The sequence below is a fragment of the Rhizobium sp. Root1334 genome, from assembly GCF_001426665.1.
Taxonomy (GTDB): domain Bacteria; phylum Pseudomonadota; class Alphaproteobacteria; order Rhizobiales; family Rhizobiaceae; genus Pararhizobium.
The window spans coordinates 57,672-103,580 of sequence record NZ_LMEY01000005.1 but is presented as its reverse complement, the minus strand read 5'-3'; the positions used below and the strand labels follow the sequence as shown (position 1 = coordinate 103,580).

Here is a 45,909-nt window from a genome sequence, read left to right as displayed (position 1 = left end):
CCGCGAAAAGGAATTCTCCCCATCCTTCAGGCCGATGATCGCGCCGTTATACACCCAGTCGGGAAGCGGCGGCTGGCGGCCGAAACGGTCTGACAACACCTCGACCAGTTCGACGTCCTCGCGCGACATCCCCTTCAACAAGCTGGTGCTGAGCCAGCCCAACGTCCGGCGTGTGAAGGCCGGCGTCTCGATCGAGGAGTTGGCCGAGAGCATCGCGCGGCGCGGCCTGCTTCAAGGCCTCAGCGTCCGGCCTGTGCTTGACGCCGATGGCGTGGAGACCGGAATGTTCGAGGTTCCGGCCGGCGGTCGCCGTTTCCGGGCGCTCGAGCTTCTCGTCAAGCAGAAGCGCCTGGCCAAGACCGCCCCGGTGCCGTGCATCCCCAAGGACGCCAATGCCACCACCTCGGCGGAAGAAGACTCGCTGCCCGAGAATGCAGAGCGCGTCGATCTGCATTCGCTCGACCAGTTCCGCGCCTTCCAGGCGATGCGCGAGAAGGGCCAGCCCGAGGAGGATATCGCGGCGGCGTTCTTCGTGCCGGTCGCTGTGGTGAAGCAGCGGCTGCGGCTCGCCGCGGTATCGCAGAACCTGCTCGAACTCTATGCCGAAGACGGCATGACCCTGGAGCAGCTGATGGCCTTCACCGTCAGCCAGGACCACACCCGGCAGGAACAGGTCTGGGAAGGACTCGCACGTTCCTACAGCAAGGAGCCCTACCAGATCCGCCGGATGCTGACCGAGACGACGGTTCGCGCCTCCGACAAGCGGTCGGGCTGGAGGCCTATGCCGACGCGGGCGGCGTCATCATGCGCGACCTGTTCAGAGCGACGACGGCGGCTGGCTGGAAGACGTGGCCTTGCTCGACCGCCTGGTCGCCGACGAGCTGAAGGTGGAGGCCGAGACCATCGCCGCCGAGGGCTGGAAGTGGATCTCGGTCGCGGTCGCGACGCCCTACGACTGTGCCTAAGCGTCTCGCGACCGACCTGGTATCGCTCCACCTTCGGCTGATGACCGAGTTCGGAGAGTTGCTTGACGATAAAATCGTGGATCTCAGGGCCAGGCTCATCTGAGCTGACGATAAAATGCTCGTTCTTAAGCGTTGACCACACGACATTTTGTTCCGCAGCGAGGGGATGCGCAGCGGGTACGACCACAAATACCCGCTCATGCCACAATAGTTCGAAGTCGAAGCCTGGCGATGTTGGGATGCCAGTGATGAATGCCACATCGAGTCGGCGCTCTTTAATGCGCCCCATCTGCTCCCGAGGTGCGCATTCGACCACCTCGATCGCGACGTCGGGATGCTCGGCCGAATATGCCGCCAGAAGACCGTGAACGAAACCTAAAGCAATCGATGCGAAGGTGCCTACGCGCAGATGTCCCTCCTCCGCACCGCGGCCCGCGCGTCTGGCGCCCTTCACCGCATAATCCAGTTCGAGCAACGCCTTCCTCGCGCGGTCGATGAATGACTGCCCGCTACGGTGGTGCGCACGCCTCCACTATGCCGCTCGAAAAGTGAGACCCCAAGTTCGTCTTCAAGGTTGCGAACGCGACGGCTCACAGCGGATTTCGGAACGCAAAGCATCGCCGCCGCTCGTCGAAAACTCAGTTGCTCCGAAACGCAAATCACTTGTAAGATGGAGGTCAGGTTTAGCACTAACGATGCCCATGCTGAAATCGCACGATAAAATCGCCAATCGGCGTTGCCCGGGTTTCGCCATTCTCCAACTTTCTAGTTCGCACAATACAGATGCACGATTGACATTTGCTGCCAGTTTACTTGGAAATTATCAAGTCGCGTAACGCTTCCAAGAGTGTCGTTTCGCCACGAATTGTGACGCCCCGGCTCTCAAACGCAGTATGCCCACTGTTGAACCCGCGATACAGTTCGCAGAAGGCCTCGACCGCGTTCGGTGAGAACCCTGCCTCGGCGAAGATGGCGCTCCATTGATTATCAGGCACGGGAACGGCTTCGACTGGGCGACCGACAAGTTCGCTCAGAGCGGCGGCGGCATCGTTCGGCGAATAATCCTTCGGCCCATGAAGCTCGATCAGCGACGGCGCGTCAGTACCCGCCAGTAGCTGTTCGCCCGCAACTCTCCCGATGTCCGCGACGGAAACCATCGGCAGACGCTTCGAAACCGGCGAGAACATCGATGTGAGAATGCCCTCCGAGGTAACGCGCTGAAGCGACCAACTCCAATTTTCCATGAAATTCGCGGCGCGCACGATTGTCGCCGGGACTTTGAACCGCGCTAGCCGATGCTCCAGATCGTGGGTCGTCCTGATATTGCCGGTGCCATCGGCGTGCTGAGCACCCACCGACGACAATGCGACCACATGCGAAACGTCAGCGGTCTCAGTCGCGGCGATCAGCGACGCGTGGACCCGCGCGGAGTGCGCGAAGATGTCCGGTTCGCCGTATGCGGGTGGGTTTATGAGATAGACGCCATGCGCACCGCGGCACGCATTGGCGAGCGCATCTGTGTCAAGTAGATTGACGACAGCGACCTCAGCGCCAGCGTCGATCCAGCGCGCGACTTGATCTGGTTTGCGCACGATCGCCTTAACTGAGGCGCCTTTACTGAGTAAATGGCGCACTGTTGCAGAGCCGGTTTGTCCATTAGCGCCCGTGATTGCATACATAAGTGGTCTCTTTCAGGCCTTGAGCTTGACGCTGACGGCGGTTCGTCCGCCTTCTGCCATCAAACTCGTCATCCAATTTGCAGGGTCGCCGATCATCTCACGATACTGAGCGGTCTCGCGGCCGCCGAGCCCAAGATTGGTGCTGATCAAAATTCCGCCGATACGGAGCAACGAACTAAGTAAATCCAAATCCTGAAGCGAGGGCGCAAAACCATCGAAGAACGCAATGTCGTACCCGGAAGCAAGCTTCGGCAGGACATCCTCGAAGGCTCCGTGATGCACGGTCACCCGATCGCCGAAGCCGGCAGCCGCAATACTCTCGCGGGCCAGCCGGACATGCTGCTCGTCGAAATCGATCGTGTCGATGCGTGCCGCCGCGCTTCCTCTCGCGAACCAGCACGCGGTGTATCCGAGTGCTGTCCCGCATTCGACGATCCGGTGCGCGGCGGCGGCCGCTGCCAGGACGCCCAACGAGGCACCGTCTCCAAAAGGAAAGGCTTTGCAATGATGCTGGCTTCGATGTCTTGCCGTCGCATCGAGAATACTTTGATAGGGGTCCAATGGCTCGTCCACTAGTCAGATTTCACAATTCCGGCGGCATCGCGCCGATCTGGAAAAGGGCGCTCAGCCAATCCTCCAGGTGCCAAGTCTGTAAGACCCGGCCGTTGCAGATTTGATGTATGTCGATCGCCATGATTTTGAGGGGTTTGCCCGTCGCGGGGACGCCGGCGAAGGCGCCACGTTGCGTCGCGGTGATGATCGAGCGGACGACAACCTTGTCGCCAGCGGCGATGAAGTCTTCATTCTTGACGTGGAAATCCGGGAACGACGCGAGTAACCCGTCGAGCGCACCTTTCATCCCTTCGCGGCCTGGCCCCTGGCCAGGCGCCAGCGGTACATCCACCCAATCATCCGCGAGAATGCCGTCGAGCATCGGTTTCGAAGGAGTGTTGAAGGCTTCATAAAAGCCCTTCACCAAGGTGATGTTCTCGGATGGAGTTCCCGGGCTTTGACAGGATTTGGCCGCGTGAGCCGGCGCAACGACAAAAGCGGAAAGGGCCAAGACAATGGAAATCTTCCGCATGATCAGCCTCGCTCCGACTTGACATTGGACTTGAACCATTGCGCCACTTCGGCCGCGGTTGGTTCGATCACCAGCGGATCGTCGTAGAACCGAGTGTGAAATACCCCCTCGACGATGACGAGTTTCTTGTCTTTGGCCGGCACCTTATCGAACACGTGCTGGACCGCTGCGACAAAGCCGTCTGATCGTTCGCCGTGAATCATCAGCGTCGGCAACTGCAGCTTGACGGCATAGGCATCGACATCGAACGTCCACACCTCGGCGTCGCTCATGGTCGTGTAGCGATTTTCCCAGCGGCTGGGCTCGCCCCACTTGGACGTCGTCCAGGGGTGATACCAGTCGTAAATCTCGGGCCACGGAAGACCAGAGCTCTTGTCGTCCGAACTCACCACCGGCGTGTAGTCGACCTCGCCGCTTGCCTCGAATTTGGCCTTTGCCGCCTGGCCACGGGCGATGCGCGCGTCAAGAGTGGGCCCGCCGCCGCCAAAGAACCCTTTCAGATTCTCCCTGTAGAGATACTGGCCAGAGACCGTCGCCAAAGCTTTGATTCTGGCATCGTCCGACACCGCTGCGATCATCTCCGAGGATCCTTGGCAGATCCCGAGCGCGAAGACTCCATCTTTGCGAGTTTCCGGGCGGGCTACGAGGAAGGAGATCGCGGCCTTGATGTCCGCGATTTTCGCCGTGGGACTCTCATAACGGCGCGGTTCTCCACCGCTTTCGCCGCCGAAACGAGGATCGAAAATCAGCGCGGCAAACCCGTCTCGAGCAAGTCTCGTCGCATATTCCATTGGCGACTGCTCTTTGACGAACCCGAATGGTCCGATGATAACGACGCCGGGCATCGGAGATTGCGTGGCCGTCGGCGTGAACAGGAGACCGATCAGCGGTACTCCGGCGCTTTCAAAATTGACGCGTTCGATTTGGTAGGCGCCCGCGCTCGACGCCATGGAAGCAATGCTTGTCATGCTCGGAAATCCTTCTGCTCTTGCTTTTGCGGGAAAGAGCGCAAGCGGTCCCGAGACTGCGACAGGCAGAGCCGCCATCGCCTGCAAGAGCCGCCGCCGCATGGCGTCATGGGTGCGATCATTTTGCATGACGATCTCATTCTTTCCGTTCGAAATCACTAGACGGAGAATGAAGCAGGCGCGATGATGCGTCCAATGCATCATGTGGATATATACTATGGCTTCATCCGGATTACGTCGACTCGACCTCAACCTGCTCGTCGTCCTGCGCGCGGTTTTGCAAACGCGAAACGTCACTCTTGCCGCTCAAAAGCTCAACATGAGCCAGCCGGCGGTGAGTCGGGCAATTGGCCGGCTCCGTCATGTTTTCGCAGATCAATTATTCATCAAAGGCGCGGGAGGGGTGCTTGCAACGCCCAGGGCCGAGGCCTTGGCGGACTCGATCTCCAAATTGCTGGATGACATCGACGACCTGCTTAAGGCGCAGGAGTTTTCCGCCAAGACGAGCGATCGCATCTTTCGCATCGCCACGACCGACTATGGCGCCATCGCCCTCCTGCCGTCGCTTGCTGCCGTCTTTGCCGCAAAAGCGCCCAACGCCGGCATTGAGGTGCTGCCGTTCTCGCAAGAGGCATTCCGCCGCGCCTCCAACGGCGATGTGGATATCGTTCTCTACAGCGATGAGCCCGTGCCGGACGATTTGCAGCGGGCCAACCTCTTTGGGGAAACCTACCTTTCGTTCGTGCGAAAAGGCCACTCGCTTCAAGATCGCCTCAGAAACGGCCGATTGGATCTCGATGCTTTTCTCGACTACCCGCACATTCTCGTCAGTGTGTTTGGCGGTCGCACAAGCGAAATGGACGATCGGCTCGCGGCGCTCGGACGATCCCGCCGGATCGCAATGTGGCTGCCTTATTTTGCAACTGCAGCGGTGGTTGCGTCCAAAACCGACTTCGTCCTGACGTTCCCCGAAAGAGCGGCCCGCGAGTTGGCATCCGCCCACCGGTTGATCAGCTTCCGCCCGCCGCTCGACATAGAGGGCTTTGGCTATCAGATGCTCTGGCACGCGCGAACACAAGGCGATGCCGGATCCCTTTGGCTTCGTCAGCAGCTCATTTCAATCTCACGGGGTTAATTACGGGTAGCAAATCCCTTTTGTCGGCATCGACCGGTCGTTAATAACCGTCGGCGCCATGCAGCGCAACGGTTCTGCCAAGCGCGTGATCGCTGGGAGAAATTGCTCCGCGAACCGCAGAATAGCCGGCGCGGCGAGCGATCGCCCACGATTGGCAGCCATAGCTTTGTATCGCAGTGGCGCACGCGAGAAGATTAGAATTTGTGGCCTCTGCATTATAAAGCGCAGCGTCCGGTTCTCAAGGGATGGTGCGGGTGGCCGGCGTCGAACCGGAACTCCTTACGGAACTGGGTACCGGATCCAGCGCGTTTACCAATTCCACCAAACCCGCACATTGCCACCTTTGGTATCGTGCTACGCGCTGCTCATTCGAGCCTGTCGAATCCGCACGAAATTTGAGCTGGCGAGCATTGTCTCGCACCACGCCGACGTCGGCCTCGTCAAAGCCGCCCTCGGTTTCCGCCTCGATCTCTAGGGTGATTTTCACTTTGGCGCCCTGGGTGCGTTGTAGCTCCATGACCACAGCGTTGAGAACGGCGTCAAACGCCTTCACGGGGCGCGTGGGGTCGAGTTCGACAGAGCCATAGAAGCGTCGCGGCTTGCTGGCTTCTCCCCTTCCGGCATTGCTTACAGAACTCTGTTCGGGAGGAACCGCCTCACCTGGGAGTATCACCTTTCCGTCGGCAGAAGTCGTGGCGGGCGCATTGGTTTCTCGCGTGCGCGCCAGCGCGATATCGGAGCGGACCAAGACGGCGGATGCCGGAAAAAGCTCTGGCGGGGTCTTCGCCCAAGCCAGGCCGAAATAAGCATCGGCCTCTTCATCGAAGCGATCGGCATATCCGAAGGCTGGATCTAGCTTGCCGAGCGCGTCGCGGATCGCGCCTTCCAAGACCACGCGGTCGCGCGCCTTGGGAAGGTACACAAACGAGGCGAACCAATCGGCGATTTCGCTGATGCCGAGGTGCGGCCGCTCGTCGGACCAAAGCGGCTTGAGATGAAGCCACAACGCATCAGGACCCAGTCTTTCCTTAGCGATGCCGTCGTTCTTTGCCTTCTCATAGACGGCTGCCGGGATCGCGGCACGGTCTTTCGAGGAGATTGACAGATGGTCCAGGTCGAATGCCGCGCCGGCGATCGTGGCCTCGGTCTTGACCGGAAAGAGGATGTGGCTCCACGCGAAGCGCACGGCCTTGGCCGCGCCGTCGCGGCTCGTCTTGGCCTTCTCGTTGGTGTCGTCGATCTGCGCCCGCGTCAGCTGGTCCTGCAGCCGCCTGGGGACCGGGACCCATAAGCGCCGGGACCGTCGGAGAAGCCGTCGTGTGGGGCGGATCAAGGACGGTGGCGGCGGCGAACCCGCTCGGAGCCCGCTAGGCCAGCCGTCATAGGGTTGGCTGCGTGCCGCTTGGCGGCACGATTGTCCTGGAGCGCGTTGATGCGGCCTCATCAACGCGCTCCACCCCGGGCTTGTGGCGGAATTATCACGCATCTTAGGTGCGTGATAATTCTTGCTTTTTAGCGGAGGAGGTGGTATTAACGCGCATCTGAGATGCGAGATAATCCTATGGCTATCCATTTGGTCGGAGAGACAATCGACGCCAAACGCGCGCATCAGCGCGCCCAGGCCGGCGAACTCGTCCAGCTCGTTCGCGGCGTTTATGCCGATCATGACGCCGACGCCGAGGTGGCCATCCTGGGTCATGCCGTCCGCATCGCGCACTATCTATACCCCAACGCTTATCTGTCGTCTGCCAGCGCGGTTCTCCTGGCGCCGACCCCGGACGGGCGACTGTTCATCAGCGGGCGTCGTAATCAGCGCACGCGGCTGCGGACCCTGGAGATCGTCCAGAACGAAGCGCCGGCGCACCCCTCGACGGCGATTGCGGTGATTGGCGACGATCTGGGAGAGCTGCGGGTCGACATATCCTCGCCGCGTCAGCGATTTCTTGAGGCCTTTCGACTGCGAAGCGAGCATGCCAGCGCCGTCACTGCCGAGATGCGCGCCCAAATGGCGGCGCGTCTGGTGGAGGAGCATGGCACGCCCCAGACTGCGGCCGATGCCGTCTGGGCCTTGGCGCGTGAAAATGAATGGTACCGCGAGGGGGAAGGCGCCGAACGCTTCCTGCTAGCTCAGCCGGGCGCCGCCAAGACCCCGGTCAACAAGGCGGCGCTCGATCTCCTGGTCGCGTGGCATGGCAATCCACTGGGCCGGTTGACCCATGACGGTTTCGAGTGGCGCTGGAAGCCTCAAAGGCGCACGGGCCCGGTACTGGTTCGCGAGACGACGCCGGGTAAGTTGCCGGCCTTCATCGAGTCGCTGCTACCGGAGGGCTGGCTTGCCCAGGTCCTTCACGAGCGCGACGAACGCGAGGCGTTGCGGCGCGGGCGACGCTACATGTCCAATATCGTCATCGTGGAGGGCCGCGACGAGCTGGCGGCGTTGCCTGCCGATATTCTTACCACGACGCTCGCCGGTTTCGTCGATGCAGGCCGCTTTACCGGCCATTACGTTGGCCCAGCGCGCGGTGAGATCGAGGAGACATTCGAGCAGAACCTGGCGCGCATCTTCGCGCGCGCCGAAACGCCGCGCCTGTCGGGCGTCCAGATCAAGGCTCCGATGAGCCTGATGCCGGATGGCGCTCTCGTCCCAGCCATCGACCAGCCGTTCACCCATATTCTCAAGCCCGCCGGCACGGCGGGCTTCGAGATGCTGCCGATTGTCGAGTGGCTTTGCCTGGAATTTGGCCGCGCGGCCAGGTTCGAGGTGCCGGACGCGGCCCTGCTTGAGATGCCCGATGGCATGTCGCCGGCTCTGGTGGTCGAGCGCTTCGACATTCGGCGTGGTCTGCAGGATGAGCGGCGTCTGGCGCTGGAGGACTTTTGCTCCATTTTGGACCTGCCGGCCGCCGCGAAATATGATGGCACGATCGAGCGCATGGCGCGGGGTCTGCGCCCGCTTTCGACAGATTCGGTCGCCGACCTCGACATCTTGTTCCGCCGCGCGGTCTTCGCCTGGCTGATTGCCGACGGCGATATGCACCTGAAGAACCTCGCGATGCTCAAGACGGCTGACCCAGGCGCCAAGGCTTTTACGACTGCGCGTTTCGCGCCGCTCTATGACGCCGTCACCACGCGTGTCTTTCCGGGGCTTGGCGGTGACCGGATGGCGTTGAAGTTAAACGGCAAGGATGATCGGCTGACGCGGCAGGATTTCCTCGCGCTGGCGCGCACGATCGGTCTGACGGTCGGTGACGCCGAGGCGGCTATGAGCGAACTTGCCGGGCGACTGTCCGAGCGCGCCAAGACGCTTCACCTGCCCGCGTTCGCCGGTGAGGCCGAAGCTGCTAGGTTCGCGCATGATAAAGTGACCGCCATCACCATTGAGCGATGCGCTGGCCTCAGCGGGGCGAACGCGTGAGGCGCCCACAAGGCGTGGAGCCATCGCTGGGGTGGTCGTATCTTTCGCGCGATGCCTTGGAGCGCGCGAAAGCGCAGATGGATGAAGAATCCACAGGCGTCAGAGATGAGATCGGCTTTCTGACAATCCATCAGAGTTATGCAGACCGGTTCTTTCCCGGCACATCTGTGCTGCATACGAGAGCGCGTTACGCGATTATCGTCCCTTGGCTATTCGAAGATTTGGCAGGTCTGACGGGGCCGGCGGCAACGCGCGCACTTCGTGATCGCGAGTGCGAGCTTGCAGGGCGCCTGGCTGGTGCAGGCGTGATAGGCAGGCCCGTTTTTCCCAAGCCATCAAGCCAGCCACCATCAACGGTCTACTGGAATGCTTTGGCTGTATGGGGCGTGCTCAGGCCAAGGCTGAACGGGAAAACCATCACGCGCAGCCAAGCGCACCGTTTGCTTCGTCCCATCGGCACAACAACTGATGACGACGGCCAGGCCTGTTCGGCTTCGATCCGCTATTTATCGGCCTACCAGCGCGTCCGGATAACTGGCGTGAGGGCCCTATCACGCCTGACCTTGAACGTGATGAGGCGGACTTCCTCCAGGAAAAACTCTCTGCGTTGCGACGCCCGAATGACCATGAATTGTCTCTGCTGGCGCGACTGGTGCGAACTGGTGTCGCCGCCCCGGACAGGATGTGGTCGGCGGAAGTCAGGGCGATTGCGGGACCGGATCGTCCGGCGCTCATTCGGGCCGAGCAGGCGGCTAGTTTGGCAGGTATCGGTCGTGCCATTTACGACGCCCTATTGGAATCTATGTTCGAGCGGGAGGACAAGCGCCCGATATCGTCGCGCCATCGCGAGCATCTCGTTAATATCGTGGACACGCACGGCGCGACCGCCAGGAAGCTCGATGTCGACGCGCTCGAAGCCGACATCGGCAGCCTGCCTTCCAAGCTGAGAGCCGTCTTGTGTGCGACGAAGACGTGGTTGGAGGATGGGTCCCGGCATGCGGACGTGCTCTTCGACTCTTATGAGGCGGCGGAGGCGAGAAAAGGCACGCGCGCGCGGCTTGCACGAACGCCGAACGGGCGAACTCGTCGCTTGGAGTGGTCGGGTGATGAGCACGGGCTCGCGACCCCGCTGCACCATCGTTGGGAGCAGGTTGGAACTCTGCTGAACGATCTGGCGGCAGCACAGTGAGCGCGGCGATCGATAGCTGGCCCGCGCTGTCCTTTCTTGAAGGATTACGACCAGGTCCGGAGGAAACGGTCGAGCTTGCATTTCTTGCTGCCTACTCCGCAGATTTGGGTTCAATCGGGGCGGCGCTGTTGGCGCTGGCTGGCAAAGACAACGATGCGGGGCGAGGTAGCCCGTCGGACTTTGCCGATGCGGTCGAGAAGCTTAGGGGCAAGGCCAGGATCGTGATCCAACGCCGTCGGTTGGCGAAAATGCGACGAACGCCAAAGGTCGCTGCGGTGCTGGCGCGGCTCAACGTCAGTTTGCCCGGGTTGGCCGATGATGTTGCCCAGGCGATCGTCAATGCGGCTCATCAGACCTGCCCGTATTCGAAAGCTACCCGCAACAATATCGACGTGGTGATCAATTTGGTCTGATCGGTGCTCATCCGCTCGCCAAGAACAGATGTGGGCCCAATAGAAACCAAAGCGTAGGCCGCAACTCATCGGCAATATTGTGTAATTCCCTATCGCGTGTCTCGAGGATCGACTAATCGAGCTTATCGTCCTTACTCCCCTCTATTACTCCGATACAAACGCCAGTGCCTTGTTGAAACCGGCTTGGTGTTGTCGGCATGCCAGGGATGGTCTATCGAAGCGGCGCGGACGCAGCCTGACAGCCGATAGAGAGACACCAAATCGATGGCACGCAAGAACAGAGACGATTTTGCTTCGCAAGATGTCGAGCCGGAGCCAGTCATCTGCACGCTCTGCGAGCGGGTAATACCTGACGACCAGATCGAGGACCACCATCTTGTTCCCAGGAGCAAGGGTGGCAAGATCAAGGTGCCTTTGCACCGGATATGCCATAGCCACATACATGCAGCCTTCACGGACGCCCAGTTGGCGAAGAAGTTCTCCACGGTCTCAGCTATTCTCGAGGACCCCGCGATACAGAAGTTCGTCAATTGGGTAAAAACAAAGCCACCTGGCTATGATGACGAAGCAGAGAAGCGTGGCCGACGTCGCTGAGAATTGGCAAAGAGACTGCGCGCGTTAGGCTTGATTTAAGATCGCCAGCACGTTGTCCATCCGATTCAACCGAAATAATTTCGGCATTAAACTCTGGTTCCACTCGCTCGCCTTGAACCAATTCGAACCTACCGGTGGTCGGCGAAATTATCTAAATATTTGTAGTTATTTAGGCCAGGCGAACCGAATTGCACAGTGCGCTTTGTCATCAGCGAATGTTTAGTGATTTTGCAGCGCAAAACCTATGGCGACCGAGATGCAGGTCCCCAAGACGCGGCATGGCTGGCTCGCATATTCGTGCTGTGCTGGTGTCTTGAACAAGATGTTTTTGGCCCAATCGTCCAAGCGCGTTGTGTTTGCATCATTTAAAAAGTGTTGCGATCAAATAAGACCAGGCCAATGGATTTCGAGAGTTTCTTTAAAGGCGAGCTGGACGGCCTGCATCAGGAAGGCCGCTACCGCGTTTTTGCCGATCTGGAGCGCCAGAGCGGACAATTCCCCAAGGCGACCCGCTACAATTCGGCCGGCGAGAAACAGGACGTCACCGTCTGGTGTTCCAACGACTATCTTGGCATGGGCCAGCACCCCAAAGTCACCGAGGCGATGAAACTCGCCATCGACCAGTGTGGCGCGGGTGCTGGGGGCACCCGGAATATTTCGGGCACCAACCACTATCACGTTCTTCTCGAGCGCGAACTTGCCGATCACGCTCTGTTCGAAGATTCCCGGTGTGATCGTCTTTTCGGACGCCGGGAATCACGCATCGATGATCGAAGGCATCCGCTACTCCAAGTGCGAGCGGGTCATCTTCAAGCACAATTCACTCACCGACCTCGAAGCCAAGCTCCAGGCCGCCGATCCACGTGCGCCAAAAATCATCGCGTTCGAATCGGTGTATTCGATGGACGGCGATATTTCGCCGATCAAGGAAATCTGTGATCTGGCCGACAAGTATGGCGCGATGACCTATCTCGATGAAGTGCACGCTGTCGGCATGTACGGCGCCCGTGGCGGCGGCATCGCTGAACGCGAAGGCCTGATGCACCGCCTGACGGTGATCGAAGGTACGATTGGCAAGGCCTTTGGCGTGATGGGCGGTTATATTGCTGCGTCCACGGCGCTTTGCGATTTCATCCGCTCGTTTGCGTCCGGATTCATCTTCACGACGGCGCTGCCGCCAGCGCTTGCTGCCGGTGCGGTTGCCTCGATCCGGCATCTCAAGGAAAGCCAGGTGGAACGCTTCGCCCATCAGGAACGTGTCCGCCGGCTGCGCAATCTGCTCGACAAGAACGGCATTCCGCATCTCAACAATCCGAGTCATATCGTACCGGTGATCGTCGGCGATGCCTCCAAGTGCAAGTGGATCTCCGATCTCTTGCTCGACAATTGCGGCGTCTATGTCCAACCGATCAACTATCCGACGGTGCCGAAAAAGACCGAGCGCCTGCGCATCACGCCGACACCGCTGCATTCGGATGCGGATATCGATCATCTGGTTAGTGCTCTGCATCAGCTCTGGTCGCGTTGCGCCCTGGCACGCGCTGTCGCGTAAAAAGGGGAAAACTGAGTCCTTTGCGTAAAATTACTCGACGAATTCTTCAATCTTCTGTCGCAACGCCAAGGTACATTAGTTTCGAAGCAAGTGGCTCCCCTCCCACCGCTTCGAAAGCGGCCCGTTCCCGGCCGCGTTCCCGGCCCCCCTCGCTGCCAGGTTTGGCTGTTCTCCGGTCCCGCCACCGGAGGACAGCCTTTTTCTTCCCAACGACGTCGACACCGAGCTCCTAAGCAGCGACCTGCGAATTACCGAAACCCGAAAGTATCTGCGACGAGCTCTCGTAGCTCGTTGAACGAAGTGGTCACTCACCAGATTCGGTGAGCGGCTTCGACGCATAGTATTCCGCGGCCTGGTCGATTTCCTTATCAATCATCTGACGAGCCACGTTTCGCATCTGCAGGCTAATGTCATTTGTCCGAGAGCCGTTAGCGAACGCGTGAAGCTGTGCCTTGATGTACACTGCCGACTGGCCTTCAAGCCAAGGACTACCCGCCTTGTTCTCGATGCCGCCGTGACATGACCCGCAGGGAGCGATGCCGCGCATCGGTGCTCCGCTCTCCACAATGGTCGGCGCAACCTCGGCTGTGTCCGGATGGTATCCGGGAGGCCGTGGAAGGAAAGCGTAATAAGACGCGACGTCGAGAATGTCTTGCTCGGTCATCGACGCCAGGAACGGGCTCATGACGGCGTTCACGCGTGCGCCCGTTTTGAAGTCATGAAGCTGCTTGTAGATGACACTCGGGTACTGCCCCGCGAGATTGGGAGAGTCTGCACGACTGACGCCTGTGGGTCCGTGGCAGATGGCACATTGTTGTGCCAGCGTGGCACCTCGTCCGATGGACACAGGTGCCGGGTGCTTGAACATGTCGGAATTCAAAACCACGCTGGAGAGCTTGGTCTGCGATGCCACCGTCTCGCTTTGAGAAGACTTCTTCGGTACGCCTGCAGCGCTACATATTGCGTCCCATATACCAGCGATCCGGTTTCCACGCTCTGTATAGGGCAGGACAAGAAAAGCCAGACCGCCAGAAACGACCAGTACCGAGGCCGCAGCTCCGACGCTCCCGACGAACCAGATGTTTTTCAAGGAAAACAGCCGCTCTTCAATCATTTCCGTGTTCCAACGTAATATGCGGGAACCGATGTGTCGCTGCGCACGGTGAGCTGGGCAATGGGGAAACCGTAGTTTGTTACAGTCAGGCCGATCATCAGGGCAATCCACAGCGCATGGCCGTTGAGTGCGACGGGCACCTTCGTCTGAGGATGGACGGCGACGCTGAAACGATACGGACCGGCATCGCACAGAGGAGAGCGCTGGCTCTTATAAAGGATGGCGAAGAACACTCCAGCTGACACCACCAGAAGGAATCCGCCAAACGCTGACATGACCACCGGGATTGCATCAGGAGCGATCGCCGGATCGGTATAATCGAAGAACGCCATTCGCCGTGGCATTCCCAGAACGCCGACGTAATGCCATGGGAAAGTTGTGACAATCATCCCCACGAACCAGAGCCAAAGCTGAACCCTCATCAGGTGAAGGTTGCGGATTTCCCGTCCCGTCAGGTGAGGCCAGAGATCGTAAGCGATGACGAAATACATGATGACGATCGCCCCTCCGAAGATCAGATGAAAGTGCCCGGTGATCCACTGGGTGTTGTGAATCGACGCATCCAACTGGTAGCTCATGTTGATGAGGCCGCCCGCGCCGCCGAAGCCGAGCATGATGAACGAGAAGGCGACCGCGAGCATAACTGGGTTTTGCCATGGGAGCGCTGTCAGCCACCCGAACGGTCCTCGCCCGCCGCGCAGCCGCCCAGCGATTTCGACTGACGCACAGATCGTGAATACCGTCAGAAGCGTCGGGAGCGCAACAATCGCTGTGAACGCCGAGTGGATGAACTTGAACCCCGCTCCGACCTGCGGATCCGCGAACGTGTGATGGATCCCGATCGGCATTGCCACGACAAGGAATAATACGAAGGAAATGCGTGCCATGGAATCGCTGTAGAGCTTGCCGCCTATCGCCCTGGGAACGATCGTGTAGTAGGCGATGTAGGTCGGCATCAGCCAGAAATAGACAATTGCATGAAGTGTCCATGAGAAGAATACACGGGCGAGCCCGGCGTCGATCGTTGATTTGAACCCGAGCGCGACGGGAAGGATCTGGAGAACCAGTTCAAGTGCCGCGCCAACTGCCGTCCAGCCCCACAGCCAGGAACTCGCGACATTCGCATACATTGCGAGCGGAACAGGAACACCGCGGTTAGAGCGCTTCCAACTCGCTAGATTGATCGCCATCAGAGCGACCCATATCCAGGATCCGCCGACAACGAGAACAATTCCGATGTAGTAAAACGGGTTTCCGATCAGCGGCGGATAGAACGTATAGAGCACCGAGGCGAGCCCTAACGAGACAGGGATCATGGATGTAACGGTCCCGACCACGATCAGCCAGAACCCAATCCACGCCCAACGGGCTCCGATTAGCGCCTGTTTGAGCGAGCTTTCGCTGATCGCGTAGCCAAACCCCATGGCTATCAGCGTAGGAAACACATACGCCATGATGGTGCCGTGCGCGGTAAGCGACCGATAGTACCATTCCGGGTTCCCGATCCACGCAGCCATGGGACTGCGAATGAACATTTGCCATGCACCGAGCAGCAGCGCGAGTCCGAAAAGCGCAAATGCAAGCCAGAAGTGAGCAAGGATCAGCCTCTTGCTATTCAACACAGCTCAACCTCCGCTGGGTTGCCGCGATTGCCAGAAAATCTTCCTTGGGAATGATCTTAACCCGACCCCACATCCCCTCATGCCCGACACTGCAGAATTCCTGGCAGGGCATGAGATGTTCGCCGGGCTGCGTAAAACTGGCAGTCAGAACGGACACGTAGCCTGGAACCAGCATTGCGTTGACGTTCGTCTGCTGGATCAGAAGGCCATGAACGACATCGGCGCTCGTCGCGCGGATTTTGATCGGTGTGTTTGCCGGGACGAGAATGCATTGAGGCGTGAATGAATACTGCTGTCCGATTGCTCGAACTGTCACGGATCCGTCGGGTTCGATCGCGCTTCCGAGATTAGACTCAACAAACTCTCCGCCCAGATGCAATGTCGTGGGATCGACCGTCTCGACTCTTGCCTGGGGCATAGTTGCCTGATGGACGCCTGCGTAAGCCGCCATGCCCGTCATGAACGCAATTACCTAGACAGCGACGGAGGCCCAGTTACGCTCCACGCGTGCTGCGACCGAAATACTTTTCAAGTGGGCTGCTTGATCGCTCATTGCAGGCCACCGCGCGGCAAGAACACCAGCAGATAGAAGAGCAACCACATCAGGACAACGATAGCGGTCGCGATCCCTGCCACGGTCAATGCCCCGACGGGCCCTGATGAAACGATGCTCTCTACACGTTCCTCGATCACGCGTGGGGATTCCGATATCTTTAATTCGGTGTTTATCATGGCGTCCTCATTGAAGCGGTGCCTTGCGCAACTCGTTCGCCTCCGCGGCACTAACGGTGGTCCCCCGGTTCCCCCAGGAAGTTCGAATGTAGCTGACGACCGCCGCCACTTCGTTATCCGAGAGCGAGACTGCAAAGGGGGGCATGCCATAAGGCATTGGATTGGATTTGGTGCCGGGGGCGTAACCGCCGTTGAGAACCATGCGTATCGCGTTCACCGCGGAATCCATCTGGATTGACTGGTTGCCCGCGAGCGGGGGAAAGTGTGGCGGTTTTCCCTCTCCGCCGACGCCGTGACAGCTCGCACACTGACCGTCGTAAACCGTCTTCCCCAGACTGATCAGGAGGCTGCTCTCCGAGCTAGGCAGACGGGAAACGGGCGACTGCGGCGAGTCTTGTGCAATGCTCTTGAGGTAGACCGCCATCGCAACAGTATCTTCGTCGGTCAGATACTGAAGGCTGTTATATACCACGTCGGCCATCGGGCCGTAGACGGCTCCTCGGGCGGAGACGCCTTTCTGCAGAAGGTCTGTGATGTCCTTGATGCTCCAGTCCCCAAGCCCCGCTTCCTTGTTTGAGGTCAGCGACGGTGCATACCAGTTCTGCATGGGGATCAACCCACCTTTGAACGCTTCGGAGTCCGAGCTGCCTCCGAGCGCATTTATGGGTGTGTGACACATCCCACAATGGCCGAGACCCTCGACAAGGTAGGCACCGCGGTTCCACTCAACGGACTTGTCTTCGTCTGGTTGGAACTCGCCTTCACTGAAGAAAAGCGTCCTCCAGCCCAAAACCAACGAGCGGTTATTGTAGGGGAAGCTGAGTTCATGCTCCCGGTTCTTGTGCACGACGGGATCGATTGTGCGTAGGTACGCGTAGATCGCGTCGCTGTCCTCGCGGGTCACCTTCGTATATGACGCGAAGGGCATTGCCGGATATAAAAGGCCGCCGTCTGGGTATCTGCCGTTGTGCATGGTTTCGTAGAAATCGTCAGCCGTCCATTTTCCGATCCCAGTTGCGGGATCCGGCGTGATGTTCGACGTGTAGAGCGTCCCGAATGGCGTGGGCATTGGCCTTCCGCCAGAGAAGGTTGGGCTTTCGGGTGCGGTGTGGCAGGCTATGCAGTCTCCGGCGCGAGCGAGGTATTCACCTTTTTCGATGCCGGCGGCATCCGCCCCCGCCGCCAGCTTCTCTTGTGCCGAGCTTGCTGACGGGCAGGCAAGCAGCGACAAGCATAATGCCAAGTACGACCATTCCCTCTCCATGATCATTTGGGAGCATCCTCATCCGGCTGGCTTCCGCACGCGAACGGCAATGCGTAACTTTTCGCGGATGCCGGTGACGCATCGGCGGGAGCTGGAATCGATGAAAGCCACGCAGCGACTGCGCGGACGTCGTCTTCGTTGAGGTGCCCGGCCACGATCTGCATGCAGTCCGGCGCAATCGCTGTCCTCGTGCCGTACCTCCATCCGCCCAACTGAGCACTGAGGTAAGTCGCCCGCAGGCCCAACAGCCCCGGAATCGCGGGTTCCTGTCCGGTCAGCGACGGACCATGGCAGCTGACACATGCCGGGACGCCACTATCCAGATCACCCTGCGTGGCGATCGTCTTGCCTCGCTCCAGAACCTTGCCGCTGACCTCGGCGTTCGAAGCAGGCGGCAATGGCGGGCGCTGTTCCGCAAAATATGCGGAGATCTTGCGGAGGTAGTCGTCTGGCATGAACTGAAGGAGATAGTTCATCGGGGGATATTTTCGGCGGCCGCTCCGAAACGCGATCAGCTGATTGTAAAGGTATCCGGCAGGCTTGCCCGCCAGACGTGGAAAATATGCATCCGTCGTTCCCTTGCCCGCCAATCCGTGGCAGGGAGTGCACGGTTGAACCCGTGCCTCCATGGTGTCCGGGGCGGCGGTAGCATTTTCAGCGTAGGCGGCGGAATCGACGCTGAAAAGCACGATCACGGCTCCCAGGATCTTGTAGGCTCCTCGCCTCTGCTTCACCGAAATATTCCTTTTTAACTTCCGACTTTCGAAGAGCTTCACTTCAAAAGTCCGCGGCAGGCGGGGCCGTCTGCAGTGCCCAGCATCTCTTGAAAATTATCGACTTGGCGATAGCCAGCATTGCATGATTGGGACAGGGATTGGCGAAATGGCGCAGAATCTGGGAAGCTCCGCTGTTGTTCAACAAAGCGGATGCGTGGCCCCAATCGAGGGCCATGAACGTCGTGTTTCTCCACTGCGCTCTCGGGCACGCCGCCATAACCCGGGGGCCACGCCCTCGAACTGCGTGAAAACGCGGGTGAAGTGGCTTTGATCTGCGAAGCCGCATTCTGATCCGATGTCGGCGAGACTGGACCGGGTGGCATGCAGGAGGAGTTTCGCTTTTTCAATGCGGATTGTTTGCATGTAGGCGTGAGGCGAGACGCCCAACGACTGTCGGAATGCGCGGCAGAAGTGGCGGTGGGATAGATCGCATTCCAGAGCCAGTTCGCCGATTGCAATTCCGGTGGCGAGGCGAGCCTCAAGCATTTCAGTCGCTCTCTTTTTCTGCCAAGGCGCAAGCCCTCCCTTGAGCGGATTGCCTTCCATAAACAACCCGCCAAAAGCGAGGCCGATGTGAGCCACTATGGCCAGACCGATGTGATCCAAGAACAACTGGTCAACTGAACTGGGTTTGTTGAATGCACGACTCAAGACCCCGATCAGATTCGCGATGATGTCGTCGTGGACGCCAACACCCGGGCTGTACGCCAGGTCACTGATTCTCGGCGCATCGGCGGCATCGGCAACCTCGTCAAACGCACTTCGCGGAATATAAAGGCTCTGAAAGTGAAACGGCTTGTCGACAAGGTATTCCGGGCGTCGCGTGAGGTCCTGTACCGTCGTTTGCCCGGCCATCAAGTTCGATAGTGGGGTCGGTTTCCCGTCCTCCCACATTTGATGACAAGTATTATCTTTGAGGGTTAAAGTGACCAGGAACGCATCGTCGTCGGGAAGCGTCGCGGTCCTGAACGGATGGTCGGAGTTTCCTTTAAGGTCTATAAGCGCCAGCTCCGCCTTGCGCGCCGTCCTTGCCAGCAGGACGGGCGCTTTCTCGACATTGAATGCCGATGCAATCCGGCGACTGAATGCGGAAGCCGTCATCTGCCATCCCTCGTGTCCAACTGCATAAACGCCATCAGGAGCAGGTTAGCCGAGACCGTGGGCATGACAAATGCAATACGATCCCGCTGGGTTCGATTATGTCCTTTTCGTTCTAAAGCAGGCTTGGACAGGGAAAAAGCGCTTCAGGATTGGAACTCGTGCCATTTTACCCTCAGCGCCGGACGATGATGGCCCAAAATCAAAAAAATCAGCTTAATCGTGAAATACGGAAGTCTTGTCGGACTGCAACGTCAGTGATTGGAATCTACAACAGTCAACAGTGAGAGGCGAGCATCCACCATGATTAGCTCAGAACAATCAAAGATCAGCACACCCGTGGCGACCGCGTATCGAATCCACGAGTTCGGCCCACCGGATGTAATAACCCGAGAGGAGGTCCCGACACCTGTGCCTGGTCCAGGCGAAATCCTCGTGAAGGTCGCCGCAGCGGGCGTCGGCCCATGGGACGGATGGGTACGGTCTGGAAAAAGCGCCATTCCACAGCCCCTGCCCCTCACGTTGGGCTCCGACCTGTCCGGAACGGTCGTTGTGGTTGGAACGGATGTAACAAACCTGCGAGTTGGGCAGCCAATCTACGGCGTGACAAATACACAGTTCACTGGAGCCTACGCTAACTATGCGATAGCCGTTGCAAACATGGTCGCGCCAAAACCAGTCACTATCGACGACATCGAAGCGGCTTCGATCCCGGTAATTGCTGTGACCGCAAAACAGGCACTGTTTATCCATGCGGGCCTTGTTGCGGGACAGACCGTCTTGATCCATGGCGGTGCTGGCAACGTCGGCGCATATGCCGTCCAGCTGGCGGTCAGGGCAAAGCTTCGTGTCATTTCGACTGCTGCGACTGAGGATTTGCCTTATATAAAATCCCTTGGAGCGCATGTCGCTATCGACTACAGCCGAGAGCGATTTGAAGATCATGTGACAGATGTCGATGCTGTCATCGATCTCGTAGGCGGTGAGACCCAGAAGAGGTCGTTTTCAGTCATAAGGAAAGGAGGCGTACTCGTTTCAGCGGTGTCTCAGCCTGATCAGACCATCGCAACAGCGTCCGGTATCAAGGCAATGTTCTTCCTTGTAAACGTAACGTCGTCTGAGTTGATCGATATCGCCGCGGCGGTGGACGTCGGGGAACTCCGGACAAAGGTTGGCGAGGTTTTAGCACTTGAAGAGGCGGTGAAAGCGCACATGATGCTGGAAGGCCGGATCAAAGGGCGCAAGGGAAAAATCGTCTTGCGGGTGTAGTTTAGGGCGGTCGATCGCGTCCTTTCTCAAGTGTGTACAGAGGTTCAGGGGCGGTCCGAGAAGCGGCCGCCCCTGGCTACGTCATTTGTCGGGAACGGTGAGCTCCTTATCGTCCGTGTGACGCGCATCCAAGGATACAATGCAGAACAGATCGGCATGGTGTTGGCTTGGACAGGCATTCCCCAGCTTCTCCTGATCCCGCTGGTTCCGCGCCTGATGAAACGTTTCGACATTCGCCTTCTGATCGTCGTCGGCTTCGCCCTTTTCGCCGCATCGAATTTCATGAACGTCCACATGACCGGCGACTATGCGAGCGATCAGCTGTTCTGGCCCAACATCGTCCGTGCCATAGGCCAGGCACTTGTCTTCACACCGCTGTCGGCTATCGCTACCGCTGGCATTGAACAAGAGAATGCTGGGTCAGCGTCGGCACTTTTTAACATGATGCGTAACCTCGGCGGCGCTGTGGGGATCGCCGCACTGCAGACGTTCCTGACGAAGCGAGAGCAGTTCCACTCCAACATTCTCACCAATTCGGTTTCGGTGTTCGAAGAAGCGACCCGTGATCGCTTGGCAAAGCTGACAGCGTACTTCATGAATCACGGCATCACCGATCAATCGGTCGCTGCCCACAAGGCGGTTGTTGCGGTCGCATTTAAACTGCGCAGACAAGCCAACATAATGGCCTTCAGTGACACCTTCTTTCTGCTCGGCATTGCTCTCGTCGTGGCATTGCTCGCCACGTTGCTGCTCAATAAGCCCGGTCGCATTTCTGGTGGTGGCGCACACTAGTGCGCCACCTTTCAAGTCAAAATAGCAGCCTCAAGTGGTTCATGGTCAAAACGTCCAACGAATGCCCGAATGGTAAAAGATCGACCGGGAATTTCCTATTAGCTGGCGATAACCCAAGACAGCCGCAGAAAAAGGAGTTTCCTATGGGAAAATTCAACCCACGTCTTTCGTGTCTTCTCGCTCTTCTGGCATCGATAGCTCTTCCAGTTCACGCAGGGCAAACATCGCCAAGCGGCAAGGAAACACCCCAAGATTTGATCAACGCATTGCATTCCGCATTCGGAGACAATCATTCGAGGGCTGTCCACGCGAAGGGCATCGTGGTGTTGGGAACGTTCACGGCGACAAAAGAAGCCCGCACATTGAGTGCATCTCCAATTTTCTCCGGAGTCAAAATTCCGGTGACAGCCCGTTTCTCGGATTTCACGGGCATTCCGACAATACCCGATACTGCGCTGGAAGCTAACCCGCGGGGATTCGGCTCCGCCGCAGCCTATCGTGCAAAACGAGAGGCCGCAGGATGAAATGCCCACGATGATAACGACCAAACGAGGCGACAGGCGTTTTCATTTCGCGAATGGCTGCACCGTTGTAGTTGAAAGAATTCGAGCAGTTGTCCTGTTCGCTGACGGGCCCTGCAAACGGTATCACGAAGACATTGCCCTGTTATATTCTGCGGGCGACTGAGGATCGAAGGGAGCCTGCAAACGGGCCCGAATCCGGTCGTGGTTGTTGCCAGAGCTGCGAAACGACCTTTTCCCGGAATTCGGTCGGGCCCAAGTCTGGCTATCGAATGAATACCTACCGCCGCTAGCACGGTCCCAATAACAGTCGGACCAAGTCCAATCTTAATCGCTCCTAACACGGTCGTTCGTGGCAGACCACACTCACCGATAACTACGCAGATGTTCCACCAGTGCTCTCAGTTTCGGTGCCATATTACGCCGGCTTGGGTAGTAGAGATAGAAACCGGGAAAGTGTGGGCAGAAATTCTCTAGAACCGGCAACAGCTCACCGCGCGCAATCGCCGGACGGAAACTGTCTTCCATGCCAAAGCTGATGCCAGCACCCGCAACAGCGAGCTTGATCATCAGCGCCATATCGGTGGTTGTAATTGTATCCGCCACAGCTACGGAGAACTCCCGCCCATTCTCAGAGAACTCCCACCGATAGGGTGCGACACTCGCAGATCGACGCCACCCGATGCACCGTCGGTTTGCAAGCTCACTTGGATGCCTTGGCATGCCCTGCCGCTCAAGATATGCGGGCGATGCCACAGCCAGTTGACGTTGCTCGCCTGTTACCGGCACCGCTATCATGTCTTGGGCAATCACCTCTCCCAGCCTCACACCAGCATCATATCCTTCCGCAACGATATCGAATTCCTCGTCGGTCACGGTGACGTGTAGTTTTACGTCCGGGTTCTGATCCAAAAAGGACGTGAGAAGAGGACCAGAAAGAAAACTCTCGGCAATGGATGACACTGCCAGATTTAGTCGTCCCCGCGGGGTTCCGGTCAAATTCGCGGCGGCATCTAGGGCGCCCTGCATCTCGAGCAACGCCGGCGCAGCCTCCGCGTATAGCCTCTCGCCAGCTTCTGTCAGCGCAACACTACGGGTTGTGCGGTTCACGAGCGCAATACCGAGTGTTTCTTCTAGCCTACGGATCGTCTGACTAACGGCTGAACGCGTCACTCCCATGCGATCTGCGGCTGCGCGAAAACTCCGCTCTTCTGCGACGAGGGCAAAGACGGCGAGCGCATTCAGGTCCGACAACATTGGTTATTTTTTCTTCTCTCTGAGTTAAGCGAAGGGTGGCTTATCGCAACAATGTCCTAAGGCTACTCTCAGTTCAACACCAAACCACAAGAGGAAAAGCTATGGATAAAGTTGCTCTCATTACTGGCGCATCCAGCGGCATTGGAGTCGGGATCGCGCGCGAACTTGCGAGAGCGGGCGCGACGGTTGTGCTCGGCGCTCGCCGCACAGACCGCCTCGAGAGTGTTGCTCAAGAGATCAGGTCGTTCGGCGGCAAGGTCAGCACCTTCAAGGTCGACGTGACCAATCGTGCGGAATTCGCAGCTTTCGCAGAGGAAGCGCGGCGGGAGCATGGCCGCATTGATGTCCTCGTTAACAACGCAGGAGTAATGCCGCTATCGCTTATGTCTTCACTCAAAGTCGACGAGTGGGACTTGATGGTGGATGTGAACATTAAGGGCGTGCTGTACGGCATTGCGGCTGTACTACCGGAAATGCACAATCGCGGTTCGGGGCACATCGTGAACATAGCTTCGATCGGTGCTCTGTCAGCCTCCCCAACCGCAGCTGTTTACTGTGCGACCAAATTTGCCGTCCGAGCAATCTCCGATGGGCTTCGCCAGGAAAATGACAAACTGCGCGTGACCTGCATACACCCAGGAGTCGTGGAAAGCGAACTTGCTAACACCATCACCGACCCGGTGGCGGCGGAAGCGATGAAGACCTATCGATCGATCGCGCTCACCCCAGATGCCATAGGGCGCGCTGTACGTTTCGCGATTGAGCAACCCGAAGATGTCGATGTGAACGAACTGGTAGTCCGCCCCACACGGACAATGTTCTAACAAGTCGCTCCATCAGGACAAAACCTCAACATAGAAGGTCAAGTCATGAAGAATTTTCTTCCGCTTGTAGCCCTGATAGTCGTCGCCACTGCCACGGCTTTCGGTGCATTGGCCCAAAACACAAAAGCCGAGAACAACATGCCAGCTCAGTCTGCAAATCACTCCCAACAACAAAACCACCCCTACGTCGGAATGTGGGTGACGGATGACGGTCGCATCCGCCACGAACTCTTGCCAAATGGCCGCTACGACGAAGCTCGTGGCAACCGCGAAAGCGCTTACCAGGGGCTTTATGTCGTTACCGGTAACCAAATCGACTACTGGGACGACACCGGCTTCACTGCAGACGGCGTCTTCGTCGACGAGAACACGCTTCACCACGCTGGAATGATCTTGCGACGCAAGTGAAGTCCACTTGTTCAAGATAGGCCCGCCCTTGGCATGCGCTCCGCAGGGCGAGGCAGGACCACTCAATGTCCGCGACTAGCATCAACCTGAAAAAATGGAGTAATCAAATGGCTCGTTTGTCCCGTTATCCTTTTGCGGCAATTGGCACCATTGCAGTCCTTGTTCTGGCGCATCCAGCCCTTGCAGATACTGTCGAGGAACGTCGCGCCAAAGGCGCGGCCGTCGTCAGCAAGCTCAACAATGGCGTGCCGCAAAACAATCTCGAGAACATGCGGGAAGAGTTTCCATTCCTGGCGGAAGCGACCGAGGCCTACGCGCTCGGTGATGTTTGGTCGAGACCGGGCCTTGATGACCGTACAAGGCAACTCGCAGCGGTTGCTACCTTCGCCGCCATGGGTATGACTGACCTGATGACAGTACATGCTCGTTATGCCTTGAACATCGGCGTGACGGAGGATGAGTTGAAGGAAATCGTCTACATGATCACCGTGCCCGCCGGCTTTCCGAGAGCGATTGTCGCGTCGCAGGCATTATCAAAGCTCTTTGCCGAACGAGCGCAGGCCACCTGTAGCGTTGCGAGCTGCGACAACGGAGCCGCGCCGACACCTTAATCCTCAAGTGCTACGAATAGGTGTGTTCTTGCCCGTGGCTCAGTTGGTGTGGGTCTTATCCTACGACACGTGAAAACGCCAGGCACGGTATGGTTTTTGAGGCTTGGCGTTGCACGCGTGTGCCAGCGGTGCTCTTGGGGACGCCAGCTTGATTGCACTTAGGTCGGCTAGCGCCCAAACCAGCGGCACCTGTTAGCAAAAGCTCTTCGTCCAAAGCGGCCTAGCCTTCTGCGTCCCTACAGGATCTCGGAAATGTCATGTTGTCGATCGATAAACCTTCGAAGAACTATTGTTTACGGAGACATCAGATGCGATCTGCAACGATCACTGCAATGCTCGCCATTGGGACCTCGATACCGGCAATCGGCGAGATTGAGGCGCCAGGTCCTCAAGGTGCACTACGAGGGACGATGATCCTTCCCGCGCAAAGTGCGCCTATGATACTGATCATACCGGGGTCCGGCCCAACGGACCGGGACGGCAACAATCCGCAAGGTGTCAAGGCGGCACCATATCGACTTCTGGCCGAAGGTTTGGGTGAACAGGGAATTGGCAGCGTTCGGATAGATAAACGCGGCATGTTCGGTAGCCACGCCGCAGTAGAAGATCCCAACGCGGTAACCGTAGATGACTACGTTCAAGATGCGGGCGTATGGATCGACGTAATCCGTAGCCGGACTGGGGCCGGATGTGTCTGGCTCCTAGGGCATAGCGAGGGCGGATTGGTGGCACTGGCTGCCGCCGAGAGACTAAAAAATGTCTGCGGCGTCATCCTTGTCGCAACGGCCGGCCGTCCACTCGGAGAGGTTCTCAGGGAACAATTAAGCGCTAATGCCGACATCGCGCATCTGATGGATGCAGCAAGTCATGCGATCGACGAGTTATCGGCTGGACGGCGTGTCGACGCGTCGCAGATTCCGCCCGAGCTTTCTCCGCTTTTCGGTCAGGCAGTACAGAATTTTCTCATCAGCACTTTCGCACTCGATCCTGCGGATTTGGCGAGCAAGCCCCCCAAACCCATTCTCATCATGCAAGGTGAGCGCGACCTGCAGGTGTCAGTGGCCGATGCAAAACTTCTGAATGAGGCTGCCCCGCACGCCAAATCGGTTATACTTCCGGACACCAACCATGTTCTGAAGACAGTCGGCTCAAATGACCGAAACGAAAACATTGCGACATATTTTGCAGACAATCTTCCCTTGGCGCCGGGGGTGGTGGACGCGATCTCTCGTTTTGTAAAGACTCACTGAGATTAGAAGCGAGGTTTAAATGAGAGTACTCCTCGTTGAAGACGAGGTTCGGCTAGCGGATGCACTGGCTTCAGTCATGCGCCGCGAGCGGTTTATCGTCGACCAAGCAGACAATCTGGGAGCCGCAACGGAAGCCGTTGCAATTGGAGAGTTCGATCTAGTCCTTCTGGATCGGACTTTACCCGATGGAGAAGGGCTGAGCTTGGTGCCCCATGTGCGCGCTCGCAACCCCGGAGTTCACATTATCATCCTCAGTGCACGCAGTGCCGTCGAAGACCGTATCGTGGGACTTGACGAAGGTGCCGATGACTATTTGGTCAAGCCGTTTTCTATCGACGAACTCTTGGCACGCATAAGGGCAGTTCGGCGCCGCCCTGCCCAGTTACAGGGCGAGCAGATTAGAGCCGGAACCGTCATCTATGACCTATCCAATGAGGAAGTCGAGGTGAACGGTGCTCGCATCGATCTTCCTCGTCGCGAACTACGGGTTCTAGCAGCCCTCATGAAACGTCGCGGCAGAACGGTACTGCGGGAATCTCTCGAACAGGCTGTCTTCGCTTTCGATGACGAGATACAGTCTAACACACTGGATTCCCACATATCCCGGCTACGCCGACGGCTCAAAAACTCCGGCGCTGGCATAGAGATTCACGCGATTAGAGGGGTTGGATACCTGCTCCGGGAAGCCGCCTGATGAAACATAGCTCTCTCAAGCGAGCACTGATCATCTACCCGCTGACGTTTCACTTCATAACCTTATACATAGCTTTCGCGATCCTCGTGTCTGTCGCGATACGACTTGATAGTGGTGGTCCTTATGCTGACCAACAAATTACGTCGGTGATCGCGCAAGCACTTGCACGCGACGAGGCGGGGCGTCTTTCTATCGTTATGACGCCCGAGTTAGAGCAGTTGCGTGCTAGTTCGCCAACACTCTGGTTCGTTGCGGAAGACAGCAACCGACAAACCGTGTCGCTTGGCAATGTCCCACCACTTTATCAATCGTTTGTCGGCCAGCTGAGCGAGCTGTCCTACGCTCAAATGCGCGATCGTGAGGCTCCCTATGAACTGGCAGCGGTAATTCGCAGGGAACGAAGCGACATCGGCGAGCTTACCATTATGGGACATGGTGCACTATCGGAATTGAGCTTCATGGTGTTGATGGCCTCAAATACGTTCGCCATCCCAATCTTCTTAATGCTGCTCCTGACGTCGCTGATCGTGACCCCCTGGATAGTAAAACGCTCTTTGGGCGGCGTGGTTCGGGTGGCGCAGGAAGCTGAGCAAATTGATATCAATAGCCGCGGGCACAGACTTGATGCCCATAACGTGCCAAGCGAGATCTTGCCGCTAATCCGCGCTTTCAACAACGCGCTTGCAAGGCTCGATGACGGATATGAACGGCAGCGACGTTTTATTGCTTCGGCGTCCCACGAACTGCGCACACCACTAGCAATTCTACGAAGCAAGATCGAAAGCTCCAAGGCGCATGCGGTGCAGGAGCTGAACCAGGACGTTCACCGCCTTGCCACCCTGACAGAGCAGCTGCTTGACCTTGAGCGACTTGATATCGACACGAACTTTGAGACAGTCGACCTTGCATCTCTTGTCCGGCAAGTCGTTGCGGACCTAGCGCCGATCGTAATCGCTCAAGGTTGTAAAATTGAGGTTAAGGTCGTCAGACGTGGCGTCTGCCGGGGAGATCCCGCCGCGCTTGAACGTGTTATTTCCAACCTGATTCAGAATGCCGTTCATCACGGAGGGAGGTCAGTGTTAGTGAGGATTAACGGAGCCATTGTTGAAGTCGAAGATGATGGTCCAGGCATTCCTCCGGATGAACGCGAGCGTGTTTTCGAACCGTTCCATCGATTGCATCCGCGTCAGAGCGGAACGGGTCTCGGGCTGAACCTGGTGAAAGAGGTCATCACCCGACATGAAGGCCAAGTTAGTATTCTTGACGGTGCGCTCGGGGGAGCGCTTATCCGCATCGCGCTTGTCGAATCTTAAGCGCGATCAACCTATTCGTCAGGTCTCTTGGCAGTACATATCTGATCGGCGAGTTTCACACGCTAGCCTTGAAGCGCTGAGCCGAAGCTGTGAAGCCCATTATATAGGGAGTGGAGAGCGACGGACGGCCAGATCGAACCTGTCATGCGGAACAGAATGCCAGAGAAGAGCCCCATCATGATCGCGATAGGTAGAATTACTCCTACTCCATGGGCCACTCCGAAAATTACGGAACTTAAGCCGACACCTGCCCACATTCCAAACCGATTCAGTGCATTCGCGACAACACCTCTGAATAGCAATTCTTCGCCCAATGGAGTCAGCAGAGCCCCACCAATAAAAGACAGGAGAAAAGGTACTGCACCTCCCCGCGCTGCGGCATGGAGTATCGCTTGAGGATCGTCGGCTGAGCCCCTGCCCCACTCAGAAAGCCCTTGTAGAATAACAATACTGCAGGCGTATCCAAAGACTGCTAAAGCCGAAGCAATTACGAACCAGCGGAGGTCAACTTGTGTGAACCCGTAGGCTGAGAAGCCTCGTCGACGGATAAGATATGCTATGGCGAACGCACCGAGGCCGGCGACACCTCCGCCGTACGAGCCGATGACCCCTTGCCATACTGGTTCGCCAGGCGCCAGGCCGCCGACTGCAAGAGCCACCAGAATAAGCAGGATCTGAAAGGATATTATTCCGAGGCCCACTTCCCCCAGATTCGGCCGTTTCGCAGATGTCCAGTCATGCATGACAGATTCCTTTGAAGGCTTGGAAGGCCGTAAAGGGCCTTATTCCTGCAGCGATCGGAAGCGCCCTCGCTGGGACGCCATGACGCCATCTTTCAACGTGCCTTAGCGACCGATCCCGAAAGATAAACAGAAGCAGAATGACGAGATCACCGGTTGGATTCACACTGCAGTATCCGCCGGTGATCTCTGCTTAGGCTATTAGCGGGGATATCGAGGACCGCACTCACGCCGGCTCGGGTCACGCTGGCAGCGCTGATCTCGAGCGCGGTCGCTTATGATCTGGGCGTTGAGTGCTGTTTCGCTAGCAAGATTGGCGCGATAGGCGTTTTCCATCGATCCGCTATCGGATACGCAGCCTGCCGTTGCCATACCCAGCAACGTTACGAGTGCGGCGCTCCTCAGTGCGGATGCGCCTCGTTTCAGTGATTGAAAGACCATGTCATTACCTCAATTGTTCGACGTCTCACGCCATCGGACTTGAATGCCGGACGTCAGAACCGAAAAATACCGCTGAACATTGCGACAACATGGAGTGATCAGGATTTCATACGGATGCGCCATGCGTATCGCTGAGATCGTCTTCACTGCATGAAGGTCGCTGGCTTAGATGATTGATGGCCCTGTTCTGAAAAGGTCAGGCGAAGGCTGGCATCTAGATCTGCCAGCCTTCAAACGATTATCGTCACTCTGCCAACATGGTTTCGATGACCGCCACGGTCGCCTTGACGCGGGCTTCATTGGGGTAGTTCTTGTTAGCGAGTACTACAACCCCGATCTTCTCGCTCGGCACCACCGCGATGTACCCGCCAAATCCGTTCGTCGAGCCGGTTTTGCTGAGGATGACCTCTTCCTCGAAAATCGGACCAGGTTTGAGATCCTCGGTAGACTGAGGGTTCAAGATAAAATCAACTCCATTCCCAGCAAGGATTGTCTGCAGGTCAACGGGCCATGAATACCTTTCCCAAATCATCGCTTGCTCGAAGTACGCCGTTCGATATGCGGGTTGCTGAGTACGGGCGATGGCATTCTTAAGTTCGTCCGCGATGATGTCTACACCCAGTTCTGCGTCGAGCAACTTGAGCATGTCTCGGGCACTGGACTTGACCCCGTACGCCTCCGCATCGAGCAAGCCCGGATTGACCCTGATGGCAGCGTTCGTTTTGCGATCGTAGCCGAAAGCGTATTGCGACATCTTGATCCTTGGCACATCGATCCAGGTGTTCGTCAGGCCGAGTGCCGGGAAAAGAACGTCTTGAACCGCCCTCTTGTATCCCCCCTCGAACGCTTGACCGGTGATATACCCCAGAAGACCAATACTGATGTTTGAGTAGCTACGTGCCTCTGGTTGTGACTGACGCCAGTGCTCGAGCCAATCTACAAGCTCGTCTTCACTCGATACGCTATCCGGGATTTGCAGAGGCATGCCGCCGGTACGATGGGTTGCCAGATCCATAAGCGTCAAGTCGCCGGCAATTGAGCAAGGAGCCGCGCAAAGGTGTTGCGCCACTGTATCGTCTAGACTGAGATTACCGCGTTCTTCTGCGAGCGCAGCCAAGGTGACGTTGAAGATCTTGCTGATTGAACCAAGCTCGAACAGAGTGTCCGGGGTGACTTTGAGACCGTTAGCCTGGGAGGCGAGCCCAAAAGAGTAAAAGCTGTGCTCCCCATTGCGGGTCACACCCACCACAAGTCCAGGGATGGCATATTCTTTTATGATCGGGCCAAACGAAGACTCAGCGATCCTGCTGATGTCGTCAGCAAGAGCGCTGGTTCCCAGAGAGCAGAAAGCAAAGACAAATGAAATCAGGCACGAAGCTCGTCTCATGAAACAGTCCTTTTAGTTGTAAGACACTGAATTTCGGTAACGGATTTGCATCCGCAGCGCTCTAGGCGGCAACGGCTGCAGAATTAGGTTTCGGATCGAAGAACGGCCGTTCGCAGATGGATTTCCTTAGGCTTGCGTCCTCACGCACAGCGGTAACTATGTCAGCTGCGCAAGGCCCCCTGAATTGGTCCGCGAGGGGGCAGAACGAAAGGATCTAGGAAGAGTGGCCGTCCTTCATGGACGCTCACCGGAGGCCGGTCCAATGCGCGGCAAAGGACCACCTTTCGGCATATTCATCGATGATCTTCTGAGTTGGCGTGCCGACACCATGGCCGGCGTTTCGTTCCACCCTCAGCAGCTGCGGTCTCGGTCCGACTTGTGACGCTTGAAGCGTCGCCACGTATTTCAACGAATGGGCAGGAACCACTCGGTCATCGGTGTCTGCCGTCGTGACGAGTATGGCCGGATAATCCTCTCCGGTCTTGATGTTGTGAAGTGGAGAGTAAGACCGGAGGTATTTGAAGCTATCCTCCGTCGACGGCTCCCCGAATTCAGAGATCCACAGCTTCCCTGCAGTGAAGCGATCAAAGCGCAACATATCCATAACGCCGACGCCAGGGAGCGCGACGTCGAACAAGTCGGGACGCTGATTGACGACTGCACCGACGAGCATGCCTCCGTGCGACTCGCCGTGAATGGCAAGTCCGCCCTCACTGCTGATGCCCTCCCGCTTCAAGAATTCTGCAGCAGCGATGAAATCATCAAAAGCAGTCTTCTTCGACCGACCCTTGCCAGCTTCGTGCCAGATCTTTCCATATTCACCCCCACCCCGAATGTTAGCAACGGCATAGACACCACCATCCTGGACCCAAGCGACGGCCTGTGGCGAGTAAGCCGGCAGCAGCGGAATGCCAAAGCCTCCATAAGCGGTGAGCATAGTTGGCGCGGCAGCTTCGGATCCGGCGCGTCGAATGATCGAAACTGGTATGAGAGTACCATCCTTGGCGGTGTAGAAGCGCTTCTCTACTTCAATGTCGCCTGACGAACGATCAGCACCAACGAAACCATCCGGCCCAGCCCACAAAGTAGCTTCGTTGGCGTTGACATCATAGCGGTAAACGGTCTTGGGAGTGGCGTAGTTGGTAAACGTGAAAAAAGCTTCGTCATCACCTGGGCGGCCACTGAACGTTCCCGCACTGCCGGCTCCTGGCAAATTTACAGCGCCAGCCGCCTTTCCATCCAGCTCATAACGCTCGACTTCAATTCTTGCGTCGACCATGTAAGACAAGAGAAGTTTGTCGCCGACCAGAGATGCAAGGCGCAAATACGCGCCAGGCTTTTCCTCAATGAGATCATTAAAAACCAAGTTCGGCGCGGCAAGATCTACGGTGACGATCTTTCCTCGTTCGGCTTCATCAGTCGTCAGAATATAAAGTTTCGTACCAACATTGCCAACAAACGCCGACAAATGGTCGAAGCGCTCAAGCACGGGCCGTACCTGCCACTCAGGAACAGACAGGTCTACCAGCGAGAGAGCACTCCCTCCCATGAGGGCGGTCGAATAGATGACTAAATATCGTCCATCCGCCGTGACATCGACAGTATGCAGAAGCGGATGCTCGGCCGCAGGAGAGTGGACGAGGCGATCTTCAGACTGCTGTGTGCCAAGCCGATGGAAGTAGACAGCATGGTTGACCACTTGCGCGTCAGATCGACCACTCTCATTTGGCTCCGGGCTGCCAGAATAAAAGAAGCCGGAACCATCCGCCGCCCAGGCAATCAGGGTAAAACGGGCCCAGGCAATCTCATCAGCGAGAACCGCGCCGCTCTGCACGTCAAGAACACGAATGGTACGCCAATCCGAACCATTCTCCTGGATCGCATAGGCCACAAGCTTTCCGTCCTCGGAGGGAGCCCATACGGCTAGTGCTTTTGTACCGTCTTCGGACCACTGGTTAGGATCCAGGATCGTCCGCTCAGCACCGTTATCGCCGTCTCGCACGACCAGGACAGGTTGGATGTCGAGCCCCGTGTTCCGGGTGAAGAAGTAGTCCCCTCCTCGTTTGAGGGGGCTCGTCAACTGTTCATGATGAAACAACGCCGTCAAACGGTCGCGGAATGCGTCCCGACTAGCAAGGCTCGCCATATAACGGCTTGTTACGCTGTTCTGTGCGTCAACCCACTGGGCGACCGCTCGATCCGCTTTGAGATCACTTTCCAACCAACGATAGGGGTCAGCAATGGCAGTACCGAAGTGCTCCTCCATGACTTCGACCTCTTCGGTTTCAGGATAGATCATCGGCGTCTCCTCATTCGAACGTACATGCCCAGCCCCGAGCAGGAGATAAACAATCGCCGCAGCTAAGCACATTCCCGCACAACGCCGGTTGGGCCATTTATGAAGAGAACCTGGATTCCTGATCGTCCTGAACCCCGGATGCGCCACTCGCTCAGAGCTTGTTTGCATCAATCTGAAAGCTGAGGCCCGCACCATCGCGGGCCCATGTTGATATGCCATACGACATCCTGCAGATGGGGCTACTGGCCAAAATCTAGCCATTGAGTTCATGGTGACAATCTTCTCCGAACATATGAGATGCCCTGCCAATTAGACCCTCAGGTCTATTGAGCAGCTGACCCATTGAAGATGCTTTCCAGCGTGGGCGCGAGATATCCAAGCGATGTTCGCCGCAGATACAGCTTGAAGCGACAGAGCCGATTGTTCATGCGTTGCAGACTAGGGCCGAAGATTGCGCGAACATGGAGTTTTTCGAACATCAGCCGTAGTTTTGATCCAATCCGTCGGGTTTGCGCCGTCGCGACCGGATCTAAATCCGCGACCTAAGACAACTGACTGCAGACTTTACAAAGGAAAATCAGCGGCATTTTACCGCCTGTGGCGTGTCACCAATTCACAAGACCCCACTGTTCACTCCTGGTCGGCGCCTAACGAAAGCAGACAGTCTGGGCGCGTCCGCCGTTCAAAAAGGGAAGACATTATCGCAGCCCGATGCGCAGCATCCGGCAGTCATTGGCGAATGCTGCGTGAGACCAAAACGTGGGCCGACGGCCGATGTTCATTGGGCGATCATCTTGCCCAACGTCTTTTCAATTGTTTCCGGCTCGACCACCCAAGCATAGGTCATTTCCTGCTTGATCTTCCAGGTCCCATTGACACAAGCCCAGCCGATCTGAGATCGCGCATCGAATGCGATAACAGTTCCGTCAAGGCGTTCGAGTCGCCCGACAAAACCGACGGCCGAGCTCGCAACCTTTTCTCCCACAACCGCGTGGTGGCCATCGGTCATACCGTGGAGGACAGACCTCGCCGCGTTCTGAAGATCTTCCCAGTTGGGCCCGTAAACGCTCGCGTCGGTGAAGAGTTGCGTGTCGCCAGGCGCAAAGTTGTCCCAGAATACGCCACCCGGCTCTTCGAGGTCATAATACTTGGCCATTTTTTCCACGAAGTTGAACTTCGGATCGCCGTCACGACGTTCCCATCCCTTCATGATCCACTCTTCATGAAGCGCCAAGGGCGAAGCTGTTCCTTCCTGAGGGCAACTGATGGAATCTTGAGCAGACGCAGGGGTCGCGAGGGTTCCAGCGATGACGATCGTAAACATCGAATATCGGTTTTTCATTGAAGTATCCTTTCATGCCTCGGTTGACGGGAAGAAGTTACGTCGAGGCATTGATGGGAACTAGGCCCCCATTCTTGCGCGCGCTGGTTAGCAGCCCTGGACAATGGGATGGCTGCGAGAGGTTGTTTCCGTTTATGCTTCAGGAGATGGGTCGGTTCTGGCTTGCGCACTTCGAACTGCTACTTGTTTCAGCTGCACATATCTCCAACAGCACTCGCCACGTTGGGGGGAGATAAAGCGATAGCGCCCAAAACAATAGCGGTCTAGATGGCTTGAAGGCCGGCCACCAGCGCATCTACCTGCCGTTGGATCTGTACCCGTGTAATGCGACGTCGTGTAACGATCATGCCCCAATAAAGGGATGCGGGTATCATATCCATCGCAAGCTCTCGGTCGATCACGGCCGGCAATTCGCCGCGGCCAATCGCCCGCTCGATTAAGCTAACTCCGCCGCGCCGGCGCGATACGGATAAATCCTTCAATACTGGAGCGAGCTCGGAGCCACGTGACGCTTCTGCATAAAGATCCGGTAGTATTTTACGCACGAGGCGATGACGAAGCGCGCGCCGTAGCATCAGCAGGTAAGCTTCCAGGTCATTCCTCAGTGCGCCTTTGTCGGCTACATCCGTTAGGACCATGCCAAACTTTTGAACCGCGTCGACAGCGAGAGCCAGCTTGGAAGGCCAGCGGCGATATATGGCCGCCTTGCCCGCTCCCGCACGTGCAGCTACCCGCTCCAAGCTTAACGCGGCATAGCCGTGAACGGCCCACTCCTCCAGAAATGCGCGCAGGAGAGAATCCGTAACTTCGTCACGCATCACGGCCGCTCCGCTCGGACGCCGCCTGTTTTTTTCGTCGATACGCTTGCGTTCCATTCATTTTACCCCATATAGGTCGGAACGGTATCGTTCCAACGCTAAGGAGTAAAGCGAAATGTCCAAATCGATCGATCAGTTTCCAAGCCTATCGACTTTGTTGCGGCAAGCTCTGGGAGATGCGCTGGCATCGGATGCGCAAACTCTTCTGGAGATGTGCGCAGAGGACGTAGTGTTCGAATTCCCGTATCACCCACCCGGTTTCACGGAGCGTCTGGAAGGGCGGGCAGAACTTGAGGCCTATCTTCCATCAGTGTCTAAGCTCATTTCAATCGAGTCTATGACGCTCAAGCACGCGTTCATTTCCGTAGGAGGTGACACTGCGGCGATCGAGTTCAGCTGCAAGGGTCATTCGCCGGACACTGGTGCCCGCTACGATCAGGACTATGTGTCAATCATCGAGCTTAAAGACGGTCGAATTGGTCGCTACCGTGACTACTGGAACCCACTTGTTGTTCTCTCTGCAATTGAGAGCGCGCCATCCGCGGACAAAGATTGAGAGGAGTCGGCCATGTCAACTCAGATCCTGGTCATCGGTGGTAAGGGAAAAACAGGAAGACTTGTCACTCAAGAGCTCGCAACCAGAGGAGTAAGGGCGAAAATTGCCACTCGGTCGCCCTCCAGCCATAACGATGTCGCCTTTGACTGGGAAGACCATCGTACAGCAGATGCTGCATTCGATGGCGTTGATGCTGTCTATATCGTTGCACCGACCAACAACAGCGATCATGGGACGATCGTTCCTCCTATCCTTGATATCGCGCGAAAGCGTGGCGTCCGGCGTTTCGTACTGCTAAGCGCGTCATCCCTTGAAGCGGGCGGACCGATGATGGGACAGATCCACTCCTATTTGCGGGACGAGGCTCCGGAATGGACAGTCTTGCGACCCACATGGTTCATGCAGAATTTCTCGGAACAGCAACATCTCGAGACCATCCGGCACGAAAACGCAATCTACTCCGCAACGTGCACAGGCCGCGTTGGTTTCATCGACGCGGCTGATATCGCTAGGGCGGCTGTCAGCGCACTATTGGCGGAAACGTCGTGGAACCGCGACTTCATACTGACAGGACCAGAAACCCTCTCTTACGCGGATTTCGCCGAAAAGATCAGTGACGTGATTGGCCGAACCATCAAACACATCAATCTGACAACAACTGAACTGGCTGAACGGTACGCAAGGGCTGGATTGGACGAAGCATATGCCAGTATCCTGGCAAAGATGGACGAAAGAATTAGCGAAGGCAGTGAGGATCGTCTAAGCAACGGCGTGTTCGCTCTGACAGGCCGATCTCCCAACACTGCAGCTGAATTCGCAGAGAGACATAAAGATTCGTGGGCTGGCCCAGCCCATCAGCGGTAACGGTAGTTAATGGTACTTTTCCAGTGGCTATCTCTGAGAGGCAACAACCGGCTGCCAACTTAGGCACGCGCATGCCTGTTAGACGAGGACTTCGCTTCTTGAATAGGCTTCGGCATTGAAACGATCCTCGATCTGATCTGACAACGCGAATGCACAGGGCTGCCTTTTAGGGAAAGTAAGGGCACTCCTGGTTAGGCTTCGGAATCTGGAGAGAGCAGATATTGATGAGCCTACACAGGCGGGGGCAGTAGCGATGAGTATGAGACCAGACTATGAAATCGCGGTACATGAACTCGGGATCATCGATGCACTGGCAGTTTATGATCCGCACATAGCGGGAACACCGCCTCTGGATATTCATACCGAGGCCAGCGACATAGACATTCTATTCTGCACGCTGGACCCTAACGGCTTCGTCGCCGACGTGTCGCAACTATACGCCCATATGAGCGGGTTTCGCATTTGGCAATGGACTTCAAAAGACCGCCCCGTAGTCGCTACGTTCCGTGCATACGGATGGGAGTTCGAACTGTTCGCGAGCTCACTGCCCATCGCACAGCAGCACGGATGGCGTCATTTCCAGATTGAACGACGGCTGCTTTCATTAGGAGGCAGTGGCTTCAAAAGGACCATCCAAACACTGCGTCAGGAAGGCTTAAAAACCGAACCAGCCTTTTGGGCAGCACTGAAGCAGGAAGGTGATGCGTATCTTGGTCTACTTTCCTTGGAGCACGCAACAGACAATGAGCTTCGAGCCGAGCTTGCCTCTGCCGGCTTCGGTCGAACAATTTCTAGATGACGCAGCTGAGATTCCGTCTCCAAATAACTCAGGCTGCCGCTTGGCGCTGGGCAATGGATGGCAGCGATCGTCCCTCAAGATCGAAACCGCGTCGAATGTGAATCCAGAATCCGCCTTGAAGCGTCACCGAAACCTAGACATCGATTTGCAGGTCCCCAACTTCTGAAGGTACCGAGCAACAGATCAGAGCATCACCCTCCTCTACCGGATAGCTTGGCTCGAACAGATAACTTACCTCGCCCCTAACGACTTTGGCCCTACACTCGCCGCAGCTGCCAGCGCGACAACTGTAAGATGGCGAAAGGCCGCTTAGTTCTGCCAGTTCCAGCAGAGTGCCACTTTCCGGCGTCCAAGACGCTTCCTTCTCAGAGTGCGTGAAGACGACCTTTGTGACCTCGGTCGCGGGGCCCCGACCCGGACGTGTTGCGGGTTCGCTGTTCGCGTGATCACGCCTCAGTGCCGACGGTCCGAATGCTTCCGCATGGATGCGCTCATCGCGGATCTGCAACGCACGTAGCTCGGCATGCAAAGACTGCATGAACGGTGGTGGACCACAGAGGAAGAAATCGTAGTCGCCGAACGGCAGATGAGCCTTGAGCAGATCGATATCGATCCGTCCGACAGCATCATACGTCCCATCATTTTTCACATCCGGCGCGCTCAAGACGCGGACTTGGCGAACACTGCCTTCACTGCGATCAACCAAGTCGGCGATCTCGTGGTCGAAGGCGCGCTCGGAGGCCGTGCGAGAAGACCGGAAAAGCCATATCGGTCTGCGGTAGCCCGTGCGGGCACCCACATTCACGACATGGTGCAACATCGACAGCATCGGGGTAATACCGATGCCAGCGGCAAGGAGGACAGCCGGACGATGGCGCTCCATCGGATCGATGAAAAACCCACCTCCAGGCTCCAGTGCCTCAATCTCGTCTCCGGGCTGCAGGTCATGCAATAGCTGCGAGCCCCTGCCATCCCGCTTGACGCTCAGCCGATAGAATTCTTCAGAGGGTGCACTTGATATCGTGTAGCTGCGCCGGACCAAGTTATCCTGGTCAGCAATCCGGATTGGAAGATGCTGGCCGGCCTTGTGCGGGACCAGCGCGTTCTCGTCAGCAGGACTGAGATGGATCGACCTTATCGTCTCGCTTTCGACAACGACCTTGTCGACGTACAGACGTCGCCAAGCTCTGGCTCTGCTTGCAGCTTCCATGCGCTGCTCCGCTTCCGTCCAAGTGCCCGTAGACAGGCTATCAGGGCAAAATCCATTTTCCGCAAATGTCCAGCGCAACGGCAGCGCATCCGGGCGCAAAACCACCTTCTCGGGGAACACGCGCCATAGCCGCTCAGCACCTTCAAACTTAGATATTTCAGGGGAATCGAGGATGATTTCGACCTTGCCGCTGACCTGCAGCATGGCACCTGTGTGGTGATCAACGAACAAGAGCCCAGCACGTGGGTTGACGACAAAGTTGCCCAGTGTGTTGAAAAAAAGGTTGCCGTTGAAGTCAGGTACGGTCAGCGCTCCATCTGCATCAATGCGCACAAAACCGGGCCGACCACCTCGATGCGAAACATCCACCTGGCGTCCTTGCTCACCCTGATCTGCATAGGATGCAACGAAGAATGTGTCCGCGGTTGCGATCAGCCGACGCGCCTCGTCATTCAGTGCATCTAAGATGACCGCCTGCCTAGACGTGCTTACTTCCGGATCTCGAACAAACTCGAAATGACGGCTCTGGATATAGCGCGGACAGTTGCCGAAACTTTGAGCGACTGCGACCTCGAAGTGTCTATCGCTCTGGCGTTGCACCGTTCCGTTCAGGCGGTTCCGGCGTCGGGTGACGAGATCGACACCGACCAGACCAATAGGGTCGCTATTCTCCATCCCCCTTTCGGCCGGATCAGTCCAGTCGCGACGGGCCTCGATTGCAAGCAACAAAGGATCAGGAGAATGCAGGAAACCCGGCTTCCCGGCGCGAATAGTTGCCCAAGGCAGACCATCCGGATCCACCGCCCCTATCGCGATGAAAGGCAAAAGGGGAAAGAACTCCCGATGCTGATCTAGCAGGAAGGGCCGAAGGACTCTGCGGCCGACGACGTCCATCTGATCGACGACACCGATGCTCCGCTGCAATTCGAGTTCGCCTTCATGCCAAGGCGAAGCAACGAATCTTGCACCTTCTGACATTGTCACCTCCATGATGATGGCGGCCTCGCCCAGAACGTAAAGCTCAGGTTCTGAGGCCTGCGATAGTCTTGGGAAATTCGACAAAGCCGGGAAGCGCCTCGATCTGAGCCAACCACTGACGAACATTCGCGTAAGGCATCAGGTCCACGTTCCCTTCGGGCGCTCCCGCGATATAGCTGTAGAGTGCCACGTCAGCGATCGTCGGCTTGTCGCCAACGATGAACAAATGTTGTTCAAGCTCCAGCTCAATCAGACTGAGAATTCGATGCGCGCGCGCAATGACCTCTTCGGCCCGGAAATCGGCACCGAACACGGTAATCAACCTTGCCGCGCAAGGTCCATAGGCAATCTCTCCGGCGGCGACCGAAAGCCATTTCTGGATCCTGGCCAATGTTTGCAGGTCGTCCGGCAACCAGTCTTTCCGGCCAAGTTTCGTCGCGAGATATACAAGGATGGCGTTGGAATCGTTTACCACAAACCCGCCGTCATCCAGCACGGGCACCTGACCGAATGGATTCAGCTTCAGATATTCTGCGGTGCGGTGCTCTCCGTTGGCGAGATCCACTTCGATGAGCTCAGCCTTCTGAGCAATCAAAGAGAGGAAGAGAACTGCGCGATGAGCGTGTCCCGAAAGCGGAAGATGGTAGAGTTTCATAGCAACACTCCAAGGTTTCAATAGTCAGCCACGACATTGACACCAACCTACCTCCTTCCAATTATCTGCAGTAGCTACAACAATTGATAATCATCCTCTCATTTCCTGGAAGGAAAAAATGGATCGAATTGACGCGATGCGCCTCTTTCTCAAAGTGGTTGAGACCGGCAGCCTTTCGGCCGCGGCCAGAGCGCTTCACTCACCATTGCCTACTGTCAGTCGAAAGATAGGGGAGATGGAAAGGCTGCTCGGCGCGAAATTGATCATAAGAACAAACCGCAATGTCGCCCTCACGGATGCAGGTCGGTTGTATTTGAGTGCTGCAAAAGACATTCTGGAACGTATTGATGAGGCTGAGCGGCGGGTGTCAGGGGAATACCTGACCCCAAAAGGCGATCTCACGATGACTGCACCGATCGTGTTTGGCCGCCTGCACGTCCTGCCTGTGGTGACGGATTTTCTGAGGGCGTTTCCCGAGATCAATATGAGACTGACGCTCGGCGATCGGAACAGCAATCTGGTGGAGGACCAGATCGACCTCGCGTTGCGTATCGGTGATCTGGCGGACTCGAGCTTAATGGCGCTACGGCTCGGAGCGATAAGAAGCCGTGTCTACGGGAGCCCGAAATATCTGCAGCGAAATACCCAGCCACTGACACCCTATGATCTGAGTGACCAGCAATGCATCGCTTTTGAGGGCGTCCAATCCTCTCGGTCTTGGCAGTTCAGCGATGGCAAACAGACATTTTCCGTCGATATTCGGCCTCGACTGTCTGTTAACACCGCAGAAGCCGCCGTCGATGCGGCGGCTTCTGGTCTCGGCTTGACGCGGGTGATGTCATATCAGGCCAGCAATCTGGTTGGGCAAGGACTGCTCATGCCTGTCCTCGAACAATACGAGCTTCCGGCATCGCCAGTACATCTGATTTATCTGCCGAGCGCGATAATGCCACTCAAGCTTCGTGCGCTCATCGATTTCGCCACGCCACGGCTACGCGCGGCTCTGCAATCAAATCGAAGCGAATAGACCGTCACCAGTTCTTGGCTGGCTTGTACGCATTCGTCTGTCATCCCTGGCATTACCGGGGTCTCTTGTTGAGACGAGTGCTTACCGCATCGGAATTCTGTCGCGGAACTCAACCAGATCGAGGTTGAAACGTTGCGCTTCTTCCAGGAACGGCGCATGCCCCGAGTCGGTGTAAATCATCGCGTCTATCGCTGGATTGAGAGTAGTGGCACGTTCGATGCTCGCATTGGCCATCACCAGTGCGTCCTTTTCACCATAGAGCATAATCACCGGGACCTTTACCCTGGGTAACGCATCGGCCGCCAAGACCGGCATCGATGGCGTGTGCTGAACCATTGTCAACGAAGACATTGCGGCATTCGAAAGAAGACGATCAAAAGTCACCTCATCCGGTTGCCTGGCAAAGCACAGCGCCAGAAATTTGCGCGTCGCGTCAAAGCGAACCTTCGCGTCGTCAGAAGCAAGGCCGCCGTATACGTCAGGATGCGCTGTCATCAACTGTGGCGACAGTTCAACGACCCCTGCGGCATAAAACAAACCACCGAGGTGATCGTCACCATAGGTCGCGACATAATTGGTCATGACTGCGCCGCCTAGCGACCATCCAACGAGAACAGGGCTCTTCACCTGAGTCGCTTTCACGACCGTATGCAGATCATCAGCCCAGCGGCGTGCGTTTCCATAGGCAGCACCCTCGTCCGGCTTGCCCGACAACCCGTGGCCGCGGAGATCGAAGGTGATCAGTCTGAAGCGCGAGAGCTCAGGGCTTTTGACCTGGCTCTCCCAGTTTCCATGACTGCCAAGCAGTCCGTGAATGAAGATGATGGGCGGACCAGATGGATTTCCGAATTCCTGTACGGCGATTTCAACGCCGTCCGGTGATACCAGGATGTAGTTCTTTTCCGCAGCCTTGGCAGCCACCGAAGCAACCATCATCGAGACGGCGACCAAACACCCGGACATCAGCGTCGCATAGCGACCGCGCATACCCTCACGCCGTTTACGCTCACTCTGGCACGCCTCGAATGCTGTATTCCTGAACGACATTTCACCAGATCTTCTCTGTTTGTAGTGATCACTACAAACTAGGCACTTGCCATTCTTCTTCAACATGTTTTTAGTGATCACTATGGATAAGCTGAAAAACAGGCGCCGGAGCGGGCCTCGCACATTTAATCGGGATCACGCGGTGGATGTCGCTATGCGCCTGTTTTGGCGGCATGGTTTCGAAGGCGTCTCTCTCACAGACCTGACGTCAGCAATCGGGATCGCTCCCCCCAGTCTGTATGCTGCATTTGGCAGCAAAGCTGGTCTCTACCGTGAAGCGCTCGATCGATATACCCGTATGCCAAATGCATTCGGAGACATGGATCCGACGACCAGTTTCTCCGAGGCAATCGAGAACTTTCTCAAGCATGCGGTAAACGCCGTCACTGACCCTCATGGGGAGGGAGGTTGCATGATATCAAGTGGGATGCTTCAGTGTGGCGAGGATCACGTAGAACTCGCCCTTGAACTGGCAGAACGCCGGAAACTCCTGCGGGACACGATAGCGCTCAAACTTCAAGCGTGGCTGACACCCGAAAGGGCTGCATCGTTTGCTCGCTATCTGATGACAGTGCTGCTAGGGCTTTCCACTCAAGCCCGCGACGGGGCCACCCCTGAAGAGCTGCAGGACATTGCAAACGAAGCATTGCAGGTCGCCAAAGCACGGGAGCCAATGGCGCACGGCATCTATCCAGGATGAAATGCTGGGCTTGTTCTCATTGTGACTGCATAAGCAACTTCATGAAAATCGCCCAATGCTCTCACTTTTAGTCCCGTACGAAATGGACTCCAATCTCACAGTTGACCTTACTGGCGGAACGGGACTCGTGTAGCAAAACGACAAGCTCGATGCAGCTGCCCGTCGCGGCAACTGCCGTGCGGCATATCTCCGCGTGATTAGCGATTGCCCCGGAACTGAGAGACGAACTCTGAATACACATTCATGGCACAGGCCCTTCATGTCCTCGAGGACTTCACGGACTTCACGGACTTCAGACCATCAAGCAGCAGCATGAGCATGCGTTCAATATGCGCGGCTCCATCCTCCCCCGATGCTACAGCGAGATTGCCAATCCCGCGCAGTAGGTCATAGGGCGCGACGTCGGTGCGAACTTCACCCGCCTGGGCCGCAGAATCCAGCAACATGGATAGTGCCGGCTCAAACCGACCTCGGAAATAGTCAGGCAAACTGGCAAAAGCTGCATCACCGGAATGGAGTGCGGCGGCCAACCCCTGCTTTGTCGCTAGGAAGTGCGTATAGAGCATCAGCCAAGCTCCCAATGCGTCACCAGGCGAACGCTCTGAGGCAAGTGTTGTCGCGGCATCGGCGCACGCATCGACTTCGCGGCGAAAGACCGCAGCTACCAGATCGGCTCGGGTTGGAAATCGGCGATATAGTGTCCCAAGTCCGACACCTGCTTGTGCGGCAATCTCCCGGATGGGTGCATCTACACCCGAACGGGCGAAAACGATCTTGGCTGCTTCCAAGACTGCTTCCTCATTCTTACGAGCGTCGGCGCGCATTCGCGGTGCTGGGGACGCGGATTTAACGCTCCCCGCGGTCGCAGGATCCACCACTTCGTCAGATTGAGACACAGTCAGCCACACCCACTTGATAAACGGATCAATGTTCCGTATAACACAATACGGATCGCTGATCCGTTTAATCTTGAAGGTATCGTATCATGACCAGCCCGCTTCACGAAGTCGACGGAGATGCCCAGGTATCCCCCGTTATCTCGATCGCACCAATCAAACTGCCTTCGCCGAACCGGGGCACTGATCTGCATCTCAAGGTTTCTGCACCAGCTATCGGCGAGAACCTACCCACCATTCTGTTCTCTCATGGCAACGGTCAGTCGCTTCATGCATATGGGCCCCTTGTGGAATACTGGGCAGCCCACGGTTTTGTCGTGATCCAGCCGACGCATCTGGACTCGCGCGTGCTCGGCCTTTCCCCGGACGATCCCCGTCGTCCAAATCTCTGGCGCTTTCGGGAGCAGGACCTCGCGGATATTCTGGATGGAATTGACCATATCGAACGCGAAACACCCATCATTCGCGGCCGGCTGGATCGCGCGCGGATCGCAGTCGCCGGGCATTCTTGGGGCGGGCAGACCGCCAGTAGCTTTCTCGGTGCGCGCCATCCTGACCCGGGCAACGGTTCAATCATCAACCGCAGGGATGACAGAGTGAAGGCAGGCGTCTTGCTGGCGGTGCCGGGCAGCGGCAGAGACCTAACCCAGCACGCAGCGCGCGCATTTCCGTTCTTGTATCCCGACTATTCAAGCATGACGGCCCCAACCCTAGTCGTCGTGGGCGATCATGACCAAGGCGGTCTGACCGTTCGTGGCCCAGACTGGTGGCGTGACGCCTATGACCACAGCCCCTCGCCAAAGGCGCTCTTCACGGCCTTTGGCGGCGAGCATGCGCTGGGCGGAATACCGGGCTACGAGGCACGTGAGACGACGGACGAGCGCCCTGAGCGTGTCGCCGCAATCCAGCGTCTTTCAACCGCGTTTCTGCGTACTGCGCTCTACCCCGACAATCCCGCGTTCGCCGCAGCGTCCGCCAAGCTGGCGGCAGAAACGGCACCGGAAGGGAGAGTGGAAACAAAGTAGACCGACTGAGACACCCCTATCGCCCCCTCCACATCTCGCGAAATCCCACAGCGCCCGCTCCATATCAGCACAACAGGAGTTTCACATGAATACGATACTCATCACCGGCAGTTCATCCGGCTTCGGCTTAGAGACTGCTCGCTATTTTCTCGATCGCGACTGGAATGTAATCGCCACGATGCGCACACCACGTGCGGACCTGCTACCGAAATCAGAACGGCTTCATATCATCGCCCTCGATGTGACTGACGCCCAAAGCATAGCCAGCGCCATGCGAGAAGCTGGACCTGTCGATGCTTTGGTCAACAATGCGGGCGCTGGCCTAATGGGCGCTCTCGAAGGCGTCTCGGTTGACGATACGCGGCAGATATTCGAGCTCAATACATTCGGGACCATGGCGATGACACAAGCCGTGTTGCCGGGCTTTCGCCAACGAGGATCGGGCGTGGTCGTCAATGTATCATCCGCCGTAACGCTGAAACCGTTTCCAATGCTGTCCGCCTACACCGCCAGCAAAGCGGCCATTGAAGCATTCAGTGAAAATCTTGCGCTTGAGTTGGAACCCTTTGGTGTACGAGTGCGAGTT

The 45,909-nt window shown here is 57.1% G+C and carries 42 protein-coding genes and 4 pseudogenes (1 of these 46 cut by a window edge); 23 read left to right on the top strand and 23 right to left on the bottom strand.

The features are described from left to right. Positions 1 to 127: 127 nt before the first annotated feature. A pseudogene (locus ASD36_RS10750) lies at positions 128 to 941 on the top strand (ParB/RepB/Spo0J family partition protein); the annotation flags it as partial. A 474-nt stretch (positions 942 to 1,415) separates the two neighbouring features. Here the strand turns inward: ASD36_RS10750 and ASD36_RS31675 are convergent. The 5 genes from ASD36_RS31675 to ASD36_RS10730 form a co-directional block, all read right to left on the bottom strand. Continuing rightward, a complete protein-coding gene (locus ASD36_RS31675) occupies positions 1,416 to 1,583 on the bottom strand; it encodes a LysR family transcriptional regulator (RefSeq protein ID WP_200954896.1) in 168 nt (55 codons plus the stop codon). A gap of 191 nt (positions 1,584 to 1,774) precedes the next feature. Beyond that, entirely contained in the window at positions 1,775 to 2,644 is an 870-nt protein-coding gene (locus ASD36_RS10745) for an NAD(P)H-binding protein (protein WP_060510150.1), read from the bottom strand. A 12-nt stretch (positions 2,645 to 2,656) separates the two neighbouring features. Continuing rightward, positions 2,657 to 3,205, bottom strand: a complete 549-nt coding sequence (locus tag ASD36_RS10740; protein ID WP_162252451.1) for a class I SAM-dependent methyltransferase — start codon at positions 3,203 to 3,205, stop codon at positions 2,657 to 2,659. Positions 3,206 to 3,227: 22 nt separating this feature from the next. Beyond that, the gene (locus ASD36_RS10735) at positions 3,228 to 3,707 is read right to left on the bottom strand and encodes an ester cyclase (RefSeq protein WP_162252450.1); all 480 of its coding nucleotides are present in this window, start codon (positions 3,705 to 3,707) and stop codon (positions 3,228 to 3,230) included. A gap of 23 nt (positions 3,708 to 3,730) precedes the next feature. Next, positions 3,731 to 4,825: an alpha/beta hydrolase gene (locus ASD36_RS10730; RefSeq protein WP_162252449.1), complete on the bottom strand. Its 1,095-nt coding sequence runs from the start codon at positions 4,823 to 4,825 to the stop codon at positions 3,731 to 3,733. An 88-nt stretch (positions 4,826 to 4,913) separates the two neighbouring features. On the opposite strand from ASD36_RS10730, the gene ASD36_RS10725 reads away from it, so the two are divergent. Then, the gene (locus ASD36_RS10725) at positions 4,914 to 5,831 is read left to right on the top strand and encodes a LysR family transcriptional regulator (RefSeq protein WP_060510144.1); all 918 of its coding nucleotides are present in this window, start codon (positions 4,914 to 4,916) and stop codon (positions 5,829 to 5,831) included. Between the two features lie 238 nt (positions 5,832 to 6,069). Here the strand turns inward: ASD36_RS10725 and ASD36_RS29890 are convergent, their stop codons facing one another. Then, positions 6,070 to 7,164, bottom strand: coding sequence for a hypothetical protein (locus tag ASD36_RS29890; RefSeq protein WP_200954894.1), 1,095 nt, complete (start codon positions 7,162 to 7,164; stop codon positions 6,070 to 6,072). 228 nt (positions 7,165 to 7,392) lie between these two features. On the opposite strand from ASD36_RS29890, the gene ASD36_RS10705 reads away from it, so the two are divergent. The 5 genes and pseudogenes from ASD36_RS10705 (at position 7,393) to hemA (ending at position 12,994) form a co-directional block, all read left to right on the top strand. Next, the gene (locus ASD36_RS10705; RefSeq protein ID WP_060510138.1) at positions 7,393 to 9,246 is read left to right on the top strand and encodes a HipA domain-containing protein; all 1,854 of its coding nucleotides are present in this window, start codon (positions 7,393 to 7,395) and stop codon (positions 9,244 to 9,246) included. A 607-nt stretch (positions 9,247 to 9,853) separates the two neighbouring features. After that, entirely contained in the window at positions 9,854 to 10,435 is a 582-nt protein-coding gene (locus ASD36_RS31100) for a hypothetical protein (protein ID WP_200954893.1), read from the top strand. After that, a complete protein-coding gene (locus ASD36_RS31320; RefSeq protein ID WP_082562732.1) occupies positions 10,432 to 10,848 on the top strand; it encodes an OsmC family protein in 417 nt (138 codons plus the stop codon). The genes ASD36_RS31100 and ASD36_RS31320 overlap by 4 nt, the downstream gene beginning before the upstream one ends. 264 nt (positions 10,849 to 11,112) lie before the next feature. After that, positions 11,113 to 11,442 (top strand): restriction endonuclease, encoded by a 330-nt coding sequence (locus ASD36_RS10690; RefSeq protein ID WP_060510136.1) that lies wholly within the window; start codon positions 11,113 to 11,115, stop codon positions 11,440 to 11,442. Between the two features lie 399 nt (positions 11,443 to 11,841). Then, a pseudogene (hemA, locus tag ASD36_RS10685) lies at positions 11,842 to 12,994 on the top strand (5-aminolevulinate synthase). Between the two features lie 304 nt (positions 12,995 to 13,298). Here the strand turns inward: hemA and ASD36_RS10680 are convergent. The 7 genes and pseudogenes from ASD36_RS10680 to ASD36_RS10650 all read right to left on the bottom strand — a co-directional run bounded on the left by ASD36_RS10680 (position 13,299) and on the right by ASD36_RS10650 (position 19,603). Beyond that, on the bottom strand, positions 13,299 to 14,108 hold the full coding sequence (locus tag ASD36_RS10680) for a c-type cytochrome (protein ID WP_060510135.1): 810 nt from the start codon (positions 14,106 to 14,108) through the stop codon (positions 13,299 to 13,301). Continuing rightward, a complete protein-coding gene (locus ASD36_RS10675; protein WP_060510133.1) occupies positions 14,105 to 15,730 on the bottom strand; it encodes a b(o/a)3-type cytochrome-c oxidase subunit 1 in 1,626 nt (541 codons plus the stop codon). Before ASD36_RS10675 ends, ASD36_RS10680 begins: the two co-directional genes overlap by 4 nt. Continuing rightward, positions 15,720 to 16,283: pseudogene (locus ASD36_RS10670) on the bottom strand (cytochrome C oxidase subunit II). The gene ASD36_RS10675 and the pseudogene ASD36_RS10670 overlap by 11 nt, the downstream one beginning before the upstream one ends. After that, the gene (locus tag ASD36_RS10665; RefSeq protein WP_060510131.1) at positions 16,280 to 16,462 is read right to left on the bottom strand and encodes a hypothetical protein; all 183 of its coding nucleotides are present in this window, start codon (positions 16,460 to 16,462) and stop codon (positions 16,280 to 16,282) included. The pseudogene ASD36_RS10670 and the gene ASD36_RS10665 overlap by 4 nt, the downstream one beginning before the upstream one ends. Positions 16,463 to 16,469: 7 nt before the next feature. Beyond that, on the bottom strand, positions 16,470 to 17,732 hold the full coding sequence (locus tag ASD36_RS10660; protein ID WP_162252448.1) for a cytochrome c: 1,263 nt from the start codon (positions 17,730 to 17,732) through the stop codon (positions 16,470 to 16,472). Then, positions 17,729 to 18,421 (bottom strand): c-type cytochrome, encoded by a 693-nt coding sequence (locus tag ASD36_RS10655; RefSeq protein ID WP_244489784.1) that lies wholly within the window; start codon positions 18,419 to 18,421, stop codon positions 17,729 to 17,731. Before ASD36_RS10655 ends, ASD36_RS10660 begins: the two co-directional genes overlap by 4 nt. Positions 18,422 to 18,640: 219 nt before the next feature. Continuing rightward, entirely contained in the window at positions 18,641 to 19,603 is a 963-nt protein-coding gene (locus ASD36_RS10650) for an AraC family transcriptional regulator (protein WP_060510126.1), read from the bottom strand. Between the two features lie 300 nt (positions 19,604 to 19,903). Here ASD36_RS10650 and ASD36_RS10645 point away from each other — a divergent pair, with 300 nt between their 5' ends. The 3 genes and pseudogenes from ASD36_RS10645 to ASD36_RS30545 all read left to right on the top strand — a co-directional run bounded on the left by ASD36_RS10645 (position 19,904) and on the right by ASD36_RS30545 (position 22,185). After that, positions 19,904 to 20,869 carry an NADP-dependent oxidoreductase gene (locus ASD36_RS10645; protein WP_060510124.1) on the top strand — a complete coding sequence of 322 codons (966 nt, stop codon included), beginning with the start codon at positions 19,904 to 19,906 and terminating at the stop codon, positions 20,867 to 20,869. Positions 20,870 to 20,971: 102 nt separating this feature from the next. After that, positions 20,972 to 21,661, top strand: a pseudogene (locus tag ASD36_RS10640) (MFS transporter); the annotation flags it as partial. 143 nt (positions 21,662 to 21,804) lie between these two features. Then, positions 21,805 to 22,185, top strand: coding sequence for a catalase (locus ASD36_RS30545; RefSeq protein ID WP_112834725.1), 381 nt, complete (start codon positions 21,805 to 21,807; stop codon positions 22,183 to 22,185). 363 nt (positions 22,186 to 22,548) lie between these two features. On the opposite strand, the gene ASD36_RS10635 is transcribed toward ASD36_RS30545, so the two are convergent. Next, the gene (locus ASD36_RS10635) at positions 22,549 to 23,439 is read right to left on the bottom strand and encodes a LysR family transcriptional regulator (RefSeq protein WP_060510122.1); all 891 of its coding nucleotides are present in this window, start codon (positions 23,437 to 23,439) and stop codon (positions 22,549 to 22,551) included. A gap of 101 nt (positions 23,440 to 23,540) precedes the next feature. Between ASD36_RS10635 and ASD36_RS10630 the strand changes: the two genes are divergently transcribed. The 6 genes from ASD36_RS10630 (at position 23,541) to ASD36_RS10605 (ending at position 28,539) form a co-directional block, all read left to right on the top strand. Beyond that, complete coding sequence (locus tag ASD36_RS10630) at positions 23,541 to 24,263, top strand: SDR family oxidoreductase (RefSeq protein ID WP_060510120.1); 723 nt, start codon at positions 23,541 to 23,543, stop codon at positions 24,261 to 24,263. Positions 24,264 to 24,308: 45 nt separating this feature from the next. Then, complete coding sequence (locus tag ASD36_RS10625; RefSeq protein WP_082562731.1) at positions 24,309 to 24,671, top strand: Atu4866 domain-containing protein; 363 nt, start codon at positions 24,309 to 24,311, stop codon at positions 24,669 to 24,671. A 107-nt stretch (positions 24,672 to 24,778) separates the two neighbouring features. Next, a complete protein-coding gene (locus ASD36_RS10620) occupies positions 24,779 to 25,282 on the top strand; it encodes a carboxymuconolactone decarboxylase family protein (RefSeq protein WP_060510118.1) in 504 nt (167 codons plus the stop codon). A gap of 257 nt (positions 25,283 to 25,539) precedes the next feature. Next, the gene (locus tag ASD36_RS10615; protein ID WP_244489781.1) at positions 25,540 to 26,532 is read left to right on the top strand and encodes an alpha/beta fold hydrolase; all 993 of its coding nucleotides are present in this window, start codon (positions 25,540 to 25,542) and stop codon (positions 26,530 to 26,532) included. 19 nt (positions 26,533 to 26,551) lie between these two features. Next, positions 26,552 to 27,226 carry a response regulator transcription factor gene (locus ASD36_RS10610; RefSeq protein ID WP_060510113.1) on the top strand — a complete coding sequence of 225 codons (675 nt, stop codon included), beginning with the start codon at positions 26,552 to 26,554 and terminating at the stop codon, positions 27,224 to 27,226. Continuing rightward, positions 27,226 to 28,539, top strand: a complete 1,314-nt coding sequence (locus ASD36_RS10605) for a HAMP domain-containing sensor histidine kinase (RefSeq protein WP_060510112.1) — start codon at positions 27,226 to 27,228, stop codon at positions 28,537 to 28,539. The genes ASD36_RS10610 and ASD36_RS10605 overlap by 1 nt, the downstream gene beginning before the upstream one ends. 62 nt (positions 28,540 to 28,601) lie before the next feature. Here ASD36_RS10605 and ASD36_RS10600 read toward each other — a convergent pair whose 3' ends face one another. The 5 genes from ASD36_RS10600 to ASD36_RS10580 all read right to left on the bottom strand — a co-directional run bounded on the left by ASD36_RS10600 (position 28,602) and on the right by ASD36_RS10580 (position 35,623). Beyond that, positions 28,602 to 29,282 (bottom strand): type II CAAX endopeptidase family protein, encoded by a 681-nt coding sequence (locus ASD36_RS10600; RefSeq protein WP_060510110.1) that lies wholly within the window; start codon positions 29,280 to 29,282, stop codon positions 28,602 to 28,604. Between the two features lie 682 nt (positions 29,283 to 29,964). Further along, positions 29,965 to 31,107 carry a class C beta-lactamase gene (gene ampC / locus ASD36_RS10595; RefSeq protein WP_060510108.1) on the bottom strand — a complete coding sequence of 381 codons (1,143 nt, stop codon included), beginning with the start codon at positions 31,105 to 31,107 and terminating at the stop codon, positions 29,965 to 29,967. Positions 31,108 to 31,351: 244 nt separating this feature from the next. Continuing rightward, on the bottom strand, positions 31,352 to 33,406 hold the full coding sequence (locus ASD36_RS10590; RefSeq protein WP_060510106.1) for a prolyl oligopeptidase family serine peptidase: 2,055 nt from the start codon (positions 33,404 to 33,406) through the stop codon (positions 31,352 to 31,354). A gap of 778 nt (positions 33,407 to 34,184) precedes the next feature. After that, the gene (locus tag ASD36_RS10585) at positions 34,185 to 34,748 is read right to left on the bottom strand and encodes a hypothetical protein (protein WP_060510104.1); all 564 of its coding nucleotides are present in this window, start codon (positions 34,746 to 34,748) and stop codon (positions 34,185 to 34,187) included. A 263-nt stretch (positions 34,749 to 35,011) separates the two neighbouring features. Further along, complete coding sequence (locus tag ASD36_RS10580) at positions 35,012 to 35,623, bottom strand: TetR-like C-terminal domain-containing protein (RefSeq protein ID WP_060510102.1); 612 nt, start codon at positions 35,621 to 35,623, stop codon at positions 35,012 to 35,014. 58 nt (positions 35,624 to 35,681) lie between these two features. Here ASD36_RS10580 and ASD36_RS10575 point away from each other — a divergent pair, with 58 nt between their 5' ends. The 3 genes from ASD36_RS10575 to ASD36_RS10565 all read left to right on the top strand — a co-directional run bounded on the left by ASD36_RS10575 (position 35,682) and on the right by ASD36_RS10565 (position 37,785). Continuing rightward, entirely contained in the window at positions 35,682 to 36,122 is a 441-nt protein-coding gene (locus ASD36_RS10575; RefSeq protein WP_060510100.1) for a nuclear transport factor 2 family protein, read from the top strand. Positions 36,123 to 36,134: 12 nt separating this feature from the next. Further along, positions 36,135 to 36,986 (top strand): ergot alkaloid biosynthesis protein, encoded by an 852-nt coding sequence (locus tag ASD36_RS10570; RefSeq protein ID WP_060510098.1) that lies wholly within the window; start codon positions 36,135 to 36,137, stop codon positions 36,984 to 36,986. A 253-nt stretch (positions 36,987 to 37,239) separates the two neighbouring features. After that, positions 37,240 to 37,785, top strand: coding sequence for a DUF4269 domain-containing protein (locus ASD36_RS10565; protein WP_060510096.1), 546 nt, complete (start codon positions 37,240 to 37,242; stop codon positions 37,783 to 37,785). A 133-nt stretch (positions 37,786 to 37,918) separates the two neighbouring features. On the opposite strand, the gene ASD36_RS10560 is transcribed toward ASD36_RS10565, so the two are convergent. Continuing rightward, entirely contained in the window at positions 37,919 to 39,973 is a 2,055-nt protein-coding gene (locus ASD36_RS10560) for a pyridoxamine 5'-phosphate oxidase family protein (RefSeq protein WP_060510094.1), read from the bottom strand. Between the two features lie 43 nt (positions 39,974 to 40,016). Next, the gene (locus tag ASD36_RS10555) at positions 40,017 to 40,628 is read right to left on the bottom strand and encodes a glutathione S-transferase (RefSeq protein WP_060510092.1); all 612 of its coding nucleotides are present in this window, start codon (positions 40,626 to 40,628) and stop codon (positions 40,017 to 40,019) included. A gap of 118 nt (positions 40,629 to 40,746) precedes the next feature. Here ASD36_RS10555 and ASD36_RS10550 point away from each other — a divergent pair, with 118 nt between their 5' ends. Further along, positions 40,747 to 41,655, top strand: coding sequence for a LysR family transcriptional regulator (locus ASD36_RS10550; protein WP_060510091.1), 909 nt, complete (start codon positions 40,747 to 40,749; stop codon positions 41,653 to 41,655). A gap of 81 nt (positions 41,656 to 41,736) precedes the next feature. Here ASD36_RS10550 and ASD36_RS10545 read toward each other — a convergent pair whose 3' ends face one another. Further along, positions 41,737 to 42,642, bottom strand: coding sequence for an alpha/beta hydrolase (locus ASD36_RS10545; RefSeq protein WP_060510089.1), 906 nt, complete (start codon positions 42,640 to 42,642; stop codon positions 41,737 to 41,739). A 214-nt stretch (positions 42,643 to 42,856) separates the two neighbouring features. Between ASD36_RS10545 and ASD36_RS10540 the strand changes: the two genes are divergently transcribed. Continuing rightward, positions 42,857 to 43,402 (top strand): TetR/AcrR family transcriptional regulator, encoded by a 546-nt coding sequence (locus tag ASD36_RS10540; protein ID WP_244489780.1) that lies wholly within the window; start codon positions 42,857 to 42,859, stop codon positions 43,400 to 43,402. A 257-nt stretch (positions 43,403 to 43,659) separates the two neighbouring features. On the opposite strand, the gene ASD36_RS10535 is transcribed toward ASD36_RS10540, so the two are convergent. Then, positions 43,660 to 44,190: a TetR/AcrR family transcriptional regulator gene (locus ASD36_RS10535; protein ID WP_200954892.1), complete on the bottom strand. Its 531-nt coding sequence runs from the start codon at positions 44,188 to 44,190 to the stop codon at positions 43,660 to 43,662. 197 nt (positions 44,191 to 44,387) lie between these two features. On the opposite strand from ASD36_RS10535, the gene ASD36_RS10530 reads away from it, so the two are divergent. Continuing rightward, a complete protein-coding gene (locus tag ASD36_RS10530; RefSeq protein ID WP_060510087.1) occupies positions 44,388 to 45,323 on the top strand; it encodes an alpha/beta hydrolase in 936 nt (311 codons plus the stop codon). 85 nt (positions 45,324 to 45,408) lie between these two features. Continuing rightward, positions 45,409 to 45,909, top strand: partial view of an SDR family oxidoreductase gene (locus tag ASD36_RS10525; protein WP_060510085.1) — the 5' portion only. It continues 261 nt past the right edge of the window; the window shows 501 of its 762 coding nt (coding positions 1–501); its start codon is at positions 45,409 to 45,411; its stop codon lies beyond the right edge, outside the window.

Excerpts from the sequence above, each read along its gene's own strand:
- ASD36_RS10745 (WP_060510150.1), bottom strand. The coding sequence starts at position 2,644 with ATGTATGCAATCACGGGCGCTAATGGACAAACCGGCTCTGCAACAGTG.
- ASD36_RS10690 (WP_060510136.1), top strand. The coding sequence starts at position 11,113 with ATGGCACGCAAGAACAGAGACGATTTTGCTTCGCAAGATGTCGAGCCG.
- ASD36_RS10635 (WP_060510122.1), bottom strand. The coding sequence starts at position 23,439 with ATGTTGTCGGACCTGAATGCGCTCGCCGTCTTTGCCCTCGTCGCAGAA.
- ASD36_RS10665 (WP_060510131.1), bottom strand. The coding sequence starts at position 16,462 with ATGATAAACACCGAATTAAAGATATCGGAATCCCCACGCGTGATCGAG.
- ASD36_RS10565 (WP_060510096.1), top strand. The coding sequence starts at position 37,240 with ATGAGTATGAGACCAGACTATGAAATCGCGGTACATGAACTCGGGATC.
- ASD36_RS31675 (WP_200954896.1), bottom strand. The coding sequence starts at position 1,583 with ATGCTTTGCGTTCCGAAATCCGCTGTGAGCCGTCGCGTTCGCAACCTT.
- ASD36_RS30545 (WP_112834725.1), top strand. The coding sequence starts at position 21,805 with ATGGGAAAATTCAACCCACGTCTTTCGTGTCTTCTCGCTCTTCTGGCA.
- ASD36_RS10660 (WP_162252448.1), bottom strand. The coding sequence starts at position 17,732 with ATGATCATGGAGAGGGAATGGTCGTACTTGGCATTATGCTTGTCGCTG.
- ASD36_RS10540 (WP_244489780.1), top strand. The coding sequence starts at position 42,857 with ATGCGCCTGTTTTGGCGGCATGGTTTCGAAGGCGTCTCTCTCACAGAC.
- ASD36_RS10550 (WP_060510091.1), top strand. The coding sequence starts at position 40,747 with ATGGATCGAATTGACGCGATGCGCCTCTTTCTCAAAGTGGTTGAGACC.
- ampC (WP_060510108.1), bottom strand. The coding sequence starts at position 31,107 with ATGAGACGAGCTTCGTGCCTGATTTCATTTGTCTTTGCTTTCTGCTCT.
- ASD36_RS10610 (WP_060510113.1), top strand. The coding sequence starts at position 26,552 with ATGAGAGTACTCCTCGTTGAAGACGAGGTTCGGCTAGCGGATGCACTG.
- ASD36_RS10585 (WP_060510104.1), bottom strand. The coding sequence starts at position 34,748 with ATGAAAAACCGATATTCGATGTTTACGATCGTCATCGCTGGAACCCTC.
- ASD36_RS10530 (WP_060510087.1), top strand. The coding sequence starts at position 44,388 with ATGACCAGCCCGCTTCACGAAGTCGACGGAGATGCCCAGGTATCCCCC.
- ASD36_RS10570 (WP_060510098.1), top strand. The coding sequence starts at position 36,135 with ATGTCAACTCAGATCCTGGTCATCGGTGGTAAGGGAAAAACAGGAAGA.
- ASD36_RS10620 (WP_060510118.1), top strand. The coding sequence starts at position 24,779 with ATGGCTCGTTTGTCCCGTTATCCTTTTGCGGCAATTGGCACCATTGCA.
- ASD36_RS10580 (WP_060510102.1), bottom strand. The coding sequence starts at position 35,623 with ATGGAACGCAAGCGTATCGACGAAAAAAACAGGCGGCGTCCGAGCGGA.
- ASD36_RS10575 (WP_060510100.1), top strand. The coding sequence starts at position 35,682 with ATGTCCAAATCGATCGATCAGTTTCCAAGCCTATCGACTTTGTTGCGG.
- ASD36_RS10555 (WP_060510092.1), bottom strand. The coding sequence starts at position 40,628 with ATGAAACTCTACCATCTTCCGCTTTCGGGACACGCTCATCGCGCAGTT.
- ASD36_RS10630 (WP_060510120.1), top strand. The coding sequence starts at position 23,541 with ATGGATAAAGTTGCTCTCATTACTGGCGCATCCAGCGGCATTGGAGTC.
- ASD36_RS10600 (WP_060510110.1), bottom strand. The coding sequence starts at position 29,282 with ATGCATGACTGGACATCTGCGAAACGGCCGAATCTGGGGGAAGTGGGC.
- ASD36_RS10680 (WP_060510135.1), bottom strand. The coding sequence starts at position 14,108 with ATGATTGAAGAGCGGCTGTTTTCCTTGAAAAACATCTGGTTCGTCGGG.
- ASD36_RS10625 (WP_082562731.1), top strand. The coding sequence starts at position 24,309 with ATGAAGAATTTTCTTCCGCTTGTAGCCCTGATAGTCGTCGCCACTGCC.
- ASD36_RS10615 (WP_244489781.1), top strand. The coding sequence starts at position 25,540 with ATGTTGTCGATCGATAAACCTTCGAAGAACTATTGTTTACGGAGACAT.
- ASD36_RS10725 (WP_060510144.1), top strand. The coding sequence starts at position 4,914 with ATGGCTTCATCCGGATTACGTCGACTCGACCTCAACCTGCTCGTCGTC.
- ASD36_RS10645 (WP_060510124.1), top strand. The coding sequence starts at position 19,904 with ATGATTAGCTCAGAACAATCAAAGATCAGCACACCCGTGGCGACCGCG.
- ASD36_RS10545 (WP_060510089.1), bottom strand. The coding sequence starts at position 42,642 with ATGCGCGGTCGCTATGCGACGCTGATGTCCGGGTGTTTGGTCGCCGTC.
- ASD36_RS10590 (WP_060510106.1), bottom strand. The coding sequence starts at position 33,406 with ATGATCTATCCTGAAACCGAAGAGGTCGAAGTCATGGAGGAGCACTTC.
- ASD36_RS10730 (WP_162252449.1), bottom strand. The coding sequence starts at position 4,825 with ATGCAAAATGATCGCACCCATGACGCCATGCGGCGGCGGCTCTTGCAG.
- ASD36_RS10560 (WP_060510094.1), bottom strand. The coding sequence starts at position 39,973 with ATGTCAGAAGGTGCAAGATTCGTTGCTTCGCCTTGGCATGAAGGCGAA.
- ASD36_RS10605 (WP_060510112.1), top strand. The coding sequence starts at position 27,226 with ATGAAACATAGCTCTCTCAAGCGAGCACTGATCATCTACCCGCTGACG.
- ASD36_RS10705 (WP_060510138.1), top strand. The coding sequence starts at position 7,393 with ATGGCTATCCATTTGGTCGGAGAGACAATCGACGCCAAACGCGCGCAT.
- ASD36_RS10650 (WP_060510126.1), bottom strand. The coding sequence starts at position 19,603 with ATGACGGCTTCCGCATTCAGTCGCCGGATTGCATCGGCATTCAATGTC.